This is a genomic window from Pontibacillus marinus BH030004 = DSM 16465, assembly GCF_000425225.1.
In the GTDB taxonomy this organism is placed as follows: domain Bacteria; phylum Bacillota; class Bacilli; order Bacillales; family BH030062; genus Pontibacillus; species Pontibacillus marinus.
In genome coordinates this window covers 1-57671 of sequence record NZ_AULJ01000031.1, presented here as the reverse complement: position 1 = coordinate 57671, position 57671 = coordinate 1, and the positions used below count along the sequence as shown (strand labels likewise).

Annotated in this window: 56 protein-coding genes, 1 rRNA gene and 2 riboswitches (1 of these 59 running past the window's edge); of the genes, 17 read left to right on the top strand and 40 right to left on the bottom strand. The window is 38.6% G+C overall.

From position 1 onward, the window contains the following. The 6 genes from H514_RS0106185 to H514_RS0106160 form a co-directional block, all read right to left on the bottom strand. Positions 1 to 939 carry the 5' portion of an MFS transporter gene (locus H514_RS0106185; protein ID WP_027446182.1) on the bottom strand. 288 nt of this gene lie to the left of the window's left edge, so 939 of the gene's 1227 nt are visible here — the first part of the coding sequence; its start codon is at positions 937 to 939; the stop codon falls past the left edge of the window. A 75-nt stretch (positions 940 to 1014) separates the two neighbouring features. Continuing rightward, complete coding sequence (locus tag H514_RS0106180; RefSeq protein ID WP_231566574.1) at positions 1015 to 2430, bottom strand: TRAP transporter large permease; 1416 nt, start codon at positions 2428 to 2430, stop codon at positions 1015 to 1017. After that, positions 2423 to 2935 carry a TRAP transporter small permease gene (locus H514_RS0106175; protein ID WP_027446180.1) on the bottom strand — a complete coding sequence of 171 codons (513 nt, stop codon included), beginning with the start codon at positions 2933 to 2935 and terminating at the stop codon, positions 2423 to 2425. Before H514_RS0106175 ends, H514_RS0106180 begins: the two co-directional genes overlap by 8 nt. Before the next feature lie 88 nt (positions 2936 to 3023). Then, complete coding sequence (locus H514_RS0106170; protein ID WP_027446179.1) at positions 3024 to 4085, bottom strand: TRAP transporter substrate-binding protein; 1062 nt, start codon at positions 4083 to 4085, stop codon at positions 3024 to 3026. Between the two features lie 243 nt (positions 4086 to 4328). Next, the gene (locus H514_RS0106165; protein ID WP_027446178.1) at positions 4329 to 5003 is read right to left on the bottom strand and encodes a response regulator; all 675 of its coding nucleotides are present in this window, start codon (positions 5001 to 5003) and stop codon (positions 4329 to 4331) included. A 1-nt stretch (position 5004) separates the two neighbouring features. Then, positions 5005 to 6597: an ATP-binding protein gene (locus tag H514_RS0106160; protein WP_027446177.1), complete on the bottom strand. Its 1593-nt coding sequence runs from the start codon at positions 6595 to 6597 to the stop codon at positions 5005 to 5007. Between the two features lie 95 nt (positions 6598 to 6692). On the opposite strand from H514_RS0106160, the gene H514_RS0106155 reads away from it, so the two are divergent. Next, a complete protein-coding gene (locus tag H514_RS0106155; protein WP_027446176.1) occupies positions 6693 to 7724 on the top strand; it encodes a TRAP transporter substrate-binding protein in 1032 nt (343 codons plus the stop codon). Positions 7725 to 7795: 71 nt separating this feature from the next. Here the strand turns inward: H514_RS0106155 and H514_RS0106150 are convergent, their stop codons facing one another. Then, positions 7796 to 8725 (bottom strand): manganese-dependent inorganic pyrophosphatase, encoded by a 930-nt coding sequence (locus H514_RS0106150; protein WP_027446175.1) that lies wholly within the window; start codon positions 8723 to 8725, stop codon positions 7796 to 7798. Between the two features lie 204 nt (positions 8726 to 8929). Between H514_RS0106150 and H514_RS0106145 the strand changes: the two genes are divergently transcribed. Further along, positions 8930 to 9199: a hypothetical protein gene (locus H514_RS0106145; RefSeq protein WP_027446174.1), complete on the top strand. Its 270-nt coding sequence runs from the start codon at positions 8930 to 8932 to the stop codon at positions 9197 to 9199. Positions 9200 to 9243: 44 nt separating this feature from the next. Here the strand turns inward: H514_RS0106145 and H514_RS0106140 are convergent, their stop codons facing one another. Then, a complete protein-coding gene (locus H514_RS0106140) occupies positions 9244 to 10044 on the bottom strand; it encodes a TIM barrel protein (protein WP_036842047.1) in 801 nt (266 codons plus the stop codon). Between the two features lie 140 nt (positions 10045 to 10184). Here H514_RS0106140 and H514_RS0106135 point away from each other — a divergent pair, with 140 nt between their 5' ends. Beyond that, positions 10185 to 10397 (top strand): hypothetical protein, encoded by a 213-nt coding sequence (locus H514_RS0106135; protein WP_051255049.1) that lies wholly within the window; start codon positions 10185 to 10187, stop codon positions 10395 to 10397. A 59-nt stretch (positions 10398 to 10456) separates the two neighbouring features. On the opposite strand, the gene H514_RS0106130 is transcribed toward H514_RS0106135, so the two are convergent. Continuing rightward, complete coding sequence (locus H514_RS0106130) at positions 10457 to 10888, bottom strand: hypothetical protein (RefSeq protein WP_027446171.1); 432 nt, start codon at positions 10886 to 10888, stop codon at positions 10457 to 10459. A gap of 181 nt (positions 10889 to 11069) precedes the next feature. On the opposite strand from H514_RS0106130, the gene H514_RS0106125 reads away from it, so the two are divergent. Beyond that, on the top strand, positions 11070 to 11525 hold the full coding sequence (locus H514_RS0106125; protein WP_027446170.1) for a DUF2663 family protein: 456 nt from the start codon (positions 11070 to 11072) through the stop codon (positions 11523 to 11525). A 144-nt stretch (positions 11526 to 11669) separates the two neighbouring features. Then, positions 11670 to 13148 carry a hypothetical protein gene (locus tag H514_RS0106120; RefSeq protein ID WP_027446169.1) on the top strand — a complete coding sequence of 493 codons (1479 nt, stop codon included), beginning with the start codon at positions 11670 to 11672 and terminating at the stop codon, positions 13146 to 13148. Between the two features lie 88 nt (positions 13149 to 13236). Here the strand turns inward: H514_RS0106120 and codA are convergent, their stop codons facing one another. Further along, positions 13237 to 14472, bottom strand: coding sequence for a cytosine deaminase (codA, locus tag H514_RS0106115; protein WP_027446168.1), 1236 nt, complete (start codon positions 14470 to 14472; stop codon positions 13237 to 13239). Continuing rightward, positions 14462 to 15730, bottom strand: a complete 1269-nt coding sequence (codB, locus tag H514_RS0106110) for a cytosine permease (RefSeq protein WP_027446167.1) — start codon at positions 15728 to 15730, stop codon at positions 14462 to 14464. Before codB ends, codA begins: the two co-directional genes overlap by 11 nt. Positions 15731 to 16270: 540 nt before the next feature. Here codB and H514_RS0106105 point away from each other — a divergent pair. From H514_RS0106105 to H514_RS0106095, 3 genes are all read left to right on the top strand, one after another. After that, the gene (locus tag H514_RS0106105; RefSeq protein WP_027446166.1) at positions 16271 to 16618 is read left to right on the top strand and encodes a hypothetical protein; all 348 of its coding nucleotides are present in this window, start codon (positions 16271 to 16273) and stop codon (positions 16616 to 16618) included. Positions 16619 to 16782: 164 nt separating this feature from the next. Next, positions 16783 to 17076 (top strand): TIGR04104 family putative zinc finger protein, encoded by a 294-nt coding sequence (locus tag H514_RS22600; RefSeq protein ID WP_036842046.1) that lies wholly within the window; start codon positions 16783 to 16785, stop codon positions 17074 to 17076. Between the two features lie 114 nt (positions 17077 to 17190). Further along, positions 17191 to 17481, top strand: a complete 291-nt coding sequence (locus tag H514_RS0106095; RefSeq protein ID WP_027446165.1) for a hypothetical protein — start codon at positions 17191 to 17193, stop codon at positions 17479 to 17481. A gap of 120 nt (positions 17482 to 17601) precedes the next feature. Here the strand turns inward: H514_RS0106095 and H514_RS22595 are convergent, their stop codons facing one another. After that, positions 17602 to 19044 carry a carbon starvation CstA family protein gene (locus H514_RS22595; RefSeq protein WP_036842045.1) on the bottom strand — a complete coding sequence of 481 codons (1443 nt, stop codon included), beginning with the start codon at positions 19042 to 19044 and terminating at the stop codon, positions 17602 to 17604. Positions 19045 to 19243: 199 nt separating this feature from the next. On the opposite strand from H514_RS22595, the gene H514_RS0106085 reads away from it, so the two are divergent. Together H514_RS0106085 and H514_RS0106080 are read left to right on the top strand one after the other, a co-directional pair. Beyond that, entirely contained in the window at positions 19244 to 20338 is a 1095-nt protein-coding gene (locus H514_RS0106085; RefSeq protein WP_027446164.1) for a branched-chain amino acid aminotransferase, read from the top strand. Positions 20339 to 20484: 146 nt separating this feature from the next. Next, positions 20485 to 21048, top strand: coding sequence for a LysM peptidoglycan-binding domain-containing protein (locus H514_RS0106080; protein ID WP_027446163.1), 564 nt, complete (start codon positions 20485 to 20487; stop codon positions 21046 to 21048). A gap of 885 nt (positions 21049 to 21933) precedes the next feature. On the opposite strand, the gene nagE is transcribed toward H514_RS0106080, so the two are convergent. The 6 genes from nagE to H514_RS23920 all read right to left on the bottom strand — a co-directional run bounded on the left by nagE (position 21934) and on the right by H514_RS23920 (position 29681). Next, on the bottom strand, positions 21934 to 23307 hold the full coding sequence (gene nagE / locus H514_RS0106065) for an N-acetylglucosamine-specific PTS transporter subunit IIBC (RefSeq protein ID WP_027446161.1): 1374 nt from the start codon (positions 23305 to 23307) through the stop codon (positions 21934 to 21936). 173 nt (positions 23308 to 23480) lie between these two features. Beyond that, the gene (locus H514_RS0106060; RefSeq protein ID WP_027446160.1) at positions 23481 to 24260 is read right to left on the bottom strand and encodes an energy-coupling factor transporter transmembrane component T family protein; all 780 of its coding nucleotides are present in this window, start codon (positions 24258 to 24260) and stop codon (positions 23481 to 23483) included. Continuing rightward, on the bottom strand, positions 24241 to 25911 hold the full coding sequence (locus H514_RS22590) for an ABC transporter ATP-binding protein (protein ID WP_036842044.1): 1671 nt from the start codon (positions 25909 to 25911) through the stop codon (positions 24241 to 24243). The genes H514_RS0106060 and H514_RS22590 overlap by 20 nt, the downstream gene beginning before the upstream one ends. After that, on the bottom strand, positions 25889 to 26482 hold the full coding sequence (locus tag H514_RS0106050) for an ECF transporter S component (RefSeq protein WP_027446159.1): 594 nt from the start codon (positions 26480 to 26482) through the stop codon (positions 25889 to 25891). Before H514_RS0106050 ends, H514_RS22590 begins: the two co-directional genes overlap by 23 nt. A 1-nt stretch (position 26483) precedes the next feature. After that, a complete protein-coding gene (locus H514_RS0106045; protein WP_027446158.1) occupies positions 26484 to 27089 on the bottom strand; it encodes a YkoF family thiamine/hydroxymethylpyrimidine-binding protein in 606 nt (201 codons plus the stop codon). A gap of 110 nt (positions 27090 to 27199) precedes the next feature. After that, positions 27200 to 27306: riboswitch (TPP riboswitch) on the bottom strand. 275 nt (positions 27307 to 27581) lie between these two features. Then, positions 27582 to 29681 carry an SEC-C domain-containing protein gene (locus tag H514_RS23920; RefSeq protein WP_051255048.1) on the bottom strand — a complete coding sequence of 700 codons (2100 nt, stop codon included), beginning with the start codon at positions 29679 to 29681 and terminating at the stop codon, positions 27582 to 27584. A gap of 524 nt (positions 29682 to 30205) precedes the next feature. On the opposite strand from H514_RS23920, the gene H514_RS0106030 reads away from it, so the two are divergent. Both H514_RS0106030 and H514_RS0106025 read left to right on the top strand, forming a co-directional pair. Next, positions 30206 to 30508 carry a DUF4212 domain-containing protein gene (locus H514_RS0106030; RefSeq protein WP_027446156.1) on the top strand — a complete coding sequence of 101 codons (303 nt, stop codon included), beginning with the start codon at positions 30206 to 30208 and terminating at the stop codon, positions 30506 to 30508. A gap of 34 nt (positions 30509 to 30542) precedes the next feature. Continuing rightward, the gene (locus H514_RS0106025) at positions 30543 to 32195 is read left to right on the top strand and encodes a sodium:solute symporter family protein (protein ID WP_027446155.1); all 1653 of its coding nucleotides are present in this window, start codon (positions 30543 to 30545) and stop codon (positions 32193 to 32195) included. Between the two features lie 77 nt (positions 32196 to 32272). On the opposite strand, the gene H514_RS0106020 is transcribed toward H514_RS0106025, so the two are convergent. Next, positions 32273 to 33022 (bottom strand): NRDE family protein, encoded by a 750-nt coding sequence (locus H514_RS0106020; RefSeq protein WP_027446154.1) that lies wholly within the window; start codon positions 33020 to 33022, stop codon positions 32273 to 32275. A gap of 137 nt (positions 33023 to 33159) precedes the next feature. Here H514_RS0106020 and H514_RS24600 point away from each other — a divergent pair, with 137 nt between their 5' ends. Beyond that, positions 33160 to 33318, top strand: coding sequence for a hypothetical protein (locus tag H514_RS24600; protein ID WP_154657337.1), 159 nt, complete (start codon positions 33160 to 33162; stop codon positions 33316 to 33318). Positions 33319 to 33502: 184 nt separating this feature from the next. Beyond that, positions 33503 to 35221: a S8 family peptidase gene (locus H514_RS0106010; protein ID WP_027446153.1), complete on the top strand. Its 1719-nt coding sequence runs from the start codon at positions 33503 to 33505 to the stop codon at positions 35219 to 35221. A gap of 55 nt (positions 35222 to 35276) precedes the next feature. Here H514_RS0106010 and H514_RS0106005 read toward each other — a convergent pair whose 3' ends face one another. Beyond that, the gene (locus H514_RS0106005; protein ID WP_027446152.1) at positions 35277 to 36143 is read right to left on the bottom strand and encodes an EamA family transporter; all 867 of its coding nucleotides are present in this window, start codon (positions 36141 to 36143) and stop codon (positions 35277 to 35279) included. 276 nt (positions 36144 to 36419) lie between these two features. Between H514_RS0106005 and H514_RS0106000 the strand changes: the two genes are divergently transcribed. Beyond that, positions 36420 to 36722 (top strand): hypothetical protein, encoded by a 303-nt coding sequence (locus tag H514_RS0106000; RefSeq protein WP_027446151.1) that lies wholly within the window; start codon positions 36420 to 36422, stop codon positions 36720 to 36722. A 30-nt stretch (positions 36723 to 36752) separates the two neighbouring features. Here H514_RS0106000 and H514_RS0105995 read toward each other — a convergent pair whose 3' ends face one another. The 3 genes from H514_RS0105995 to H514_RS0105985 form a co-directional block, all read right to left on the bottom strand. Beyond that, positions 36753 to 37034, bottom strand: coding sequence for a hypothetical protein (locus H514_RS0105995; RefSeq protein WP_027446150.1), 282 nt, complete (start codon positions 37032 to 37034; stop codon positions 36753 to 36755). A gap of 84 nt (positions 37035 to 37118) precedes the next feature. Further along, on the bottom strand, positions 37119 to 37805 hold the full coding sequence (locus tag H514_RS0105990) for an LrgB family protein (RefSeq protein ID WP_027446149.1): 687 nt from the start codon (positions 37803 to 37805) through the stop codon (positions 37119 to 37121). Then, on the bottom strand, positions 37771 to 38166 hold the full coding sequence (locus H514_RS0105985; RefSeq protein WP_027446148.1) for a CidA/LrgA family protein: 396 nt from the start codon (positions 38164 to 38166) through the stop codon (positions 37771 to 37773). The genes H514_RS0105990 and H514_RS0105985 overlap by 35 nt, the downstream gene beginning before the upstream one ends. 236 nt (positions 38167 to 38402) lie before the next feature. On the opposite strand from H514_RS0105985, the gene metA reads away from it, so the two are divergent. Further along, positions 38403 to 39332: a homoserine O-acetyltransferase MetA gene (metA, locus tag H514_RS0105980; RefSeq protein WP_027446147.1), complete on the top strand. Its 930-nt coding sequence runs from the start codon at positions 38403 to 38405 to the stop codon at positions 39330 to 39332. Between the two features lie 73 nt (positions 39333 to 39405). Here metA and H514_RS24595 read toward each other — a convergent pair whose 3' ends face one another. The 14 genes from H514_RS24595 to H514_RS0105905 form a co-directional block, all read right to left on the bottom strand. Further along, positions 39406 to 39555, bottom strand: a complete 150-nt coding sequence (locus H514_RS24595; protein WP_154657336.1) for a hypothetical protein — start codon at positions 39553 to 39555, stop codon at positions 39406 to 39408. Then, on the bottom strand, positions 39552 to 40838 hold the full coding sequence (locus H514_RS0105970) for a helix-turn-helix domain-containing protein (RefSeq protein WP_027446146.1): 1287 nt from the start codon (positions 40836 to 40838) through the stop codon (positions 39552 to 39554). The genes H514_RS24595 and H514_RS0105970 overlap by 4 nt, the downstream gene beginning before the upstream one ends. A gap of 90 nt (positions 40839 to 40928) precedes the next feature. Further along, positions 40929 to 41840, bottom strand: coding sequence for a hypothetical protein (locus H514_RS0105965; RefSeq protein WP_027446145.1), 912 nt, complete (start codon positions 41838 to 41840; stop codon positions 40929 to 40931). A 20-nt stretch (positions 41841 to 41860) separates the two neighbouring features. After that, a complete protein-coding gene (locus H514_RS0105960; RefSeq protein WP_027446144.1) occupies positions 41861 to 42409 on the bottom strand; it encodes an NADPH-dependent FMN reductase in 549 nt (182 codons plus the stop codon). Between the two features lie 15 nt (positions 42410 to 42424). Then, entirely contained in the window at positions 42425 to 43690 is a 1266-nt protein-coding gene (locus H514_RS0105955; protein WP_027446143.1) for an MFS transporter, read from the bottom strand. After that, positions 43683 to 45776, bottom strand: a complete 2094-nt coding sequence (locus tag H514_RS0105950) for a peptidase M16 family protein (RefSeq protein WP_027446142.1) — start codon at positions 45774 to 45776, stop codon at positions 43683 to 43685. Before H514_RS0105950 ends, H514_RS0105955 begins: the two co-directional genes overlap by 8 nt. Then, positions 45763 to 46662, bottom strand: a complete 900-nt coding sequence (locus H514_RS0105945) for an NAD-dependent epimerase/dehydratase family protein (protein ID WP_027446141.1) — start codon at positions 46660 to 46662, stop codon at positions 45763 to 45765. Before H514_RS0105945 ends, H514_RS0105950 begins: the two co-directional genes overlap by 14 nt. Next, a complete protein-coding gene (locus H514_RS0105940; protein ID WP_027446140.1) occupies positions 46659 to 47741 on the bottom strand; it encodes a pyridoxal phosphate-dependent aminotransferase in 1083 nt (360 codons plus the stop codon). The genes H514_RS0105945 and H514_RS0105940 overlap by 4 nt, the downstream gene beginning before the upstream one ends. A gap of 15 nt (positions 47742 to 47756) precedes the next feature. Continuing rightward, positions 47757 to 48440 (bottom strand): O-methyltransferase, encoded by a 684-nt coding sequence (locus H514_RS0105935; RefSeq protein WP_027446139.1) that lies wholly within the window; start codon positions 48438 to 48440, stop codon positions 47757 to 47759. Next, entirely contained in the window at positions 48437 to 49021 is a 585-nt protein-coding gene (locus tag H514_RS0105930; RefSeq protein ID WP_027446138.1) for an NADPH-dependent FMN reductase, read from the bottom strand. The genes H514_RS0105935 and H514_RS0105930 overlap by 4 nt, the downstream gene beginning before the upstream one ends. Positions 49022 to 49060: 39 nt before the next feature. Further along, positions 49061 to 50869 carry a tetratricopeptide repeat protein gene (locus H514_RS0105925; RefSeq protein WP_027446137.1) on the bottom strand — a complete coding sequence of 603 codons (1809 nt, stop codon included), beginning with the start codon at positions 50867 to 50869 and terminating at the stop codon, positions 49061 to 49063. A gap of 526 nt (positions 50870 to 51395) precedes the next feature. Next, positions 51396 to 52367, bottom strand: a complete 972-nt coding sequence (locus tag H514_RS0105915; RefSeq protein WP_027446136.1) for a quinone oxidoreductase family protein — start codon at positions 52365 to 52367, stop codon at positions 51396 to 51398. 312 nt (positions 52368 to 52679) lie between these two features. Further along, complete coding sequence (locus H514_RS0105910) at positions 52680 to 53546, bottom strand: DMT family transporter (RefSeq protein WP_027446135.1); 867 nt, start codon at positions 53544 to 53546, stop codon at positions 52680 to 52682. Between the two features lie 156 nt (positions 53547 to 53702). Then, entirely contained in the window at positions 53703 to 54644 is a 942-nt protein-coding gene (locus tag H514_RS0105905; protein ID WP_027446134.1) for a D-2-hydroxyacid dehydrogenase, read from the bottom strand. A 256-nt stretch (positions 54645 to 54900) separates the two neighbouring features. Here H514_RS0105905 and H514_RS0105900 point away from each other — a divergent pair, with 256 nt between their 5' ends. After that, a complete protein-coding gene (locus H514_RS0105900; protein WP_027446133.1) occupies positions 54901 to 55329 on the top strand; it encodes a CBS domain-containing protein in 429 nt (142 codons plus the stop codon). A gap of 91 nt (positions 55330 to 55420) precedes the next feature. Here the strand turns inward: H514_RS0105900 and H514_RS0105895 are convergent, their stop codons facing one another. The 3 genes from H514_RS0105895 to rrf form a co-directional block, all read right to left on the bottom strand. Beyond that, the gene (locus tag H514_RS0105895; RefSeq protein ID WP_027446132.1) at positions 55421 to 56713 is read right to left on the bottom strand and encodes an NCS2 family permease; all 1293 of its coding nucleotides are present in this window, start codon (positions 56711 to 56713) and stop codon (positions 55421 to 55423) included. A 66-nt stretch (positions 56714 to 56779) separates the two neighbouring features. Beyond that, positions 56780 to 56880: riboswitch (purine riboswitch) on the bottom strand. Positions 56881 to 57029: 149 nt separating this feature from the next. Continuing rightward, positions 57030 to 57257, bottom strand: coding sequence for a hypothetical protein (locus tag H514_RS0105890; RefSeq protein WP_027446131.1), 228 nt, complete (start codon positions 57255 to 57257; stop codon positions 57030 to 57032). 252 nt (positions 57258 to 57509) lie between these two features. After that, a 5S ribosomal RNA gene (gene rrf / locus H514_RS0105885) occupies positions 57510 to 57625 on the bottom strand. Positions 57626 to 57671 lie beyond the last annotated feature (46 nt).

Genomic DNA, 57671 nt, shown 5'->3' with positions numbered 1-57671 from the left:
AAAGCAATTTAATAAAAGCCCTAATATGATGGCAAAAACACTTGGTATTAACGTTACGGCGAAACCTATAACCATAATTCCTATACCAATTGCAATACAATAAGTTTTCTGTATCCTAAGCGACACTTTACCTGCAATAGAAGAACTGAATGTCCCAGCAAGATATGTAAGAAAGAGCAGCCCTAACCAAGTTGAAGGTAGATTGTAGGGTGGTTTACTAAGTAGAAACGTCACGTAATTAAAGTGACCTACAAAAAGAAAAAAGTGTAACCCACCTATAATATAAGCGAATCGAAGCTCTTTATTTAAAATATGTCCTTTATAATTTTGCATTGCTTCCTTCCAATTAAAGGGTTTCGGTTTAAAATTTCGTGACTTCCTAAGCAATAGAATAAACACAATAGATAGAATGACATTGATACATCCCATTAATAGAAATGCTGTACGCCAGCTATAAAGATCGGTAATAGTCCCGCTAAATATCCTACCGAACATCCCACCTATTGTGTTACCACTGATCAAGAGTCCTATCGCTATAGCAATAGAATTTGAAGAATACTCTTCTCCTATATAGGCTAAAGCAAGTGAAGGCAAACCAGCTAATAGGACACCTTGAAAGATTCGAATGAGCAGTAACAGTTTAAACGAAGGTACTATCACAAGCGTAAATGTAAGAAGAGTTCCTAAAAGCATGGTTATGATCATAATTCCTCTTCGGCCGTAACTATCCGATAAAGGTCCATAAAAGAATAGAGATAGCCCCAATGCCAAAATAACGAGGGATACTGACATACTAGACTCTAGAGGGGTAACTCCAAATTCCTCTGTAAAAACTGGTAGTATAGGTTGGGTAAAATATACATTAGCAAAAATCACTAAAGAACCTATGCTCAATGCAATCGTTGTAGTCCAGAATGTTCTAGTGCGTGCTTCAATCAATTAGACCCCTCCTTCCCTAAATCAGTAGAATATACATAAAAACCCTGTAGCATCAGGGTTTTTACGTAGTTTATACTACCTGTATAGTAAATTTGGCAACCACAAACTAATTGCCGGCACATAGGTCACTAGAATAAGACCAATAACAACAGCAATCAGCCATGGTACTGCAGACTTTGTAACATCTACAAGAGGCATCTTGGTAATTCCACTAGCCACATACAAATTGAGTCCTACTGGCGGTGTGATCATACCAACTTCCATATTCACAACCATTACAATCCCAAAATGAATTGGGTCTATTCCAAGTGCTACTGCAACCGGGAATAAAATAGGAGCTAAAATCGTAATAATCGCTGTTGGTTCCATAAACTGACCTGCTATAAATAACAGAATGTTGACAATAAGTAAAAACATGATAGGACCAACATTCCACCCAGTGATCACATCAGCAATGGTATGTGGAATGCGTTCCAGAGTTAAGATATGAGCAAAGGTCATGGCCATGGTTATAATAAAGAATAACATTGCAGTTGTTTTGGCAGAGTCTACTAATATACTAGGTAGCTCTTTGACCATGAGATCCTTATGAATCCACAGCCCTACTACCAATCCAAGTATAACCGCTACTGCTGCGGACTCTGTTGGTGTAAACACGCCTGAATAAATCCCACCAATAACAACAACCGGCAACATTAAACTCCAAAATGCATTTTTAAGAGCGATCATTCTTTCTTTATAAGTAGCTTTTTCAGCTCTAGCATAATTTTTTCGATTCGCAATAAAGAAACTAACTGCTGCCAAAAGCATCATCAGCATTATCCCAGGTATGACTCCAGCTAAGAACATTTTTCCAACTGACTGTTCTACAGTGACAGCATAAACAATCATAGGGATACTTGGTGGAATTAGAATCCCTAATGAGCCGGCTGTTGAAATGGAACCTACTGCATAACTTTTGCTGTATCCGTGATTTACCATCGCAGGAATCATAATCCCCCCAATAGCTACAACAGTAGCAGGAGAAGAGCCTGAAATTGCTGCAAATAACGTACAAGACACAATCCCTGCAATAGACAAGCCCCCAGGTATATGTCCCACCCAAGAATTTGTCAGTTTAATTAAACGATTGGCTACCCCACCTCTAGTAAAAATATTTCCCGCTAAAACGAAAAACGGAATCGCCATAAGCGTAAAATGGTTTAAGCCTGAGAATACCTTCCCGGCTAAATCAGGTAAAGGATCAGTTGTAAAATAATAGATTACTAGAAAGGAAGCTAACCCTAGAGATATGGCAATGGGCACGCCTAGTAACATAAGTAAAAAAAGTAGTGAGAATAATGCTAAGCCCATATTGTTCGTTTGCATGGAAAAAAGTAATCCTGTTAACGAAACTAAAAGAACAAGGCTCGATGACACCATTTTCGGTATAGAACGATTTGAACTATTTTGACTAACTTCTGTTTCATTCGTTTGTAGGGCGTTATTCATGAACGGCATCTTCCTCCTCTTGAAGCAACCCTTTAGCTGGCGTTCTCATAATTTGAATAAGCTGTTGAGTAAACCGTAGAGTCATAAGCCCAAAAGATATTGGGACAATAAGAAGTGGTATAAAAAAAGGTATTTCCATTTCTGGTGTTACTTGTCCAAATTCTGCAATGTTTTGTACTTGTTGCACACCTAAAATTGTGATAATCAAACAAAATAAAACGCTAGCAATCTGAGTAACAATGACAATCGTTTTTTGTAGCCCTAATGGAAATTGTTGAATGACAATGTCTACCCCAAGGTGTACTTTTTCACGAACACCAATGGCTGCCCCAATTAAACCAGCTGTTATAAGAAGGTACACAACCAACTCATGTGTAAATCCAAGGCTTGATCCGAAAAATTTACGTAAAATCACTTCTATAAAAGTTAAAGTCGTCGCAACTGCCAAGCTGATGATCACAACAACCTCTTCAAATTTGTTAATGATGGAGTTTAATACTTTCACTAGTTATCACTTCCTTGTCCTATAGCAATATCTTGAAGTGGTTTTTAATGAAGTCGTATAAAAGAGAGGGCATCTAGCCCTCTCTCGTTTACTTCTCACGAAGGGCTTTTACAGCATCAATTAAGTCCTTCCCTACTTCCTCTTCAAATTGTTTGTACACTGGGTCCATAGCTTTAATCCAAGCTTGTTTCTCTTCGTCTGTTAGCTTATGAATTTCTTTCAATGTACCGTCCTCTTTAATCTTTTCAAGGTTTTCGTTATTCAGACGTTCCCCATTTTCACGAACCCATTTTGTTGTTTCATCTAGTGCTTTTTCTAGGTTAGAGCGAACATCATCAGGTAAACCTGTCCAGAATTCATCATTTGTAATAACTGCATATCCAAGATAACCATGGTTACTAATCGTCATATAATTTTGGACTTCATGGAATTTCTTAGAGTAAATATTAGAAAGTGTATTTTCTTGTCCATCAATAACCCCTTGCTCTAATGCACTATATACTTCACTAAATGGCATTGGCGTAGGGTTAGCACCTACCGCTTCGAATTGTGCTTCTAGTACTTTACTGGACATTACTCGGAACTTCTGACCTTCGAAATCTTCAGGTTTAATAAGAGCGTGTTCATCAAGAGTCATTTGTTTAAAGCCGTTATCCCACATGGATAAGCCAAGTAAGTTTTGATCTTTCAGCATCTTGAAAAGTTTTCCACCGATTTCTTCACTTTCCATCGCTTCTTGTACAGCTTGTGTATCTTCAAATGCAAATGGGAAGTCAAAAATTTGCCATTCTGGGAATAGCTTTGACACTTTTGATGTTGCTGGAGCTGCCATTTGAACATTGTTTTGCTGAACTGCAGATAACACTTCATCGTCATTATAAAGTTGAGAATTTGGGAAAACTTGCACATCTACTTTTCCATCTGTGTACTTTTCAGCAAGTTCTTCAAACATATTTGCCGCTTTTCCTTTAGGAGTGTTTTCAGCTACTACGTGTGAAAACTTAATTGTAATCTTTTCTCCATCCTGATTATTACCTTCTCCATCTGAAGAAGATCCATCACCTGACGTCTCTGAAGAACGTGCACCACATCCTACTAAAACCCCAATAAGAATAATTGTGGATAAAAATAAGCTTAGCTTTTTTCGCATAAGTAAATACCCCTTTCATTTGTCAGAAAATATTTAATATTTCAACTTAGAAACCATGATAACGCTTACATTTACAATGGTGAATATTGTAATCATATTGTCCTTTTTGGTCTTTTTGTTCTTCTCATAAAAAAAGAAAAAAACTCCTAGGGACTAGGAGTTTAATTGAAGCTAAGAATTTCAGCCATCATTTATAAAAATTTAAATGGTTTGTTAAAGTTAAGACCAAAAAGACAAAAAAGATTACTTTTTTATATAACGATTCACGGGTCTTCCAACCCCACCATACTGCATGTCCAGCTTGATATGACCAATCTTTTTCATGTATTCTAAATACCTTCTTGCTGTTACACGAGCAAGACCCACACCTTCAGCCACATCTTCAGCTGATTTGGCTTCTTTTTGTTGATCTAAATATTTAGATATTTGATTTAAAGTCAACTGGTTAAGTCCTTTAGGAATGTCTACCTCCTCAGAAGAATCTTTCACTTTCTTATGAAGAATTTCGTCAATATAATCTTGTGAAACAGAGGACTTTTCAGATAATTTTCTTGTATATCTTTTATAGTTTTCCAACGCTTGTTGAATTCGCTCAAATTTAAATGGTTTTATGATGTAATCTACAGCACCATTTTGAAGCATTTTACGGATCGTCTCTTGATCATTAGCTGCAGTTACCGTTATTACATCTACAGGGAATTGTTCTTTCCGAATGTGATACAGAACTTCTAAGCCATCCTGGTTTGGCATATAAACATCAAGGATAACCAAATCCGTTTTATATTTTTCAAGTTTCTCTATCCCTTCCTTACCATTCCCCGCCTTTTCAACAACTTGGAATCCTTCTACCTTTTCTATAAACTGTTTGTTAACTTCTTGTACCATAGGATCATCTTCAATTAATAACACTCGAATCATGTTACGTGCTCCCCTTTCGATCCATTGGGAATGTAATCACAAAGCTCGTTCCTTGATTGGGTTGGGAATAAATATGTATGGTTCCGTCCCCTTTATCTACAATGTTTTTCACAAGGGATAGACCAATTCCATGCCCCTCTTCGCTCTTCGTGGTAAAGCCTTCTTTAAAGATTTCCTTTTGATTCTCTTCACTAATGCCGACTCCATTATCTTCGACTAAAATAGAACATACTTCCTCATCTTGTTCTATACTTACTTCTATATATTTTTCTGGATCTTCAGTTTGCTGCAATGCAGTAAAAGCATTCTCAAATAAATTCCCAAATAACAATACAAAATCATGTTTATCCAAATCAGGTGGAAACGTATTTAGATGACTTTTTCGATCGATGTGAACCTGAACCCCAAGTTCCTTTCCCCTACTCACTTTGCTCAACAATAGACCTGCTAAGCTATCATTACCAATATTCTCACTAAGAAAGCTTGAGAGATCTTCATGTTCTTCAGTGATATTGAACACATAATTTAACGCTTTATCCCTGTTACCTAATTGGATAAGTCCAGCAATGGTATGTAGTTTATTCATATGTTCATGATTTTGTACGCGGAGAGCCTCAACGAACGCTTTTACTCCTGTTAGTTCTTCAGCAATTTTGGTAACTTCAGTGCGATCTTGGAATATCGCAACCGCTCCAAGCACGTTATGGTTAAACAAGATTGGAACCCGATTACTCATAAGGTTTGTATCATTTACCGTTAATTCTTGATTAAAAATAGGTCTCTCTAATTCTAATATTTCTGGAAGCCTAGTATCATATAGAATTGATTGAATAGGCTGGCCAATCACATCTCCAGAAACCCCCAACATTTCTTTTGCTTTATGGTTAAATACAGTAATCCTTTTTTCTGTATCTATAGCAATCACCCCTTCATGCATGGCATTAAAGGTAGCTGTTCGCTCTTCTAAAATGCGTTTTAATTCATAGGGTTCTAGATGATACATTTGCTTTTTGATGTGTCTTGCGAGAAGCCCAGACCCACTGATTCCAAATAATAATGTAAGGAAAAGCATGATAAGGATCTCTTTTTTCATATCAAGAAGTAGTGCGGAGAAACGAGGTAAGAGATTTCCGACAATAACCACACCAACTTGTTCTGATTCATTATTTAGAATGGGAACAAGCGCACGCACAGCCAGACCTTCTTCTCCTTTTGCTAAAGTCGTATAGGAATGACGTGCAAAAGCTTCGTTCTCATCCTCCCCACTAGAATAAGTCCCTATCATTGAGTGATTTGGGTGAGAATATCGTTTTCTTAGATTATTCAACACAACTATGTAATCTGCATCATTAATAATTCTAATCTTATCAACGACTGGATTAATGTTTTTCCACCCATCTTTTAAAGTGATATTTTGCTTAATTTCCGGAAGTTGAGCAACTGTTCGTGCAGTGATCATAGACCTTTTTCTAAGCTCTTCTTTTTTCAAATTTTCCACATTTCCTATTAGAAAAATGCTTGAAATTAAAAGTGTAAATAAAACAACCCCGAAAGAAAGAATTGTAATTTTCACCTGAATAGGAAGCTGCTTCATCGTCATACGGCATATCCTTTCATAGGTAATATGGGTATTGTAGCATGATTTTTCAGATATGTTACAATTTTTAAAACAATATTATGAGGTGGCTTATGAGAAAGAAATATTTGGTGTTTTTTATGGTACTATTACTGGCAATTGTGTTTACATATCTTTATTTCAATAAGGAAAATAAATATCCATATGATGATGAGCAAGCTGGTTTAAATGAACAAATTGTTATTAAATTCAGCCATATCGTTGCCAAAAACACACCGAAAGGACAAGCTGCAGAGAAATTCGCAAATCTTGTTCAAAAGAAAACCAATAATAAAGTAAGGGTAGAGGTATATCCAAACGGTAGCCTATATTCTGAAAAAGAAGCTATTGAAGCTTTAAGACAAGGGTCCATTCAAATGATTGCACCTGCGACGTCAAAGATGTCTACATTTTTCCCTAAGCTAGAACTTTTCGATCTTCCGTATGCTTTTCCAACTTATGATGCGATTTATGAAGTGTTTAATGGAGAAATCGGAACCGAGTTACTAGAATCAATGGAACGTGAAAATTTAGTAGGATTATCTTACTGGAGTAATGGTTTTAAACAAATGACAAGTAGTAAACGTGCATTAGTAAATCCTAATGACTTTTCCAATCATCGTTTCAGAATTATGCCTAGTGATGTTATTGAACAACAGTTTGAATCTCTCAATGCTCAAACGAGTAGGATTTCTTTTAACTTAACATATCGAAACATCGAACAAGGCTTGATCGATGGACAAGAGAACACCATCTCAAACATATACTCAAAGAAATTTTATGAAGTTCAAGATCACATGACGATCAGTAATCATGGGTTTCTAAGCTACGTTGTCGTTATGGACCAGGAATTTTGGGATAACCTTCCTAACCCTATTCAAGCCGCTATTAAAGAAGCAATGAAGGAAACCACTGCTTGGAATCAACAGCACGCAATGGAAACAAACCAGCAAGCCTTAAAATTACTAAAGAAATCCTCAGATATTAAAATCCATACATTGTCAGTAGCTGAAAAAGATGCATGGAGAGAAAAGTTTCAAGCTGTATATGATAACTTCGAGCCTACTATCGGGGAAGAATGGATGGATCAACTTATTGGGGAATGAGAACCTTTTAATTATAAAAAGCATGTGGTTTTCTTTTCATTTCTGAAAAACCACATGCTTTTTAGATACTATTACTTCTCCAAAGCCTCTGTCAATTTCGGCACAATTTGCTTCTTACGAGAAACAACGCCTTCTAGAAGAGCGGTATGATCTTCTAATTTAACGCCAAATGCTTCTCCAACAGCATGTCCGGAATCACCAAGTGCAACGGCGATGGAATTACTGTTTAAGATATCTGTAATGACAAGTAAGAACAAGTCTAAGTCTTTTGTTTCGATGGTTTCATTCATCGCTTTTGCTAGTTCTTCTTTACGAGCAAGTACTTCATCTGTATCAACAGCATTCACCTGAGCTACCTCTACTTTTTTACCGCCCATGTTGAACTCTTTGGCATCAAGAGAGATCAATTCTTCACTTGTTTTCCCACTTAAGTCAGCACCTGCTTTAAGCATATCTAAGCCGTAATCATTCACATCTACGCCAGCGATATCAGCTAGTTCACGAGCAGCGACAATATCTTCTTGTGTGCACGTAGGTGATTTGAATAATAGAGAGTCTGAAATGATAGCAGATAGCAATAGCCCTGCGATATTCTTTTCAATTCTCACGCCATTTTCTCGATACATTTTGTTCAGGATGGTGGCTGTACAGCCTACTGGTTCAGCACGGTAGTATAAAGGATCAGCCGTTTCAAAGTTTGCAATACGGTGATGGTCAATAACCTCTTTAATACGAACTTGATCAATATCATCAGCACTTTGTTGACGCTCATTGTGGTCGACAAGAATAACCGTGCTTGTTTCGTTTGCAACACTTTGAACAAGACGAGGTGCTTCTGCTTCAAACGTATCTAAAGCATATTGCGTTTCTCCGTTCACTTCACCTAATCTTACAGGCTCTACCGACTCACCAATTTTGGTTTTTAAATCGGCATATGCGATCGCAGAACAAATCGTATCTGTGTCTGGATTTTTATGTCCAAAAATCAACATCTTTTCCATGAGTTCAAACTCCCTTTTCTAATCATTTATGTACGGGTTTTAGTTTATCACAAGATGGTTTATCCCACACATTCGTTTATATTCCCGCTTATATTTCCTGAATATTCAGTATATAATAAGAGTACATAATTTTTAAGATTTCTTCTCGTTTCTCTTTCTCTTGCATACAATAGTGGGATAGATCCTCTAGAAAGGATGGTCGTTATGAATATGGAGACATTTGTGGGAAAAGATGACCTCTTTATCATTCGTACAGCATTTTCAATCCTTAAGCAGCTTGAAGAAGATATTCAACAGAAAAACCTTCGAAACTATGAACAAACCAAGAAAAAGGCTAAGAAATTAATCAAGGCTACCATTCGTGCTTATAAGGACACGAAGGTGTATAAACTGTACAAAAATGCAATATGGAACATCATTAAGCCCAAAATTATTGAAATGCAACGGACTTATCGATTGTTGTCTCTTTCTTAGCAGGCGACCCTAATGTGTGGGGTTGTCTGTTTTTGTGTGTTCACCTATATCGAATCAAAATAAGCTGCACTTTCGATCATAAGTGTACAATCCTTATAATCTGGTAATTCAATTTCAAATATAAAATCCTTGTGCTTTATAAATGGCTTCAAGTTAGACCAGGCAATGTCGCCTTTTCCTAATGGGAGCGCATCATGAACCTCTGTCCCTTCACTATCCACTACATGATAGTGCTTGGTAAAAGGATAAGCTTCTTTTAAATCCTGCTTTAATTTTTGGTTGTCTCCTCTAAATGACATAAAAGAATGACTGACATCATAGCAGACGGGTAAATTCAGAGGTTCGATGATGTGCGATATCCAATAAGGATTCATGCTTGAGAAGATCCCTTCAGGTGCATTTTCGAAGTAAAATCGATCATTTGTATTCTCTCGAAGTTTTTGAAGGGCCTCTTTTAATTCATTCGATTTTTGAAGCATCCGTTTCTTGTTTGTTGGATAAACCCTTCCACTTTCACAGTCGTCATAATGAGGATGAACCACACAATAAACATCCTCTGAATGACAGATTTCATCCAAAACCCTACAAGACCTTTTATAATACTCCATAACCTCTGTGTCCACACTTAAAATATCAAGAAACTTCCCATTCACTTTCATTGGATGATGCAATATGACTTTCACATCTTTTTGCTTCAGGTCACGAATTACATTTTGTATATGCTTAGGGTCATCGATATCCGCTTCGAATAATTGTAGCTCTAGTATATCGGGATTATAGGAAAGTCTGTTCTCTATTTGTGCTTGGTCTAGTGAGCATTTTAGGTTATGTAAGTTTTGCTTCACCTCATACACCCCCCTCCTACTTTTATTCAAACATTATCATTTTAATTCAGTTTACTAAAAACTACCACTCCCACTATATTGAAGATCTCTAAAGTGAAATGCTAGCATAATAGATAGCATACATAGAAAGGTGAATAAAATTGCTACAACAAGACAACGTCGTTTCCATGTGGAGATGGATGCTTTATTTAGTCCTTCTAGCCATCCCTCTCGTGAACATTATTACACTATTCGTTTTAGCATTTGGTAGCCAAAACCAAACCGTTCGTAACTATGGTAGAGCATCACTTATCCTAGGTGCGATCGCTATTGTTATCGGCTTCCTCGTTGCGATGACGGGTACACAAATGTAAGGAAGTGCCTGACCCCCACTCTGCTAATACTTTAACGCAGTGGGGGTCAGGCACTTTTTTTATTCCTCTGCATGTAATGGGATTTCAATTTCTTTTTTCTGATTATCCTTTTCAAGGGAATATACGATTTTTATCCGAAACGGTTCTTCCCCTCTTAGGAAATCGCCCTTAGGTATGGATCTCTCTATCGTTGTTACATCTCCAGGACCATGACTTTGCGAATAAACATCAACTCCCTCAGTTTTTTGAGGTTGACCCTCATAATTTATAATTCGCCTATTGCTATAAATGAGCTCCAATTGTTGATTCGTATTATTTGTAACCTTCGCCACTACATCAAACTTTCCACTGATTTTATTATATGTAGCTTCCACATCAAATTGGATGCCGTCCTTTTCAACGGTTCCTTTGGCTTCTTGGATCTGAGGACTACAGGCGACCAGTATGCTGAAAGAGATGGCTAGGATACTGAGTAAAATCATTCTCCTCATAATCAATTATCTCCCATTCCTGTTTCCCTTAATTTATCATGTATGGACCTTGTCATCTACTTGCAGGTGCCTGACCCCCACCCCGCTAATACTTTAACGCGATGGGGGTCAGGCACTAGTTATATTTTTCTGCAAATCTCGTATATATAATAAAAAAGGGTTGTACTTAGGAGGGCTTGTTTTGAGTGTCCCCATTTGGAATGTGGAAGGTTTTAAAGAGAATGATCGAATTATGCTAGATAAGCTGGTTGAGCGCAGTATTAAAAAGAAAAAAGCTGAGACACTTCATCAAGGGATTCTGACCATTTTCGTTATACTGGCGGCTGCCTTTATGGCTTGGTTATTTCAGTTCGGTGTTCAGTCCTCTTACACGGGAGATGTTTTAAGTCTGATATTCTACCATTTCAGCGATACGGTGAACATGACCGGTTACCTTGTTCTTGCTCTTCTCTATGCTTACTGGAGGCAATTGCACAAAAAATTTAAGAAGGAAAAGGACAAGTACGAGAACTTAAGAAGTGAAGTAATTGAAAAGAAAGATAAGTATTGGTCATTGGAATACAGCGACGATCTCCTAGCCAAGCTCGTATCCGAGTTAGAGGGTTTTCACAAGATTAATGTGAGTTATAAAAGTTAATAGATTGGTGCCTGATTAGTGCCTGACCCCCACCGCTTTAAAGCGGTGGGGGTCAGGCACTATTTTTAGGCACTATTTTTCATGTACCTTCCAACCAAAATTTGTTAATATATGGTTGAATGAATAACATTAGGTGGGGTTACGATGAAAAGGTTATTTGGTATTACTCTATTTATTCTTTTGTTCGTGTTGGTCGGGTGTAAGGAAGAAGTAACAAAGGATCCTGCTCCAACACAACCAAAGGAAGAACAAGATACAAATGAAGATCAATCAAATTCACCAAATGATAAGGACGATTCTTCTGAGAAGCATAAAGGATCAACAAAGAATCCTATCAAGAAGGAAGAACCTGAAAAGCAATATCCAGTTCTAAACGAGGATATTACAACATTCGTGCTTAAGGATGGGACGAATCGAGAAGCAGATAGTCTGATGCTTTCAACTGAAAAGTCTCACCAATTTAACGTACATTTTGACCAACCTATGATAACCGAAACGGTAGAAAAAAGCATATTAGAAGAGTTACCTTCTGAAGCAACATTTGAATGGAAAGACGCACAGAACCTATCCTTAACCGTTCCCTCTATTCCATTAAAAAATCGCCATACTAGAGTTGAATATATTAATTTAACTAAAGCAGTAACGAAATCCGGAAAACGTCTTAATGATGAGAATAAGTTTAGAATGCTTCTATCGAAGCCCAATCAACTGTATTCCTATTCCCTTAACGCTAGTAAGGAGCAAAAGCTTTCATCTTTCCAGACTTATTATTTTAAAGCTGAACCACTAGCCGAAGATGCATTTGTTCTTTTTCAACGCACGGAATATTGTGAATGTGATGCGAATTATCCAGAATTAACATATTTATATAAGCCGGGCAAAGATCCTGTGTTTTATCCAGAGGGAATTAAGATGAACCCAATGACTGAAGGACCACTTATCGTTGATCCAAGAGGATTCTTTTTATCCGAGAACTCTCCTCATTATGATCAAGCAACCCAATACCGTGTGAATCCAGAAGGTTTTGTAGGTGGTGCACGGGTTATGCCTGATCAAAAATCGCTCATAATGGCTGTTGGGGATAATAAGAATGACGAAAATTTTGACCTTATTGTTCATGATTTATCTACTCAAAAACAAGATAGATATAAAGACGTGATTCCAGGGATGCCCAAAAGTGCTTTAAATGGGAACAAAACTCCTATCAAATTTTACTCTTACGGTGACCATATTGGTTTTGTTGCCCATAGCGAGCCGTTTAACAAGTCCTATTTCTATGACAAAAATACCGGCGAAACCAAGGAGCTTGCCCTAGATGGTAAACGTCAAGCCCATTACTTCTATTTCTCTGCAGACGGGAGCTATCGTTACATCAGAGATGAAGGCATTTATAAAAACGACCAACTCATCAAACCTTTAAAAAATGGAGACGTCCACTGGTCTCCTCAAGGCAACACTTATGCTTATAGGGAATATACGGAAGACAGTGATGTGGATTCCTATGTCCTAAGTTCTATGGACCATCCAGAACTGAAAAAAGAATTCACCTTAAAACTAGATGAATATATTCAAGGCTTCACACCCAATGCAAAGCAACTCATAGTCATGAAAAAAGATCGCTAAGGAGAGCTTCCTCTCTTCAGCGATCTTTTTGCGGGTGCCTGACCCCCACTCCGCTAATACTTTAACGCGGTGGGGGTCAGGCACTATTTTAATCTACATATACTGTCGTTTCCTTGGGCTTGGTCTCTGCGATAATGTTCCCATTTCGAACAGAGTAACGTACAGCAGCTTGCGTTCGAACGGCTTCGTATTCATTTTCGGCATCTAGTACGATGAAGTTGGCCGACGTGCCCTCTTCTACCCCATATCCTTCAAGGTTCAACGTGCGAGCGCTATTTTTGGTGACAAAATCAAGGGAGTTCACGATTTGCTCATAGCCCATTAATTGTGCGAGATGAATACCCATATGCAACACTTGCAGCATATTCCCTGTTCCAAGTGGATACCATGGATCAAAAATGTCATCATGGCCGAAGCACACATTTAATCCAGCCTCTTGCAATTCCTTCACCCGAGTCAGTCCTCGACGTTTTGGATACGTATCGAATCTTCCTTGCAGATGAATATTCACTAAAGGATTCGCTACAAAATTAATATTCGATAGCTTTAGCAGTCGGAAAAGCTTTGACGTGTAGGCATCATTATAGGAGCCCATCGCTGTCGTATGACTGGCCGTTACCTTGTGGCCCATGTCTCGCTCGTAAGCTTCTGTCGCTACCACTTCCACAAATCGTGACTGCTCATCATCAATTTCGTCACAGTGAATATCGACAAAAGCATCGTATTTTTCTGCTAGTTGAAACGCGATCGAAAGGGATTCCACCCCATATTCTCGAGTGAACTCAAAGTGCGGGATGCCTCCAACACCGTCTGCGCCCAATCTTAGTGCTTCCTCTAACAACTCCGCCCCATTTGGGAATGAGAGGATTCCTTCTTGTGGGAACGCCACGATTTGCACATCGACGTACGCTGCCATCTCTTCTTTTACTTCTAATAAAGCTTTCAACGCTGTTAATTCCGGATCCGTGACATCTACATGTGTGCGAACATGTTGGATCCCCTGCTCAATCTGCCATTTCAGAGCTTTTTTTGCCCGGTCCTTAACGTCTTGTAAAGTAAGCTTTTCTTTTCGCTCAGACCATCTTTGAATACCTTCAAATAAAGTTCCGCTATGATTCCAATCTGGATCGCCAGCTGTTAACGTCGTATCCAAGTGAATATGCGGTTCAACAAAAGGTGGGAGAAGAAGCGCTCCCTCTACATCGATCACTTCTTGTCCGTTTTCATGAACATCTTCCTTTGTGATGCTCTGAATCTTTCCTTCTTCCACGACAATGTTCCACTGACCTTCTTTTCCTCGTAATGTTGCCTGCTTAATAATCATGAACAACCTCACCCTTTTGGTTTAAGTCTTTTTCACTTACATATTCCATAACCTTTGTGACTGCAACGTAGATCACGACAGAACCGACAAGGGCATTTAATGGTGGGATGCCTGGTAGCAGCTTAGCGGATGCTACGCCAATGGCCCATGCTATGATTGCAACCCAGTTCACCTTTTTAAAGTTCATATTTTCAAAAGCTCCGTAGTTCCCACGTTTGATTAGGAAGTAGTCTGCTAGAATGATCGCTCCGATTGGAGGTAAAGCAGAGCCTAGAAGCGTTAACCAGCTGACAAAGTTGTTGTATAACCACATTGCCGCTAGTGTCCCGACTACACCATTGAATACAACCATTTTGCCTTTTGAAATCTTCGTGATGCTTGAAAAACCTAAGCCTGATGCATACAGAGCGTTATCGTTTGTCGTCCAGATGTTCAGACCTAGTACAAGGATCGCTGGGATGATAAATCCTTGAGCGAACATCACCTCTGAGATGTCTGCGTTTCCTGTTGCGATGGCTCCAATGGCACCAAACACAAACATGAGAGAGTTACCGATGAAAAAGGCGATTACCGTGCTCGTTACGGCTGAACGTTTTGTTGTAGAAAAGCGCGCAAAGTCAGGCGTAAGCGTCCCTGCACTGATGAATGAGCCGATGCAGATGGTTAATGCTGCAGCAAAGCCCATCGTATTTTCTGGTTGATATTGCATAAGCCCTTCAAGTCCATTTAGTGTTTTCGTTGCTTCAAAAACCGAAAAGCTACCTAAGACCGTGATTAACGGTACTGCTACAAAGCTTAAGATCGTTAATGCTTTCATGCCGAAGAATGCTGTGAACGTCATCAGTATTCCGGCTATGCCAATCAGCCAGTAAGCGTCAATGCCTGTGACCTTTTGAACTGGGAGAGCGAACATCGCAACCCCTACACCGAACCAGCCGACTTGTGTTCCACCTAGTAGAAAGGATGCGAGATAAGATCCTTTTTCACCAAAAGCATAACGTGTTAACAGATGGGTTGATAACCCTGTTTTTGCCGAAACATACGCTAAAGCTCCAGTATATAAGCCAAGAATAAGATTCCCTGCTAAAACCACCGCCATAAACTGCATGAAGGTCAATCCATTCCCTAGCGTTCCGCCTGACCACATGCTCGCTGAGAAAAACGTGAGCCCCATCATCACCATAAGCATTTTCCAAAACCCATTTCGATGAGTACCAGGCACCGCCTGTAATGAAAAGTCTTGATCTGTTTGTTTCATGTCGAATTCCTCCAGTATCTTTTTGATGATACTGGTACCATAAGTTTTCTTGGCACAAAAAAAGCTTCCTGCCGTCTAGCGACAAGAAGCTTTTTGCACAAAGAGACATAGGTACACCTATTCCATTCCATAGACGTAACCCTACGCTCTTCACACATATCCGCTGTCCTTGCCAGCCTCACGGGACTGAATTAAAGGTACCAGTATTGATTTGTTGATATTATGTCAGATTGCGTCAAAGTCGTCAACTCTTTGTTTATTCCCAAAATCAACATTCCACATAAAAAACCTGCCCCCCAAAGGTAAGTAGTTCAGTTTTGGAGTACAATATTGCAATTAGTACTCCTTAATTGAACTACTTTTTTATGTGAAAATATAGTCGAAATTGTAGGGTAAACTGCATGTTAATTTGCATAACTAATTATGTGATTTAGAGGATTTTTGGTAATAATATGGTAAAATGAATTAAAGAGCGTTATTCAACTAACGGGGCAGTTTAGTAAAAGAAGAAATGTTAATGTAACAATTGGAGGGATAACAATGAAAAAAATTTCTTTTGTTAGTTTAATGATTGCATTAGTATCTATCACTCTGTTTGGGTGTTCTTTAAATAATGAAGATGAAATAAAAACAACAAGTGACTGTAAAACACCGCCGAAAAAATTAGAGTGGGATGGAAAAAACTATGATTTAGAACAGGAAAACACTTCAGTTGAACCAGTTATAAAATTGGGTTATATGGTGTGTGAAAATGGAAACTTTTCTCTTAGTAATGACCCAAATAGCCCGATAACAATTTATAGTGGTAGTGCCCCAAATGATAACAATATTGTTGTTTATGGTTGGGATGAAGCTGTATTATACCATACTGATGATAATAAAAATTAAATAATTTTATTATGCTAACGGGTGCAATAGTGAAACAAGGAGTTGTCGATGCGGTAGCTCCTATTGTGTTAAAGAAGCAGTGTACTTAAGTAAGATTTGGTATATTTTTCTTTAATTATTAAGGTATAGACAATGTTAAAATTGCCTTCGAAAGGTTGAATTTTATGTCTATACAAAAGTGTCTCAATTGCGGTAAACAATTTTTATGGAAAGAAGTACAAAAAGCTATTTTTTGGGGTTATAAACCAATAGAATGTCAGCAGTGCGGTACCAAGCATACTGTCACCATGAAAACTAGGACTTTAATTGCTCTTTTTGCTGGAGTGACAGTCTTGATTGTTGATTTTATCAACATTTCTCTTTATTTAGATATAATATTATCAGTAATGGGAATTCTTAGTATCGGTCTTCTCTATCCCTTTTTTGCAAAATATAAAGTTAGACTAAAAATAAAATAATTTTTTTCACAAATAAGTGCGATTGCTGAACAAGAGCAGTCGCATCTTTCATTATCGGAGCAGAATAATAAAGAAGAATTTAATTTTGGTCGAAATGTTTTAAGGAGGATTTTAATGGATTTCAGTTACGTTTTGCTTCTTGCCATTTTCTTGCTAAGTATATTAACTATCTTATTGAACGTTATTAATAAGGTAAAGCTCCTAGAAGCTCGTGTTAAAAGTATGAACTATACTTTAGACCAGATAGCTGAAAAATCGAATATACCTGAGAATCCAGTGAATAAAGATTTACGGTACTTGGTCGAAAGTGAAAAAGAAGTGGAAGCAGTTAAAAAGGCAAGAGAAGTTTTTGGTTTTTCATTATTAGAGGCAAAAAAATATGTTGATGAAATAAACAAAACGTAATATCTTCTTCAAGTAACGGGTGCGTTAATTGAATAAAACAATAAAAAAAAACGCTCAGATATTAAAAATTTCTGAGCGTTTTTCAGTACCAATTATATTTAAACAGATCAGGTTCTCCTCTTAAACATTCGCCTGTGGTTTACGGAATAGCGCTCGAACCTTATGTCCATACAGCATCCAGAAGAATCTCAACGCAACGATCGTCCAAATGACTGCTCCTAGCTTCATGGAAGTTGAGTATGCCATATCTAAGCCTTCTGGTGCGTAAAAGATATAGACACTTGTAGCGCCTGTCATGAATAGCGCTGGTACACTACAGATCCAATGGAATTTGCGTTGCTTCACCAAGTACATCGCGCCGGTCCATAGCATAACCGTCGCTACCACTTGATTCGTCCAACCAACATAACGCCATAGGAAGCTATAATCCATTTGCGTAAGTAAGAAAGCTGGTACGGCTACAACAGCCATTAACCCTAGCAAAGCACCTTTGCCTTGTAGATCTTTTTTCGTCACTTGTCTTACTAAATCTGCTAGCATCATACGAGAAGAACGTAGCGCTGTATCACCAGTAGTGATTGGCAGAATAATGACACCAAGAATCGCTAACACACCACCAAAAGATCCTAGCGTTGTGATCGAGATTTCATTTACAACAGCGGCCGGTCCACCAGCAGCGATTGCTTCCTGGATGCCACCTGTACTTCCGTAGAACGTCATCCCCGCAGCTGCCCAGATCAATGCAATGACACCTTCAGCAACCATAGCACCGTAAAAGACTTTTCGACCTTCACTTTCCTTTTTAAGCGTACGTGCCAGGATTGGGGATTGCGTGCAATGGAAACCTGAGATTGCTCCGCAAGAAATCGTCACCATCATTAAAGGCCATACTGGCATGCTGTCCGGGTGCAAGTTGCTAATCGTTAGGTTCGGAATTGGATTACCGAAAAAGAACATTCCCACACCGATAGATACCGCCATAAAAATTAAGATGGCACCAAATACCGGATAAATTTTTCCGATGATTTTATTGATCGGCAATACAGCCGCGATCGCTAGGTAAGCAAAAACAATAACGATACTCGTTGTAAATCCTAGAGGGGTCACCTCACTCATCAGCTGTGCTGGACCCGCTGTGAATGCAGCCGCAACTAGAATCATAAGAACTATGGATACAATATTAATGATTGCTTGTGCACTTTTGCCTAAGTATTTTCCTACAAGAGAAGGATATTGTTCTCCGTTGTGTCGTAGTGACATCATACCTGCAAAATAATCATGAACCGCCCCACCAAAAATGGTTCCGACCACGATCCAGATAAATGCAATAGGTCCATATAAAGCTCCCATTAGTGCTCCGAAAATCGGTCCGAGCCCAGCGATGTTCAATAACTGGATCAGACTCCCTTTCCACCAACTCATTGGCATGTAATCAAGTCCGTCTTGTTGTGTGTAAGCTGGGGTTTGTCTCTGGTCATCAACCCCAATAATTCGTTCTACCACCTTTCCATAAACAAAAAATCCTAATAATAACAATGTGATGGATGCAAAAAACGTAACCATCGCTGAGCCTCCCTTCAAAAAGATATTAACGAGAATTCTAAAGCGCTAAGAAGATAATTACAAGCTATTTAAGAGAGAAAGTTTAGAAAATTTTAATAAAAACGTTTTCATTTTCACTTTTCCCAAAATACCTATTGCGTAAATTTTCAGAATCCTTTATCATGGCTATTAAAATTTTCCACAAAAAGGGGCTGAAGATATGGTAGATCGTAGAATTCGTCAAGAACTCGCTTCCACCAAAAAAGAAAAACCTGCACCAGATCAATTACAATTCGGTAAAGAATTCACGGATCACATGTTTATCATGGATTACACACCAAATGAAGGATGGCATGATGCGCGAATTGTACCATATCAAAATATTAGTATTGATCCCTCAGCCATGGTCTTCCACTATGGCCAATCCGTTTTTGAAGGATTGAAAGCATATCTCTCCCCAGAAGGAGAAGCTCAATTATTTCGACCGGATATTAACTTAAAACGTATCAATAACTCAAATGAACGAATGTGTATCCCTAAGATCGATGAAGAGTTTGCGCTTGACGCTATGAAGGAACTTGTAGCTCTCGAAAAAGATTGGATCCCTGAAGCAGAAGGCACTTCTCTTTATATTCGTCCATTTATTATCTCAACCGAGCCTTTCCTTGGCGTAGCGCCATCACACAACTATAAATTTATCGTGATCCTTTCACCTGTTGGCGCGTACTATAAAGAAGGCATTAACCCTGTAAAAATCGCAGTGGAAAACAAATACGTTCGAGCAGTAACCGGAGGAACAGGTGAAGCGAAAACAGGCGGGAACTACGCATCCAGCCTTAAAGCCCAAGAAGAAGCGAATAAAAATGGCTACGCTCAGGTTCTTTGGCTAGACGGTGTCGAAAAAGAATATATTGAAGAAGTCGGCAGCATGAATGTCTTTTTCAAAATCAATGGAGAAATCGTAACACCTGAACTGAACGGAAGCATTTTGGAAGGTGTAACAAGAAGTACAGCGATCCGATTGTTAGAACATTGGAACTATCCTGTATCCGAACGAAGAGTTTCCATGCAGGAAGTTTATCAAGCGCATCAGGATGGCCAGTTGGAAGAAGCTTTCGGAACCGGAACTGCTGCCGTTGTATCCCCTATCGGACAGCTATCTTGGGGTGATCAACACATGGTCATCAACGAAGGCCAAACCGGAGAAGTTGCAAAAGCACTATATGACAACGTAACCGGCATCCAATACGGAACAGTCGAAGACCCATTCGGTTGGATTACAAAAGTGAACGAAACCAGTGTCGTAGAACAATAAAAGTGCCATAAAAGTGCCATAAAAGTGCCTCTAAAAGTGCCTGACCCCCATCGCTTTAAAGCAGTGGGGGTCAGGCACTTTTTCATGTTTAACATATCCTGCACCTTGGAACATATTGTATAAAAGATCATTAAAGGAGGCATTGCATGACTAAATTATCTCGTGTAGTTGCACCTACTTTAGCTTTGGGTATGATCTTTGGTGCAGGAAGTGTTTCAGCAGAAGATAGCTCTGTAACCATTGAAGCAGGAGACACTCTTTACGAGATTGCAAATGAACATGATGTATCATTAAACAAAATCTACGAATTAAATCCGAACCTAGAACCTCGTAACTTACAAATCGGAACAGAAGTCCAAATAAGCGTAGATACGGGGAACGACAACAATAATTCAAGAGAAGTCTTTCATACAATAGAGCCTGGGGAAACGATGCAGAGCATTGCAAACCTTCATAAGGATTTAACCTTAGAAAAATTAAAGGAATTAAACCCTGACCTGGAAGAAGGCAATTTAGAGGTTGGTACAGAGGTTCAAGTAAGAGAAATGAATAAAGAAGATGGAAAAGTGTATCACACCATAGAACCAGGAAACACACTATATGGGATTGCTGAGCTGTACGATGGCGTTACAGTAAATGAAATTATGAACTTGAATCCTGATATTGATCCACGTAGTTTATCTATTGGATCAGAAGTTCGAGTAAAGTAACCTGAGAGAGACAAAGAATCGACAGGAGATGCGAAATAGATTCGCATCTCTTTTTTATAAAAGATCTATTCTGAACAAAGCGAAATATGATGCTGCCTAACCATAAAAACTAAAGTTGTCTCTCAGTCTATTACCGATTTCGTTGTCCTCTCTTATGTAAAGTCCTTAATAAAAACCAAGCAACTATTAGATATAAAATATACAATCCGATAGCAAATAGCTGGTTAAATAACCATGGTATAGTTCCCATAAATAAATCTGCTGCATTTGATTGGAACCATCGAAAAAGAAAAATAAGGAATAGTAGACTTATCCCTATAAGTGTATTAAAACCATTTGTATGGCTCTTAAACTTTCTCATTATAAAAAAACCAACAAGGAAACTTCCTATACATACTATTAATAAATAGATAAAAAACAAATACACAAGATCCCCAAGGTTCATCAAAGCCCTCCCTAACCAATTAAAACCAAGTTTAATGTGATAACATAAACACAAGTAAAGCAATTAAAAAATAACCTAAAAACCTTTCTTTACCTTTGTATTTTCTTTCAATTAGGAAATATAAAATAACTGCAATTAACACTGAAGCGAGTATGTCTACAATCATCATAATCCTCTCTTCCCCTTTATAGTTTGTAACGATTTTGATACAGTTTTTCTATCTTTCTTTATACCAAAAACATTTCCGTCTTCATTGCTTCAGTTACATTTTTATATCCAATAATAACATATATATCCACTTTTTAAGGGTTCAAGAAATAATGGTATTCACTTTATATCATCCTCTTTAAATATAAAGCTCAACACTCCAAGGGTCCGTATCTTTCGCAACATCCCATTCATCAAAAAAGCACCTGGACAAATGCCCAAGTGCTTCTCCCTTATTTCCGTTTCATCGCATTGGCAAGGTGCTCAACATCTGTCCCTACGACCACCTGAAGGTCCTTACTATTCAGCTTAAAGACACCTTTAGCTCCTGCGTTTTTCAATCCGACTTCATCAACTTTCGCCATGTCCACCATTTGTAGGCGCAGGCGTGTCACGCAGTTATCAAGCACAGCAATATTTTCCTTGCCACCTAATGCTCTGAGATAATGATTCGCCTTTTGTTCATAATCGCCTCCCGAACCACTTTCCGTAAACTCCCCTTCCACTTCCTCTTCACGCCCTGGTGTTTTCAAGTCCAGTTTGACGATGAGGAAATAGAAAATGACAAAATAAAGCGCTCCATACACCAGTCCTAGCATCAACAATACGATTGGTTTTTGAGCGATCCCAAAATTCAACACGTAATCAATCGCACCGGCCGAGAACCCAAATCCATGATGAATATCGAGTACTGTAGCCAGAGACATCGATATCCCCGTTAACACAGCATGCACCACATAAAGTAATGGAGATAGGAACATGAACAAGAACTCCACCGGCTCTGTAATGCCTGTTAAGAATGATGTAAAAGCCACACCAATTAACGCACCAGATACCGTTTTTCTACGATGTTTTTTAGCAGCCGCAATCATCGCAAGTGCTGCAGCAGGAAGACCGAACATCATGATTGGGAAGAATCCAGCCATAAAGATTCCTGCACTCTGATCCCCAGCGAAGAAACGAGATAAGTCTCCTTTTACAATTTCACCTGCTGAGTTGGTAAACTCCCCAAACTCGAACCACACGAGCGTATTCAATACATGGTGTAACCCCACTGGAATAAGCAGGCGATTTAAGAAACCAAACACCCCAACCCCAGCTGCACCAGCATCGACAATCCATTGACCAACATTATTGATGCCTTCCTGAATCGGTGGCCACACATAGCCAAACACGCCAGCTAAAATCAGCATCGTTAGAGACGTGATAATCGGTACAAATCGTTTTCCACCAAAAAATCCGAGCCAATCAGGCAGTTTGACCTCACTATAACGGTTGTACAACAGCCCGGCCACAATACCTGACATAATACCTCCAAGCACAGCCATATTAATATCCTCATTAATCGCTGTAGCTCCTTTGGTCAACACAAAATAGCCGACAGCCCCAGCCAAGGCCGCAGCACCATGTCCATCTTTTGATAGCCCAACAGCCACCCCAATCGCAAACAACAAGGCAAGATTAGCAAAAATCGCGTCCCCAGCAGCAGCCATAAAAGGTATGTCTAATAAGTCCGGTTGTCCAAGTCGCAGTAACAACGCCGCCGCAGGAAGTACCGCAATCGGAAGCATCAGCGCCTTCCCAATTCTTTGCAAGAATCCTAACATCACACGCATCCCCTTTCCATAAATGGTATTTATCCCAAAAGCTTATACTGGTTGTCTCTACCAATTTATGAGCTTGTTTAAAGGGATATGATGACTTTTGTACCAGTACGAAAAAAGTGCCGAAAAAAGTGCCTGACCCCCACCGCTTTAAAGCAGTGGGGGTCAGGCACCTTTTACACCTCTCCGTTATACCATTGAAAGTACCCAAGGCTCCAGGATGTAAAGGCAATTAGGACAAACATTCCAATCATTACGACTAAGAAGATCCAATCTCTTTTTCCGGTTGCAAAGGACCGATAGAAGCTTCGGTTTCGGTCACCCGTAAACCCTTTTGATTCCATAGCTATAGCGGTCCGCTCGGCCTTCCTAATAGCACCGGCAAGCAAGGGAATCGAATAGCGTTTAAACTGGACAAAAGATTCCTTCCAGCCGTTCGCTCTACCTACTCCTCGAATTCTGTGAGCCGCACGTATGTTTTTGAGTTCTTCTCGCATCATCGGCAAAAATCGAAATCCTGCAAGTATCCCGTAGGCTAATTTGGGAGATAGCTTACATTGCTGCATTAGACTCAAAATAAATCGCGTAGGGTCCGTTGTTAGAATAAATAATAAAGATAACATGGCAAAACTTAGAACCCTCAACCCAAGTGAAAGCGCCGTGAAAAGTGACTCACGCGCGAATGTCATCCCGAAAACCTTTACCATATCATCAGGATTAACAGGCTTCTCCCCAAATACGAGCGTCGTCCAAAACATCCCGAACGCAATAATAAAAAACGGGATTAGAAAGAGTCCATACTTCTTCAAATTAACCTGACCAAATAATAATGTAATTGCAATGGTCCATAGCCCATATAAAAGCGGGGTAATGGGATCAAATACTAGCGCTAATAAGAGAACGAGAACGACAATCGTGAGTGCTTTCATACTAGGATTAAGTTGTTGAAGACGCATGACGATTCACTTTCCTTCCTTCATCCTCTTCTATAACTGCTTGTATCGGGCGCTCTAAATGCCAGCTCTCTAATACATCAGAAGGTTTGTTCCACAACTCTTGAGGTACTCCGTCAAAAACGGTTTTACCACTCTCAAAGACGACAACCCGATCTGCATAGTCGTGGACTAATTCCATATCATGTGTGATCATGACAATGGCTGTATCTTCCTCATTTTTACGACTCAATAGATTCATAATCTCTTCTGTAGAACGTCCGTCCTGACCAAAAGTAGGTTCATCTAAAATTAGAATTGCTGGGTCTTCAATAGCCATAATCGCCACACTTAACCGTCTTTTCTGACCCTGACTTAATGTAAATGGATGACGATACTCAAGCCCATCAAGCTGACATTGTCTTAGAACTTCCTGAACTTTCATTGCAATTTCTTCTTCAGACTTATTTTGAAGACGCAGACTATAAGCAATCTCATCATAAACCTGATCTGTAATAAACTGATGCTCTGGATTTTGAAAAACATATCCTATTTTCCTTCTCAATTCAGCCTCTCTCCAACTTTGAAGAGCTTTTCCGAAAAGATCAATGGAGCCTTTTTGCCGTGTTTCTAATCTGGACAAAATTCGAGAAAAAGATGTCTTCCCGCTTCCATTCGCACCTACAATGGCCATAAACTCGCCCTCTCTCAAAGAGAAGTTCATGTTATCAATAATTCTCTCATTGCCTTTAGACCACTCAATGTTTTCTGCCTGTAGTATGACCGGCTGATCATGATACGTTCTTTTCTTTGGTGGGACTGAAACGCCGCCCATCCTTTTTAACTCTTCAACGGTCAAAGGAAGATGCGCACGATCTATTTCACTTTGTAAAGCTAACTCAGTCGCTTTAGGCAGACAAATCCCTTGCTCTTTCATAAATTGAACATGTTGTTGAATACCGTTGCGGAGGGGGCCTTCATAAAAGATTTCACCCTGCTTATTCATTATGAGACTTCGATCTATTAAAGGGATCCATCCTTCCAATTGATGTTCAATCACAATCATTGAAAAAGGCTGTTTCTGCTGCAAAAACTGAATCGTTTGAATAAAATCCTTTTTCGCCAGAGGGTCGAGGTTAGCTGTAGGCTCATCTAAAATTAGTACATCAGGCTGAAGTGCCAAGACACAGGCAAGTGCTAATTTTTGTTTCATACCTCCGGATAAAGAATGAATCGATTGTTCTTTATAAGGAAGCAGGTTAACAAGATCGAGCACCTGATCAATTCGTTCCTCCATCTCCTCCACAGGTACACCGATATTTTCTAAGCCAAAAGCAACTTCATCCTCAACGGTCATCATGCAAAATTGACCTTCAGGGTCTTGAAAAACCACGCCTACCTTCTGACTGAGTTCACCAGGAGAAAATTCACTAGTAGGTTTCCCGTTAAGGGAAACCTCCCCTTCTAGCCTTCCATCCAGTTCACTTGGATAAATCCCATTCAAACAAAACGTTAACGTGCTTTTTCCACAACCACTCGGACCAAGTAAGAGTACATTTTCCCTTTGTTGTAACTGAAAGCTGATTTCAGATAACACAGGTACCTGAGCTTCTTCAAAATAAAGGGATAGATCTTGCACATCAATTAGGAGATTAGGAGATTTGTTGAGCTTCATTGTTTTGGCTCCGTACTTCTTTTCCTAAAGCAAAACCTGATAAGACACCTGTTTTTGCTAGACCATCACTAATCATTTTTCCTAAGATCCCGGCAAGTAACGCTCCACTTACAAGACGTACGCCAAACATGGCTGTGACATACCCTGTTGAAAGCGCCGCATATCCTGAAAGATAAAAGTTCCAAATGAAACTTGTTACCGCAGAACCCATACCTGCTAAAACAAGTACTTTCGTGGTGTAGTTTTTCCAGCGTGTTGCAGCAAAAGCAGCCTCGGCACCAACACCTTGAATCATTCCCGAGATAATCAGCATCGGTCCGACTGCACTTCCTAACAAGACTTCAACCGTAGCCGCAATCGTTTCAGACAGAAAAGCAGCACCAGGCTTTCGAATGATATAAGCTGCAATTATTGAAACAATAAACCAGATCCCAAAAATAAGGTCATAGCCAATTGGTCCAAAGAACCCTACTAATAACTTCCCTACAGGTAGAAACGCTAGATATACAACTGCAAAAACCACAGATAGAACTGACATCACAACAATTTCTTTTAGCTTCCAGTTGGCCATTTTATTTTCCCCCTTTATGAGATGGACTATTTGCTGATAGAGATACCGTCATGACCGTGTGGGAACATCCACTCTCTTTTGTTTTTGTAAACACTTGCTCAAGCCCTTTGAAAATATCATTCGCTTCTCCATCCAGACGGGTAGCGTAATGTACGCTGGATACATCCACACCGAGCTTCGCAATTTCTTGAACCTGGTGATAGATGACGTCCATATAATCTCCATCTCCCATCGGGTAAAGAGCAAACTGACACGCAGTCGGCTGTTCGATGGTTTTCGTTACATCTTCATTCAAACGCACATCATCCTCAGCTAAGTAAACATCCCCCTCAGTATCTCCTGGGCAACCGATCGAAAATGTTCCACTGAAGGCAACGTGTTTACCCGTTTTCGCTGCATGGACAAAAATCGCATTCGTCACATCAAAAATATGCGATATTCTTCCACGTACACAAGTACTCACATCATCTGTTTCCATCCATACTTTTGATGTATCCACTTCCTCTAATGCACCTAAAATCACATTCACAAAATCATCTGTCATGGGATGAACTGAAAAACGGCATCCCGCGATTTGACTTGTTCCACATGCTTGTTGATTACTCATAATCAAAACCCCTTTTCTAATTTTTGATTTAAGCATAAAAAAACTGCATTCACCCAAGATAGGGGAATGCAGTTTTCGTCAATTGATTAAATACATTTCGTATGAAAGATCGACTGAAACCTGCACTTCCCCACGCTAGTATTACCTAGTTCGGGTGCCAAGGGTCAGAACGAATCCTCTCAGCCGTTTTGGAAAAACAGCTCCCCTAGTGCTCAAACGTATATGCAGTTATAATTGCTTCTATAAAAATAGTAAAACAACTTCACTCATATGTAAAGTGCCTGACCCCCACCGCTTTAAAGCAGTGGGGGTCAGGCACTTTTTCTGATTCAGGTGATACTGAACTTAATGCAGGCGGTCCTTGGCCGAATTCAGGCGATCGAACCTAAAGTTCAGGCGATCCTGATCCAGGTACAGGCGCGAACGCTCGACTTTCAGGCGAAACTCCCCCATATTCAGGCGCTTCCCTCATACTCGCTATCCTTACATCCATCACTCCGCAGGATATACTTCCCCCAGATTAACAAGACCCCATTCACTATGAGCTTTGCCGATTTCTGCTTGGATCATCATACCAACCTCTGCAAATTGCACAGCACCTTCTGGGATCGAAAGTGTACGATGTTGATCATCTGAATTCAGAAGGACTAGGCTATCCTTATTGATTCCCTCTACTAAAAACAGATCCATATCATGCTCAGTTTCAGCTCCAAACTCAAGCTCATAATTAGGATATTCTGGGGAATCCATAATGGCATTCTTCATTCGCACTGCATTCAAGATCGAACCTTCCTTCTCTTTAAGAAATGCAGCTACATCTTTCCCAACATTCAAGCCTTTTTCCTTGTCTAGCCACTTCGCGAAAGCCTTCACTACTGAAATGAAATCTTTTGCATACGTTAAGCTGGCATACCCAGCTTCCTCAAAGAATCCTTTGACCAAAGCATTTTTCCAGAAGTTAAACTGACACTCATCCCAGCTCTGGATCTCGCTTACCTCAAGAAGCTCACGAATAATAGCCAGACTATCTCGATACTTCCGCTTCGTCCCATCAGACTTCCCATCGACTTTTTCACGATAGAAACGCAGTAAGTCCTGTACAAAAAACAGATTCTTCGTTTCATTCGTAATGCCTAAATCCTCATACTCTGGAATATCTTCTTCCATTACATACGCTTCTCGCTCAATCGGTGAATCCACTGACCTAAACTCGGTTACACGATCCGCTCCACCTGTTACAAAAGCTGAAAGAGGTAACCCAAGCTCTTTTCGTGGTTTATTAAAATCAGCAGTGACATCCACTTCGCCAACTTGTTGGACCACGTTTCCATAAACCATATACTCATTTTGCTTCAGCCAATCATCAGCAACTTGTTCGTGGCCCTCATTCACAAGCTCACGTAGCGATTTATAATGATATTTTGGAATCGGTGCGTCCACATTTAATAGCTCTTCATTTTGCGCATACAAGGCAAAATATGAAGGGATGCCATCCTGAATTCGTACCGTCTTTGGCTTGATCTGAATCGGTAAGTTTCCAATGGATGTAACCTTCTCATCCTGATAGATAAACACGCCGCGTGCCTCCATCAGTTTCTTGAAGATCGCATTCATATTTTCGATTCCATACGTTTGTACCGTAAGCGTTCCATTTTGTATGGACAGCGCTGCATACACATCCGCTATTAAAATCTCACCATTCATCTCATTATCCTCATACGCTTTCCAGTTCCCTGTCCACGTGAGTTCCTTACTCGATTCTGTCCACTCATCGATTTGGAAGGAATGATCATTCACGAAAAACGCCGCAGCACGCTCTTGATCCTCGACACTAAAGAAGTACTTATACTCCTTCGCTTCATACTGCTCCCCTTCAGGAACGTTATCCTCAATCGATCGATGAAGCGCTGCGAATACCTCAGGATAATAGTCTATGAGAACCTCATCGAGAGAAAGTCCTGTACTCTCCTGGATCTCCTCAGCCTTTAGCTTCGCATTTCGTAACCCATGAGGTCCCACCATGACACGCATGCCGTTGAAATAATAAACGTCATCTTTGGGCTCAAGTAACCCCAGCGCTCCGTACCAAGGTTTTACATACGAAATATGCTCCTCGGACTTAGGTGCTGCATAGGTATCTTTTGTTACGATATCTTCAAAAATCACATTCTCCTCTTGGTCCTCAATGGCCTGCACAAGCTGTGGCTGAAGCTGCATCCAACGCTCAGCCATTTCACGCTCATCCTGATCGAGACGATGGCCTTGTTCTTTCACAAACCATTCAATCCCACGAAGCCCATTTTCATAACGATGGAAAAAATACATCCAGAAATGTGCATAAGGCTTATGCTGCTGCAACACACGGCCGCTTCGCTTATTAAATGTGGTTTCAAGTTGATACGTCTCACCTGCTGAAACCTTGTCATGTATAAAGGATCTCAACTTACTTGTCAGTTGATTTTTCTGTTGAAGGAAACGCTCTTCCTTCACTTCTTTTAACTGAACTACCTGCTGTTTATTCATACAGCATTTCTTATATTTCTTCCCGCTTCCACAAGGACACGGATCATTACGACGAACTGACTCACTCATGTATCTCTTACTCCTTTTCTTACAAACGTACAAAAAGCCTAATCATCAAACAGACTAGGCCTTTATCCCACACGCTATTATAACGTAAAATCTCTTTCTTTGCTTGTTCCATCTTTATACACCCAATTCAATGGTAAATATATAGGAATTATCCAAATTAAGTATATAAAACTATTGACACAAAAGATAAATTTCTTAATAATTGCAATTAATTAAATTTTCAAAATTTTTATATCCACTTACATAATCAGCTAAAACTTAGAGGTATGAACTTTTTTGTTAGCGCTTTCAACAAGGAGGAAATCAGATGATTCTCGTTTTACTATTTTCGGTTCTAACCATTTTATCAGTATTCTTCGCTTTGCATAAAAAGAAACCCATTCTATTAGGGCTTCCTTTTCTAGCTATATTTACTTTTATGCTTATCAAAATTATGTTGGTTCCTCTTCCCTTTTGGGAAACCGTCCGCTTTATTTTTAACTTAAGAGGATAGCTAGAGATTCGCACTGAAGGGAGGTGAAAATGTGAAAAAAGTAGAGAAGCACGTTGCAGATGGATATTTTCGAGCTAGGATCATTGCCACAGTCATTTATTTATTCTTTTGGTTTATCGTTTCATATGGTGTAGTCCTTTTTGCCGAACCTTTATCTAATTATACGATCAATGGCATTCCATTCCATTATTTCATGGGTGCTCAGGGTTCTGTATTAACCTTTATTCTCCTCTTATTTGTCAATGCGATCGTCAGTGACAAAATTGATCAAAAATATGGAATCGATGAAAAGCAAAATGAAGCCATTAGTGCAGGTCATACAGTAGATCATTAATTCTTGCTAATTCGATATAGAAGGAGGAGAAACATTGGATATACAGTTTTTAGTCTCACTAGCTCTCATTGGATTAACATTCGGTCTATACATATGGATCGCTATCTATAATAAGGCCAAGGCTACTTCAGACTTTTATGTAGCAGGCCGAGGAGTTCCACCTGTTTTTAATGGGATGGCCATTGGCGCGGATTGGATGAGTGCCGCTTCCTTTATCGGAATGGCTGGTACCATTATGATCCTTGGCTATGATGGTCTCGCCTATATTATGGGGTGGTCAGGTGGTTACCTTTTGCTTACCTTCTTACTAGCTCCTCAACTACGAAAATACGGGCGTTATACAGTACCTGAATTTATTGGTGATCGTTACAAAAGTGATACAGCTCGATTAATCGCTGCTGTAGCTACGATTATCATCAGCTTCACCTATTCCATCGGACAGTTATCTGGCTCTGGAGTGGTAATCGGTCGTTTACTAGAAGTAGATGCGGCTGTCGGGACATTAATTGGTGTTGTATTAATCGCCTTTTATTCAGCCTTTGGTGGTATGAAGGGAATTACATGGACACAAGTTGCGCAATATATCATTCTCATCATCGCTTATTTAATTCCCGTAATCTTCATGGCTCTTCAGCTTACTCAAAATCCTTTACCGTGGATCTCATACGGAGAAATTATAAGTGAATTAGGTGAATTGGATCGAGAGCTTGGCATATCAGAGTACCTCGTTCCTTTTACTGAAGCAACCAAATGGCAGTTTCTTGCCCTCATGTTTACTTTGATGGCTGGTACAGCTGGCCTTCCGCACGTTATTGTACGCTTTTACACTGTTTCAACTATGAAGGCAGCGCGTTGGAGTGGAGCATGGGCCTTATTATTTATTGGCCTACTTTATTTATCTGCTCCTGCTTATGCAGCATTTTCCCGTTTTATTTTAATGACAAAAGTAGCAGGCAGCGCTATTAACGACTTACCTGCATGGACTACGGCTTGGGTCGACACAGGAAGGTTATCTGTAGCCGATAAAAATGGTGACGGTGTCCTTCAATGGGCCGAAATCGTCATCAGTAAAGATATCGTCGTTATGGCAACGCCGGAAATTGCTAACCTCGGTATTTTTGTCATTGGACTAATGGCTGCAGGTGCCATGGCTGCTGCTTTATCTACAGCAGGTGGACTTATGATTGCCATCTCAGCAGCGTTATCTCATGATATCTACTTCAGAACGATCAATCCAAACGCAAGTGAGAAAAAGCGATTAGCTGTAGGTAGATGGTCGATTGTGATTGCAACTGTCATTGCAGGCCTGACAGCACTAAACCCACCAGGAGCCATCACACAAATTGTCGCCTGGGCATTCGCCTTAGCGTCAGGATCTTTCTTCCCTGCCCTTTTATTAGGTGTCTGGTGGAAACGCGCAAATGGCCCAGGAGCTATAGCTGGAATGGTCGTGGGCTTAACCGTGACATTAGGTTATATATTCGCAGCAAAATACGGAGGCTTTACGATCCTAGGCATTATCGACACAGGTGCCGGAGTGTTTGGCGCAGCATCAGCCATACTCGCCAACGTCATTGTATCCCTCGCCACAAAAGCACCATCTCAAGAAATACAAGACGAAATCGTGGACCTGCGTTACCCAGAGCAAATGACGTATAAGGATGGAGAAGTTTGGATGAATGAATAAACCGAAAAGCGGAGGCGCCCGGGTAATTTAAGGTGCCTGACCCCCATCGCTTTAAAGCAGTGGGGGTCAGGCACTTTTTATATAGTAAACTCCTTTTCTTGTTGAGAATTCCCTTCATATACACGTTCTACAAAGTGACCCTCTTCTCTATTTAAAAATACAATTGTGGAAGCTCTTGTGCCGTATTGAGGTGTCTGAATAAATAGTGGAGAAAGATTACGCTCCCATTCAAGCGGAATTCCTGTATCAGGTAAATCTTCATCAGATGCAGGCTCTGCAAGTTGTAAGCTAGAAAAGATACATTCCTTCAAGTTTTCACCTGACCCGTTCAGGCATTGCTTCAACCCTTCTTTCCCTTTCGTAACTTTTGGCCAAGGCGTGTCCAGCAAATGATTACTCAGCCCATACACACCAGGTTCGAGCACTCGAATCTTATCTTCTCTGTTGGAAAAATAGAGAAGCGACTGACCATCATAAACGATCAAGTTAAAACCAGGATACTGATCTTGTTTATTTTGTATAGCCTTCAAATAGCTATGCGGATCCTTATCATCCATTAAAAATCCACTCACGAGCTCTCCACGCGACCGCTTCCCTTTGGTTTCTTCCCCAGGATCTCGATAATTCGTTAGCGCAGCAAAACGCCCTTCTTTTGTCACACCCATCCACGTCCCCATCTTTTCTAAATCACGCCCTGCCAAAATGTGAGGCGCATCCTCCCAAAAATGAGCTTGAGCCGTGGGACGTTCGTAAAACTCATCACGGTTAGCAGCTACAACCAAATCGTACGTATCATCTATCCCATAGGCAAAATTAATTAAACACATGCAAGTCATCTCCTTGCTCCGTAAAAATATGATTGCGTCTTATTATAAAGGATTAGACGTTTAACCCCAAAGAGAGGTGATTGATATCCCTAAATTGGTACACACTAAGAAAAAATTGATCCATAGGAGGTGCACCAGTGGAGAAAAATGACGCACTCGCCTACACCACGATCGCCATGAACGAATTAGGTTACAGCCGCCGAGAAATTGAAAGCATCACAAACAAAATGCTCGAAGTCCTTGAACAATATGAAGAAAAAGAAGCAGAAGATAAGGCAGATGAGATCTTATTTTAAAAGTGCCTGACCCCCACCGCTTTAAAGCAGTGGGGGTCAGGCACTTTTCTGTTCAAATAGGTCAATACTACCATACTGAAGTCGGGTTAATAGTTCTATTTTCAGAAAATTCATGCATTATAATTGAAATTATGAAACATTTACCTCACTATATAAACCAAATATTGAATTGGAGGGAAAAGTTTTGAAATCAGTAGTAAAATTTTGTGTAGCATTGTTGATTTTATTTAGTTTGGGCTCTAGTTTTCTTCATACATCAAAAATCAATGCAGCTACATTAGAAGTAGGAAGTAAGCTTAAAGAGGTATTAAGCACAGAAGCTAGTAGTTATATCGTTGAGGCAGTCATTACTTATCAGGAAATGCCAGCAGAATCAGATTTAGACCATCTGAAAAATTTAGGATTAACTACTAAAACTTACAGCAAACTTCCAATGGTGGCTATAACAGGAACAAACAGTCAAGTAAAGGATCTACTAGACGGCAACTTAAACGCCCTTTCAATCTATTACAATAAGAAATTAGATTACTTTATGAAAGATAGCCGTAAGCTGGTAGGAGCTGAGCGTGTTTGGAATGATCTTGGCTACACTGGAAAAGGAACAACAGTTGCAGTGGTAGACAGTGGAATTGATGCAACCCATCAGGACCTTCCGTATGGAGATAAGGTTATTCAAAATGTGAAATTTTTAGTCGGTGAAAGCATTTTTGGTGAGGAAAGTCTTTATTTAGAGGATGTCTTGAATACAGATACATCTTCAGGTCATGGTACACATGTAGCTGGTACCATTGCTGGAAATGGAACTGCTAGTGACGGGTTGTATGCTGGTATTGCACCAGATGCGAAGTTAGTTGGACTTGGCACTGGAGAAGGAATTAATATTCTTTGGTCTCTTGAAGCTTTTAATTATGTGTTAGAACATCATGAGGAATATGAGATTGATGTGGTTAGCAATAGTTGGGGAACAACTGGGGATTATTCGCCAAACAATCCTATTAATGTAGCTTCCAAAAAACTACATGATGCTGGTATGGTTGTCACGTTTGCTGCAGGGAACGAAGGACCTGAAAATAACACATTAAACCCTTATTCAGCGGCCCCATGGGTGATATCCGTTGCTGCAGGAACAAAGGATAAGCAGCTAGCAGACTTCTCCTCAAGAGGTATTCCAGGTGATGAGTTTGTTCACCCAGATATAACTGCACCAGGTGTTGATATTGTTTCAACAAAGTCTTCCACGGGACTAGTGATGAATACTTTAGGTACGACTACGGATGTTAATTATATTGAGGAGCAATATCTCCCATATTACACAACAGCAAGTGGAACAAGTATGGCAACACCTCATATCTCTGGAATTGTGGCATTGATGAGAGAAGCGCAGCCAGATCTTCATCCGGATGCAGTATTAGATATTATGGAAAAGACAGCAGAACCTATGAGTGGCTATGAACTCCATGAAGTAGGAAAAGGTTATGTAGATGCTTATGCGGCAGTGGAACAAGCGTCAAAAACTAAGGCTACTACTGGAAAGTATAAGGATAAAGAAACCGGAAAAACATACGAGACCTATTTTGTTACGAATTCATGGGATAGCTCTATTGGACCTGGCGCCGCTGATGCGGATGCAGCGTCTCATGATTATTACACGATTAACCTAGGTAAAGATGCTGTAAGTCTTAACGTTAAAATTGAATGGGTATCTCCAACCAATGATTTAGATTTAGAAGTTAGAGACCCAAATGGTGATTTAGCAGGATCTTCTGGAAACGCTTTGACCACAGTAGAAGAAACCTTTATTCCTAACGTAGTAGAAGGCGACTACACAGTAGATGTGATAGGCTACTTAAATACAACAGAACAGTACACTGGAACATACACAATTGAAAGGATATTGAAGTAAATCATATTGGTGCCTATATTGGTGCCTGACCCCCACCGCTTTAAAGCACTGGGGGTCAGGCACTTCTTTTTGGTGATACGATCAACATCGTAATTCCTACAAGTAACAAGGAGATGCCCATCCAAGATAGTAATTCTAATCTTTCTCCAACTAAAAACACGCCTAATAATGCGGCGGTTAACGGTTCTGCCAATGAAAGTGTAACCGCAGTTGATGAAGGTGTATGAATCAATCCTCTTGCAAACAGAAAATAAGCAAGCCCAGTAGCTATTATCCCAAGATGCAGACTAACCATTAAACCTCTAGCCTCCGTTACCCAAGACATATCATACACAAAAAGAAATGGGAGCAACAAAAACGCACTAAGTGTAAACACAATTGCAATGACCGATAAAGACGAATGCTCCTTTACCAGCTTTTCACTTACCATTGCATAACTTGCAAATGATAAACCAGCCCCAAGAGCCATCAAGATGCCATATGGGTTAACCTGAACGGAGCCCGTATTGATAAAAAGAAGCGTACAACCAAGGATCGATAGAAAGGTAGAATACCACCAAACTTTAGACAGTCTTCTTTTCAAAAACACCCTTTCCAGTACGCCCGCTAATATCGGAGCACTTCCAATCGCGATGACCGTCCCAATAGCTACCCCCGTAATATGTACCGCAGAGAAAAACATGGGTTGATAGAATGCCATACTTAAAGAAGCCAATATTGTAGCTTTAATCGGCCAATTCTTTAAATTTACCTGTCCTAATAACAATGCCACAAACAATAATGAGCCCCCACCTACCGCTAGTCGCATCGTTCCAACTGCAATAGGGTGAGCATTTTCTGGAGTAAAGGTTTGTGCCGAGCCCTTTGTCCCCCAGAGTATAGCTGCTAATAATACTAGAAATGTTGAGAATTTCCCTTTCATTGTGTTCACTCCGATCAATTAAGCTCGACTGTTGAACCTTCTTGTCTCTTGTACAAGAAGGTTTCTATAAATGACATATATGCCTTTTCTTTAGCATGAAGTTTTTGACCTGCCTAGAAAAGAAAAAATTTATTAAATAGAGTGCCTGACCCCCACTACTTTAAAGCGGTGGGGGTCAGGCACTTTTTATGCTCATGTACTCATGCTCTTCACCATATGTTAAACTAATTGATGTAAATATATTCCATCGATATTGAAAAAGGAGGGGCTTTACAGATGGACGTACTCTGGAAATCCTTACTCATCCTCGTCGTACTATATATCTTTTTAGGAGCCCTTTATGCTATTGCATTAGCCAACACCCCTGAAGGACCAGGTCGAAAAAAGATGTTCTTCGGATGGGGCGCTTTTATATCCTACTATATATTTATGTTTCTTCATGAAATCTTTGGGAACCAACTATATATCTATATGTTCCACTTAACGGTTTTTCAAATCATCCAATACCTACTAGTCCCGATCGCTATAACCTTCTTCATACTCGGAAAAATAGAAAGAAACAAAGCAAAAGTCAATTAAAAAACACCCGATTCTGGGTGTTTTTCTACTCTATAATCCAATCACATATGCAAAAAACTCAACCGATGCTACAGCCGCTCCAATAAATAATACCGAAGCCCCTGCACAACCTTGTCTTTCCTTCATATCCTCTTCATACTCTTTTGCACAATGCTTACAAAGCGTAAGCCCCATTTCCTTCGCCTCTTCTTCCTTCACCTTCTGCGCATCCTTCTTCCCTTTAAGAATACTAGAAGATGTCGGACAATCATCATCAAAATAATGATAATACTTCCCTGACTTCGTTATAAAGACTTCATCACCGTGATGCATATTGTTCTCCCCCTTTTATTTATTGGTGCCTGACCCCCACCGCTTTAAAGCACTGGGGGTCAGGCACCCGCAAGGAACTCTACACTAATACAACAAATAAACCAAAATCGGGCTAACAATCGTAACCATAATTGCACTAACTGTCATAGCTACTGTACTGATCGCCCCTTCTTGTTCACTGTTCTCCATGGCTTTTGTGGTACCAATCGCATGAGAAGCACTTCCAAAACCGACCCCTCTACCTAGGAAGTGGTGAACCCCACTCCATTTTAAAACGAATGGCCCTAATATAGCCCCACTTATTCCAGCCACCATAACAAAAACAGCCGCCATGGAAGCGATCCCACCCAATGATTGGGAAACTTCCATCGCTATGGGTGTTGTAGTGTTTTTAGGAATAATCGAATAAATAATAGCTTCATCAAACGAAATCCATTTTGCGAGTAATAAACCCGTAGACACCCCTATAACGGCCCCAACAAAAACACCTACCAAAATGCTCACACTATATTTCTTAAGAATCTCCCAATTTTTATATAATGGATATGCTAAAGCCACAACACCAGGCCCAAGAAACCAATCAATCCACTTTCCCCCTACCATATAAGTTTCATAGGGGATATGGAAGACAAGTAGAATCGTAACCAGAAATGCAGTGGAAGGCAAAACGGGTAACAGAAAAGGATTCGGAAACTTTTGATACAATTTTCGTGATGCAAAATAGATAAGGATCGTACTAATGAACGTGATGATCCCGATTAAAATGCTCATACTCCCGCTCCTTCTGTCTGACGATATACTGACTCACCATTCCGGAACACACCATCACAAGCAACGTACTACACAATGCGATCGGAATGAGGAAAAAACTCTTCCCAGCAAATAACTCTAAATATTGAATAATGCCAACTGTAACCGGTACAAATAACAACGCTAAATGCCGAATGAGTAAATCAGCTCCCTCGTTCACCCAGTTCACATTGACTTTCTTCGTTAATAACGTAACAAAGAGTAGCAACATGCCGATAATACTCCCTGGAATAAATAAATGGAATAACTCCTGGATCCAACTTCCGATCAAATAAAATAGAATTAACACAGCGATATGGCCCATTACTTTTAAAACATTCATATGAGCCCTCCTCTCGATAAAACAATCCTCATTACGAACAAGAACCAGCCCCCAAAGACTGGTTACAAAAAACATTTCAATATCATTAGATCCTCTTACATACGTTCAGCTCTTTCTATTGTAAACAGAGGTAACGAGACCCACAACAGATTCAATAAAATTTTTTGATGGCGAACCTCTTAACTTTTGTTATAATAGACAAAATATTTCGTACATTATTAAAAGGATGAATGCATATGCCAATCAATATTCCTGAACAATTACCTGCAAGACATATCCTTGAAAAAGAAAATATCTTTCTCATGGAGGATGAACGAGCCGTTACACAGGATATTCGACCATTAAATATCCTTATTCTAAACCTAATGCCAGAAAAAGAAAAAACAGAGAGACAATTGCTGCGCTTGCTCAGTAATTCCCCACTACAAGTGAATGTAGAGTTTTTACACACCTCTACATACGAATCCAAAAACATAAGCAAATCCCATTTAAGCCAGTTCTACAAAACGTTCCATGAAATCAAAGACAAACGCTACGATGGCATGATCATTACAGGCGCCCCTATCGAGCAACTAGATTTTGAAGATGTAGCCTATTGGGAAGAGCTGAAAGAAATTATGGACTGGACCAAAACGAACGTCACTTCCGTCCTACACATTTGTTGGGGAGCCCAGGCAGCACTCTATCACCATTATGGGATTAACAAACATCCCCTGCACGAAAAACTATCAGGTGTATTTCAACACCGCATGATGCACCCGACTGTCAAATTAGTTCGTGGAATGGATGATGTATTCTTAGCGCCTCATTCCCGCTACACCGGTGTATCAGAGGAAGAAATCGAAAACCATGATCAGTTAACGTTATTATCTTCATCTAAGAACGCTGGCCCATTAATGGTTATATCGAATGATGAAAAGCATGTGATGATAACAGGTCACATTGAATATGAATCTACGACACTAGCAGAAGAATATGAACGGGATGTAGCAAAAGGATTAAACGTTGAAATTCCAACGGGCTACTTCCCAGAAGACGACCCAGACCAACCCCCATTAAACCGTTGGCGCTCACAGGCTTACCTCTTGTTTTCTAACTGGTTGAACTATTATGTATACCAAGAAACACCTTATGAATGGGGATCTGAGAGTTTGTGGAGTATATAAGCTAACCATGAATGACAAAATAAAAAAGCTACCCTTTGGTAGCTTTTTTATCAATTGAATGTAACTTACGATATTAAACTCTCGGATAGTCTTCTTCATCAGAGTTCGGCTCAACAACCATATCTCCTGCTTGGTATAAATTTGAGTTATTCCCGTTAACTAAGAAACTAGATCCTCCAGCTAATAATAAAATCACCAAAATGCTAACTAATACTTTTTTCATAATAAAAAGCCTCCTAAATTTTTATTTAATAAAAATAAACTTTCCTTATATTTCATAGATGCTTGCTTATACTTGTTGATATTTTCATAAAAAACGCCTAACAAATGTGAATATCTTGCGGTGTATTCATCTTTATTCTTTTCTTTAAAATGAGGTATTGTTGTCGTTAAACAATACTCTTCAAAATCATCAGATTGATTAATATATTTATTAATCGTATTAAAATGAATATCATAATCTAAAGATAATACAACAGAATTATTCTCATTAATTTTCATACCTTCGTTAATCCAAATTCTACAATTCTCGATATCTGATATACGTAGATACTCATTAATCAGGCTAAATATAGTTGGTAGAAATTCTTGTTCTTGCACGTTACAGTCTAACTTATAGTAATAACTACTTTTCAAACCTCTGATGGCTTCCTCAGATTCGCCTTTTTTAATATTTAAATAAGCCATATTATGATGGACTTTACTTAGTAATATCTTGTAATCTAAAGAATCAGCAATTTTCTTAGCTTTTAAATAATTATTCTCAGCAAAATCGAAGAAGTCCGTTCTCCCATATGAAATACCTAACAATAGGTGACATTCAGCTAACCTACTTAGGTTATAGATGTTTTTATAAACCTCTAAAGCTTTCGTTGTAAAATAAATGGCTTGTTGCTCTAAACGTAATCTTGAGGAAGTCATGCCCAGCATATAATATAATTCAGCAACATCCCATTCTTCTACGTTTATTGTCTCATTCAATACTCGCTCTGCTTTTTTAAAAGAATCTAAAGCAAAACTAAAATATGAATGAAAGAAATAATAATACCCACTTATTCTATAATAGAAATAACTTTGCTTATCATTTAATGAATCAATGTCATACTGCAATTCTTCAAAATACTGAATGCCATCTTCTGTCCTACTGTTTAACAAAAAATAGTAAGCTTCAAAAATTTTAAAATAAAATAACGTTGTCAAATCAGTAGTAACATTAAACCTTTGTTTATTGTTATCATAGAATGCTTCAGCATCTGCGAAATTTTTAGTAGTAATGTCTTTATACCAGTCCATAAGTTCACCTACCAAGGTCTGATTACTTATGAACATTTCATCCTTTATATTTAGTCTTTCTTTAAGGAGTGATAAAACTTCAGTACTAGGCTTATCTAAATTATTTTCAATTTTAGATAAATAGGATGAGGATATGATCCCCTTAGCGAGTTCCTCTTGGGTCATTCCTTCCAAAACTCGATAATATTTAACAATATCTCCTATATTATCCACACGATCAACCCCCTGTTTATCTACTCCAATTTTATCATAACCTTCTGATATTGGAGTGAACAGGAAGCTGATAACATCTATTTACCTACGTCATTTGACGTATATGCCATCCTCACGACCTAATGTTTTTACAAATTCTACATATTTATCATTTGTAGATATGAATAATTCAAAAAACTTGGTACTTTCAACTTTATATATATTTTTCAAAACGTCTTCCCCATAATACTCTGCAATTCTTCGTGCCATATAAATACCAATTACATTGATTAATGGCATTCCTTTATCCTTAAGAGAATGATTTAATGTAGGTAGCAATTGATTAAAGTTTTCCTCATCTACAAAACTAAACAACTTATATAATAGTTCAAAGGACTTTTTAATATAAAAGTCATCATTAATTTTATTGGCATAAGTAAAATAGTTAAAGTTGTAGGTTGGATGCTCATCATTGAAATTCATTAAATCCTTAAGAATCGCATAATTCCCTATACCTTCATTTCGAATTAACAATTGGATCAAGTATTTATAATTTGATAGGTTTTCAAAATCCCTTTCAGCTTCATTCGCCCAATCTGTATTATTGATCGATGATATTTCATGATAAAAAACATGTGTTAAAAAGAGATTTGTTTCAACCTCATGTGCCTCTGGAGATAACGAAAATATTTGAGTACCTTCTTCGATACCAAAATTAATTTTGCCATAAGGAAGTAAAACCACATTTAAATCATGTTCTATAGGATCCTCTATTTCAGGAAAGAACTTTTCAATATTCCTGATAGAATGAAGCTTTTGATCTACGATATAGCTTTTAATCTTATTAAATTGCTCAGTATCGTTTTCGATATCTCCATCTGGAACACTCAATGCTTGATAAAAGCTTTTATGGAGGCCTTTAGCTTCTACATACTCATTCCACTTCTCAACATAGTGTTCTTTTCCTTGATTGACCAAAAGATCCACCCATGTACTGTCTATAGTGACCTTCAACTTTAACATGTTGTTACCTCCTAAATGGGTTATCTCAAGTTATTTGCAAATTGAACCAATTGTTCACTAAAAGCTTGGATTCTTTCTCTCATGGCTTCATGGGTGATTTCGTATTCATTGTCAATTAAATCATAATCCTCATTGCATGTAGCGACTTGCATAGGAATGGCTACACCTAACAATCCTCTTGCAACTAGGCGTAACTGCCCTAATGGTTCTGTGCTTCGAATCCCCCCACTATGAGTGAATAATCCAACAGGTTTTAAGTAAAAGTTTTGAATATTAAGGTGATCTAATGCGTTTTTCAATAATCCAGAAAATGAATTATGGTAATTAGGAGAACCTAGTATAATGGCATCCGCTTCATTGGCACTAGCAACAAGTCTTTTAACTTTTTCATCTGGATGGTCTTCAGGATTTTTATGATAATCTGCATCGGCCATTGGCAGATTTTCTTTTTTCAAGTCCCAAATTTCTGTTTCTACAGATAACTTGTTTAATTCCTCTGCTACTTTCTTTAGTCCTCCCAAAGTATGTGAAGGCTTTCCTGCACTACCTGCTAATAATAAAACTTTCATGATCAATTCCCTCCATTAGGATTCTATGGTTTGTTTTAAGTTCTCAACTGAATGTTGGTTTTGAGTTTGTTTGTTTTTGTAATTCCACCAAAGTAATAATCCAAGTGTTGCAACGAGTGTTAATCCAGCTGATATAGAAAGCGTAGAACCAAGACCTGTTAGAGATATCAAACCTCCTATAAAGACGTAAGATACGGAATCCGTGATATTTCCAATTGTAGATCGAACTGCCATAACTTTTCCCATTAGATCATCAGGCGTTCTCGCTTGTAAGATTGTCGTTAATGTTGGACCACTTATCGCAAAAGAAAGCCCTAAAAGAATTCCTGAAAAAATCACTAGATACCATCCATAACTTAATGAAATCATGAGTAATAAGTAGCATCCCCCCCTCAAAAAATACCCTGAGAAGATCCATCTGTCTGGGTTTTGTATATTTAATTTCCCCATTATTAAGGAGCATATAGAAGCTGAAAGGGCTATAGTTGATAGCAAATAACCAAAATATTGTTCTTTATCAAAGTTCAGTGATTCTATTAAATTCGGAAATACTAACTGAACAATTCCATCACCAATAATTAACTGAACCGTAAAGGCAATGATCATGATCGTTACAAAGATGTCACCTCTAAAAATATACTTAATGCCGGAATAAGCATCTTGAAGAATTGTTGATTTATTCTGGTTTTCTTCTTGGTGATTAGCCGCTACTGATTCAGGAAAGTTAATGAAAAAGATACAAATTGCTGAAATTAAAAATGTTGCACTCGTTACATAAAGTAAAACAGGCACATTATCCGTAAAAATCAAGGCTGCCCCACCTAAAGATGGCCCTAAAACAACACTTAAATTATTGGTTGAATTAATATAAGAGTTTACCTTCGTAAGCTCATCTTTATCTTTTATTAAAATAGGCACACTAGCTTGATTAGCCGGAAAAAAGAATGCTCGAAAACAAGTAACTAAAAATCCGACAATCATGATATATACAATGGGTAAATGATTAAAAACAAGTTGATATAAAGGAACACTCAACACTAATGCAGATCTTGCTATATCACAGATTAGCATTAGTTTTTTTCTGTCAACACGATCTACAATCACTCCACCCAGAACGCCTAAAAACAAATAAGGGAATGTAGAAACAAACAGTACAGACCCAGCAGCTAATGCGCTTTCACTATAATTAATGGCTAGTAAAGTTAAAGTGAGCGTATATATGGCAGAACCAAAAACTGAAGTTGAATCTGCGGCCCATAATAAATAAAGATTTTTATTCAATGAGGGCAACCTCCTTATTGATTGAAATGTTCATACTCTTTTGATCGATTAAGGTATTTATATAATCTTGTAAACTAGGAGCGTTTTGATTAGATTTAAAATATTGATTTCGATCAACGTCCCGTAATAAATGGAATACAGATTTGTGAGCAGAAACATTCCATGGTATCCAAATGTTATTGAACCAACTCTCCACAGCTGTGTACTCTTCTGATAATGTTCTTAACCATGTTCTCACTATATGATAGAACTGTTCTTGTGAATCAGTTTCGCAGGGTATAGCCCAGTAAATATAAGAGCCTTCAAAACCTTTACATATGCTTTGTGTAATACTATAAGCAAGGCCAGCTTCTCTGACACGCTCAACTAAAGAAGGAATTGGCCCATTAAGCGCAAATGCAGCTTCCTGGATCTTTAAAGATTCAAATACTGGGTTAGGTAATTTATAAAGAACAGCCGCACCATTTTCAATGGAATTCAATCTGCTACCCTTTTGGAACGGATCTGATAGTTGTGGAGTTGGTTTTGATCCCTGATTGAATAAAAACTTTTCAATAGAACTGACATCAACCTTGTTACCAACTACACTGATCCCTTCTATAATAAAGGAATCCACTTTTTCTGTTTCTCCAACAAACAACTCAAACATCTTATACTTTATTCGATTTTCAAAACTAGAATAGAAAACTTCCTTGTTGTCTGTATTCCAAACAAATTTTTCATTTACAAAATCCAAATTGTTAATAAAAGCTCGTAATCCATCATTGTTATAAAAGGTAAACGTTAAAAGTGTATGAACCCCTTCATATCTAACACTTGTTAAAAAGCCAACCTTCGTGAGCCTTTTTATTTTTTTAATATCTTCCTTTACGAGCAACCTACCTAATGAAAGGCTATTCACTCTTAACATAAGATGAATACGATCTGTTAAAGGGCTTGAAGAAACGGTTAAATACCTACCATTCATTTCTTTGTTATACACTAACTCTGGTACTACGTGTTTATGATCTTTTTCATTTCCAATATCTCTTGCTGCAATGTGAGATGTAATAGAGAAACTAAAACGGTTCGATAAAAGGTTATGATTTCGATTCAACTCTTTATAACTTGGAAAGCCATTACGTATAAAAGTTTTATATAATGGATTCAATCTGGACTCTAAATTCTCATGAAGATTATCAATCTCGAGTTGAAGTAATGCTTGGGCTAAACGATACTCTTTATAAGACACCTCTTTAAAGAGCATCTCTTTTGCTTGTTCATTCAGATCAAAACCCCTCTTGTTATCCAGAATAATAGCTCCATCCGAATGGTATAGGGTGATGTGCATGTGTACTTCGTCAATTGAAGAGATTCTCTTTTCCCATACCTTCTTAAGTAACGCAAAATTAATCTCATCAAAACTCTCAGTTCCAGGTAATCTATAAGAATTGATATAAACCTTCTCATTATGGAGATATGTATATGTACGAGCTTCAGCGAGTTCATTTTGAGATATTGATGTGTTGAAACTCTCTGTAGTATTGAATTGCCCCTTCGCCTCTATTACATTACGAATCTCTTGTTCTGACCAAGGTCCTATAATGTATAGATTCACAGGCGCGTGTACATATATATCAATTCCTTCCATTAAGTCTTGTTTCGTGATCGATAGAATATTGGATTGACTTCCAATTACAGGTGAACCATAGCTCTCATCATGAAATAAAGATGAGTTCCCTTCATTAATAATGGTATATGCCCTACTTTCGTGCTTTTCTTTTTCTTCATTTTTTATGATTTCTCGTTCTTCTTCGATATGGGCGTTATTGAATGAAATATAAGGCAAATGGAATAACCTTTCGCCTGATTGCTTCAACTCATCTTGATGAACCTTCGTTTGAAATTTGGTTTGATCTTTAGATGTTTTAGCAGTCAATTGATTATAGAACTTACCACTATGTTCACGATGTATCAGGTGTTCGATGAAATGCGCCACTCCATTCTTTAAACCTGTCGTAGAACTTCCTACTTCATATTCAATCCCCACTACTCCCTCCTCCATACTAGGGAGGTATTGGTGAAATATATCCTTAACCTTCATCATTATAGAAATCCCCTATCATTTCCAAAGTACTTCTTAAATCAAAAAAACCCTTGGGCTGAATTTGTTTACTCAGATTGTTAGTTACATGGTTATGACTTTTGTCGTTATAGGTTATACGGATCTCTTTTTCATATGCTTCACATAAATGTTCTAATAAGGTATTTACTTCATAAAATTGATGACTTCTTACATTCTTTTCACAAAGACCATTGTGATTCTTATAAGTTTGATAAATGACTCTACTTAAGTCTCTTACATCTAAGATTTCTAAAGAATCTTGGTTACTTTCAACTTTTATGGGTTTATTAGAAAAGTATATATTCCGAACTAACTGACTCATCCAATTCCCACTCACCTTAGGACAGGGACCTAATACTCCTATAGGTCTAATGATATTTACATCAATGGTCGGGTTCAGATCATGTAATTTCTTATATACATGTTCATTGTATAGCTTGACTGTCCCATACATTGAATTGGGTTTTGGTTTCACTTTATCCTCAGGCATGTGATCCCCATAGACTCCCAAAGAGCTAATATAGGTTACGCTTTGGACACGTTTTGAACTGGATAGAGCATATAAGATCGATAAATTTAACTGAGATTCATTGTAAATAGACATATGAGAATCTTTTTCCAAATGGTTTTTCATCATACCCGCACAGACAATTACATTCTTTACATGATCATGATCGATGACGGTTAATAAGTCTTCCTCATTTAAAATCATTTTGTCTACTATCATGTCCCTGTTCATGTTGCTCACTTTTTGAATATAGGATCTGTCAGGTTTACCACCCAAAAGGATAACTTTTTCACCAGATGCACTAAATTCCTTTGCAACAAAGGAGCCAATCATTCCCGCTCCAATAATTAACGTAGTCATTTAGCTACCACTCGCTCACTTTGTATAAAATCTATAACTTCTTCTATCGCATATTGAAATTTCTCATGTTCTAGCGCTACATTTATCCTTATAACCTGTTCACCTGTAGTGCCAAAAGGAGCACAAGGTGATATTAAGACTCTCTTTTCCTTAAATATTTTTTGCTCAAATTCAATGGAATTCATATGGAGCTTCGAAATGTCTAGGCAAAGAAAAATTCCGCCTTCTGGTACAAAAAATGAAATATCATGTTCATGTAAACGGTCTACAATATAAGTAATATTATCTTTTATTTGCTCTTTCACATGATTTGGAAAATCTTGTTCATGTTTTAGTACATAAGAAGCAATCTTCTGACCTTGCCACGATACGGACATCATGGTTCTCCAGTGATATAAAGATAATGTTTTTATATACGCTTTATTCATATGTATTAGGAAACCTACTCTAAAGCCTGCCATCGCATAAGATTTAGAGAAGCTATATAAAAGAAACGTTCTCTCCGGAATATAATCGACTAAACTTGGGACAGGATCATCTTTAAAAGAAAAATCTCGATATACTTCATCTGATATGCAATGGACATTGTATTCACTGCAGAGGTTAGCGATAATTTCAATTTGCTCTCTGTTAAATAAAAATCCATTTGGGTTATTGGGATTATTCACGATAACGAGCTTAACGCCCTGTTCCAATCCTACTTTTATATCAGAGATGGTTTGCTCCCAATCACTACCCCAGCCTAGTCTGTACCTATAAACGTTCATGTCATATAATTCTGCACTCTCACTATATAAGGGAAAACCAGGGTCAGGAATTAGAATGGATTCACCTTTAAACATTTGATAAATAAGATTTAGCCCCATCGTAGCCCCCTGAGTGATAAGGACATTATCTAATTCAATACTAGAAAAGTTATGAGAGAAATTCGTTAGGATATCCTTCCTTAACTGTGTTAGTCCAAATGGGCTCGTATAACCTCCCCATTTCTCAAGACAAACGGCAGCAGAATACTTTCTCATGTTTTCACTCGGTTCAATTGCTACACTTCCTATTGATAAATCAATAATCTGTTCCAATAAAAACATCTCCGTTTACGTTCTTTTAAATAGATCAATCCCACAAAAATCTAAAGGTAGCGTTACATAATGACTAAAAGAATCATTGGTTTTAATAAATTCATGAAAAGCAGAGAAATCCTCTTGAAATTTATCAACTAGTGGATCGTGAGCTAAAATAATCCCACCTTGGCTCATCTTATCCTCCCAAATTTCAAGCAAGTCGATATACTCTTTCTTGGACCCATTTACATCAATGTCTAAAAAGCATAAATCTATGGAATGATCATCAATACAATCCATTTCCTTTAATGCATCTTGATTTTCAATAGAGAATGTTGCATTTCCATTTAATGTATTCTTAATTCTCATAAGGTTTTGATTGGCTCCAACGCAAGCCTCACTATCAATATCAATACCAACAACATTTCGGTCTTGATTATCTATCCCACCACTTAATAGCCAGCTAAGGGCATACCCATAATAGCTTCCAAATACGACAATATTTTTAATACGGTTACTACTGCTTATGGTGTATAAGAATCTCTCCATAATCGGTGTGATGGTTGTACCTGGTAAGGATATATTGTTTAAAACCTGTTTTCTGATATACCTATATTGATCATTACTAAACTTGCAATCTTCGGGAACAAAATGATTTTCAGTCAACCAATCAAAGATCTTTTTAATTTTGACTTCTTCAGCTGTACTCGTTTTCACTCTACTGCTACCCCCATTTGCTCTATTGCAAGATTCTTACCAGATAAATAGATATTCTTACTAATTTCTTTTCTTTCTTCCTCACTTGACCCTCTAAGGTTTCCTACCATAATTTCATCTGGCAAAACGATAGCACCGAGTGATGTGAACAGATGATTAACATGCTGAGTCCCATACACAGCATCTGTGTTACTAGCACCGACAGTGATAACCTGAATCTTCTTCCCAGAAAGGATATTTCTTTTTTCAGGATCATCATATAACGGTCCACCAAACACATTGATCATGTTCACAAATGGTCCTGCAGCAGACCTCCAATAACATGGAACAGATACAATAATGTTTTCCGCTTGTAACAGACACTCTTTAAAATGATTTAAATTATCATCTTCGTATTCTTCCAGCGATCTCCCATCATAAAAAGGAACGTCCATATCTCTTAGATCAAAATAGGAATATTCACTTAATCCTCCATCTTCCATTCCTCGTATGAAGAGCTTTGCAATTTCCCTTGCAGCTGATTGGGAATCTTGCCCTTTTGGAGGTTTAATACTGCCGCAAATAACTACATTTTTATTCATTTAAAAACTCCTAATATCGTATTTTTTAAATAGTAGTGTTTAATTATGAATTAAATAGCTATTCATATCGATTTTTGGCTTCGCTTCCAAATCAAACAGTGGATAATAGGAAGGTAACTTCGTCTTAGGTGAAGGAAGGTCACAGTCTTGAATAATGTCATATAGATCTGTACTATTTTTGTTAAGCAGTTCAATTTGATAATTTTCTGCAATAAATAGTTGCTTTAAATAGGCAACAGCTTCCTCAAATGAATGATTGTGAATCGCAACCTTCAAATAACCTTTAGACAACTTATCGATCATTTCTAAATCATTTAATGATTTAGCTAGTTTTAATCCATTCGCAAACGCATGTAGAGCCTGACTATAGTCTTCTTTTTGCAACGAAATATAACCAATAGAATAATTAATGAGTTGATAAAAGATTCTTTCTTTCATGAATTCTGCTTCGGACGAAGATTGTTGAAGATAATCAAGAGCTGTATCATATTCTTCTTTCTTCCAATGCAACATTCCGGTTCTGAATAGATAGAGGGAGTCTGCCTTTTTGACACCGTCACTCTCAATATAAGAATACTTAGCAAACATGTTTTCCCAAAATTCTAAAGCCTTACTATAGTCTTTTTTGATTTCCAATAAAAAGGCTATGTTACTGTACAAGTTAAACTTTAAATAAAGGGGCCCTTTCCCATGATCGTTCTTAATAATTTGTAATGCCTCAAGTTCTCTTCTGAGCGTGCTCTCAAACAATTCCTGTCTTCTTTGCTGGGTTTCTTGCATCCCTTTCGTTGCATCCAAGAAACTAATCCCATTAAATAACCAAGCTTTTTCAAGGCGTACCTCTTCGTCCTCTGTTTCATCACGTAATAACTCAAGGCCTTCGTCATAAAGCTTTTCAGCTAAATCAAAGTCATAAAATCTCTTTGTTGCGAGCAAGCCACATAAGTATTTTAAATGTGCTTTCTTTGATACACTTTCCGTTATATTTAAAGCAGTCATCAATGAATCATAGGCTAGTTCTGGGTGGTTTAAATTCACATGAATGAGACCAAGAATTCTGTAAAGCTCTTCATTGGCATCATCACTCTCAGCAAGACTCTTACAAGTAAGCAATCCATACTCATAATTCAACGTTACAAGTGCTAACGCTGCATTACTTAAGGGATTTTCAGCAATACTTTTATACTTCATTTCTTCCCATCTAATATCTGAAGCATTTTCGTTGATATCCGTTAACTGAAGATCGGCAGAAATTTTGTTAAAAATCATGTACCTTGCCCTGATGATATTGTTAGTTATGTCATCAAATGATGTCTCAAAGTCTTCGAAATGAGTTCTCCCACTAAACCCCCATGCTTGTGTAAGGATGTTACCTGGTACAATTTTTGCAATATGATACAAAATCCTTAAAGTGGGCCTATCAAGCCATTCTGAATCTTGAATAAAAAGATATAACTTTTGATTCATTTGATTGAAATAACTAACCATATCTCTTTTCAATAGTTGAGTGAAATTGTCAATTAGATTGATGGAAGACATGGATTCTCTGCTAATTCTACGAATAATGCTATATAGAATAGAATCTGAAGAGAATTGAGTATTCTTCCATTCATTCATGAGCTTTTTATAAGCACTCTTACAATCTGAGCTTAGTATTTTGGCTTTATCCAACTCTTCTACGATGAGGTTGATCCCATGGTAAGGGTAAAAAGAGCGGTCCTTCACATGAATGTTTATCTTATGTGTACTAAATTCGTCTCTAAGATCTTGAACATGTAAGTTACTAGTCCACACCATATTTCTAGAGGTAATATTGGTTGATGCGGTATATGTAGATTGCTGGCTCATCACTTAACACCCCTTCTTGAATTTAAGAGAGGGAGAAATAATATTTCTCCCTCATTAGGTATTACCAAGCTTTAATCATAAGAGCAGTTTCAACATCTTCTTCAGTAGCTTCTGATTTAGAAACTTCAATTTGAAGATCTTCTAAAGATTCTACAATGTCCTTTGGTAGTTCTTTCATCATAAACTCCTCCTTTGTTAAGTAATAATACCCATGGGTTTCAAGCAAGAAAGATAATGAAATATTCTCAATCTTTCTAACTATTTAAATCATACCACTATAAAATCCTTGATTTCTAGGGGGTTGAGCTTGGGAAAGAACCACTGATTTAGCCTTAAAAACTAAAGAAATTATGAGAACTTGCACAGGTTTTTAGAATTAGTATAGAGAAAAGTAGATTATTGTAGGTGCCTTACTTGTAGGTGCCTGACCCCCATCGCTTTAAAGCACTGGGGGTCAGGCACCATTGTACACACGCAAATAAAAGAGCCTTCTACAATACAAGTGATGATGTAGAAGGCTCTTTATTTACTTTACATGAAGTAGTATTTTACCTGTACTCTTTCGGCTTTCAATAAATTCATGAGCTTTGTTGGCTTCTTCTAAATTGAACTCTTCCCCAACCATGATTGATAGTTTTTCTTCTTCCAATAGTTTAAATACTTCATTAGCTACACGCTTAAGTGACTTCGGTCGTTTCTTTCGTGTATTCCCTAAACTAAACCCTAGAATCGATCTACAACTTGAATGTAAATCTTTTGTTTTAAATTGACCAACTTCTCCACTAGAGTTTCCAAAGTGCACTAACCTACCATATTCAGCTAGACACTCCAAACTCTCTTCTGAAACTGTTCCTGATACAGAGTCTAATATGATATCGACTCCTATATCGTTTGTTAGTTTATTTACTTGATTAGAAAAGTCTTCATACAACAGGCAATGATCTGCACCTGCTTCTAAAACTGTAGACATCTTATTTTCAGAACTAACCGTACCAATTACCTTATCAGCACCTAGGAGTTTAGCAAGCTGTACCGCTGTCGTGCCAACCCCACCAGCTGCAGAATGTATTAAAACATTTTCACCCTCTTGTAGGTTAGCCAGGTCGTTAAGAAGAACATAAGAAAGGAACGATACGATTGGACTGGCAGCTGCCGTATTCCAATCAATCTTATCAGGAAGTACATAGGTTAAGTCTTTGCTAGCAACTACAAATTCAGCATAGGATCCGGAAGATGGAAAGGCAACTACTCGATCCCCTTCTTTTATATCCGTCACGTTTGTTCCAACACCTACTACGACACCTACTGCATCTAACCCTGGGATAAAGGATGAGTCTCCTCCACCTTTTTTCCCTCTACGCTTCTTAATGTCTGCAAAGTTTACACTCGTTTTTCTTGTTTCAATTAGGACTTCATTTTCGTTAAAAGATGGTTTTGGTACCTCCTTAATCTCCAATACTTCTGGACCACCAAAACTTTCTACCACAATCGCTTTCATTATAAAACCTCCTGATCTTGGATTAACCTGCTTGACCATTAAATTCTGCTAATCTATTTCACAAAGCTTAAGTCCGAGAATTATTTATTCATTTACTCAGATCACTAGCATTTATTAAGTACCATTTTTTGTGAAGTTTAACTATTTTCAATATATCATGTGTTTACCTTTCTGTTATATTGGGAAAGTGAGGTTGAATAATAGCTTTAATCAGGTATTTATTACGCTACTTGTGCAACTTTATCGAATAATATTCTTACAAAAAGTGCCTACAAAAAGTGCCTGACCCCCATCGCTTTAAAGCACTGGGGGTCAGGCACTTTTATGTCTAGGCTTATTCACAAGGAAGATACCAACCAATATCAAACTTCCCCCGATAAGTGAGGAAATATGAGGTTTCTCTTGTAACAAAGCCCATCCTGATAATACACCAAAAAGCGGAACCAAAAACAAAAAAGCACTCACTTTTCCTGGCTCCTCCCTTTCTAATAGATAAAACCAAATGGCGAACTGAACGATCGATGCCATGATCGCAAGCCAGAGGATAATGAACATCGAAGACGGGGTAGCTATAAATTTTATGGACTCTATAAACATACTACACACCAAAATCAAGAGCCCTCCAAACAACATTTGATAAGCTGTCATCACCCATGTATCAAAGCTTGGCCCCCATTTTTTCAACAAAAACGTAGCAACCGTCCATGAAATAGCTGCATAAAATCCTAATAACGTTCCCGCTTCCATAAGATCTAAGCTTGCTCCTAATGTAATAAACACTCCGAGAAATCCAACCCCAACACCTATCCACTGCGCTAACCGATACTTTGCCTTTAAGAAAACAGTACCAACAATCACAACCAGCATGGGACTGGTAAACACCAAAATAGAAGCCTCCCCCGCCGTTATCGTTCGCATACTAAGAAACACAGCTCCCATGACGCCAGCTGTTTGAAAAAAGCCAATTACCGCAAACTGAAACCACTCCACCAGCTTTACAGGATGCTTCCGCTTCAAAGCAAGCACAACGAGAGACATGATGACCCCAGCTAACGTAAATCGAACCCCGACCAATAACAATGGGGACATATACACGAGCCCCATTTTCCCAATAGCAAAAGATGAGCCCATTAAGCCAGTCGTTAACACAACTAAAAACCCGAAAAAGGATTTATTCATCGACATTACTCCTATGGAACATTATCGTTATACTAATGGTATTCTGCGAACTGGACCTATATCCTTCTTTCTTCTTCGACAGGTGCTAAAAAAAGTGCCTGACCCCCACCGCTTTAAAGCACTGGGGGTCAGGCACCTTTTTTTAGGCACCTTTTTTTAATATCCTTTCACCATATCCACTTGATTCTCTAATGGGCGATCGTTTTCAATATTATCTAACGTGTCTACAAAACATTCCACTGCATCCTCTGCGGTTGTTACTGCTGAAATATGCGGGGTCACGATGACCTTTTCATGATTCCAAAATGGAGAATCCTTTGGTAATGGTTCTTCTCTAAATACATCTAAGATGGCCTTTCTAACATGATTTTGATCGATTGCTTTTAACAGAGCACCTTCATCAACCGTTGCCCCTCTGCCTGTGTTCATAAAACCAACATCATCAAAATTAGAGAATATCGACTTATCAAACAAATTTTCAGTTTCTGCTGTATTAGGTAGCGTACTAATCACCCAATCAGCATTTTGTAATACATTATTCAATTGATCTCGATTATCAATCGATACCACCTGTTGAAAAGGGTCCTTAGATTTCCCACTTAAAGAAACACCACTCACTTTTGAACCGAACGTAGAAAATACTTCAGCTATTTTTTGGCCAATTGCTCCTGTCCCAAATATAACGATGGATTGATCCTTCAATTGACCAGGTGTCGCAGGTTCCCATGATTCCTCTTTTTGCTTTTCCGAAAAATGTTCGTGCATTTGTAGATCTTGCAATATGTAACTTAAGCAAAACTCACCCATCCGCTCACCAAAGGAACTAATCGTTCTTGTAAACAGAACATCATCCTTCCACTCGACTTCAGACATAAAGCGATCGACACCGGCATTTAAGGAATGAATCCATTTTAGATTGCCAAAATGAAAAGAAGGAAAAGGATGAACACAGACTAGTGCATCAGCCCAATTTAAATCATCACTTGTTACGTCCTCTTCACTTAAGTATCGAAATTGCTTGTTTAAAGATCTTCCACTAATCAAAGCTTCAAGCTTTTTATAAATCTTCCCGGTTACTAAAATATTCTCAATCTGCATACGTTCTCAACTCCTTATCTTCTAATCATATACTCAAATAATCCTACCTGTCACTTGAAAACATCCCCCATAGAAGGTCAAAATTCCGTTTTGAGCTATAGAGCTAAACGTCTATGTTCCATAAGACTTTCTACACGCCTCCAATTAATTCCATGAGTCAATCATCATATTTTAATAACAATCTGTTTAGTTTCAATGAACGCAAGGAAAACAATATGTGAAAGATTATAATAAAATTTAAGAAAGGGTGACTTCTATGCCTACATTGAGAGAGTACATGACCACTAGTTTAGCTACTGTTCCTTCTTCTGCTGATCTATACACACTAGCTAAGCAAATGAAGGAATACGATATTGGATTTCTACCCGTTGTAGAAAATGATAAAAGTAAGTACACAGGAGTGGTAACGGATCGGGATATTGTAGTTAAAGGTCTTGCGAAAGAATCTGCAGAGAATGTCACTGCTTCTGATATTTTAACAGAAGATGTTGTAACGGGTAATCCTGATATGAACGTGGAAGATGCAGCAAGCTTAATGCAAGAGAACCAAATCAGACGGTTATTAGTCATTGAAAACGAGCATGTAAAAGGTGTCGTCAGTCTAGGTGATTTAAGCGCAGACGGCGAAAGATCCCTAGCTGGTAATATCATGGGTGAAATTTCAAAAGGATATGGAAACAATTAAGAAAGGCGCAAAAAAAGTGCCAAAAAAAAGTGCCTGACCCCCACCGCTTTAAAGCACTGGGGGTCAGGCACCTTTCAAGGCACCTTTCAACTTATAAAAACACAAAATACATCATAAACATTCCAGCAAGAGCGTACATAATCGGGTGAACTTGCTTCCAATCTTTTTTCGCTAACATCGCAAATGGATAAAGAATGAAGCCAAGGGCAATTCCCGTTGCTATACTGAAAGTGAGGGGCATTGTGATAATCGTGACAAACGCTGGAATCATGATTTCCATCCTGCTCCAGTCAATTTCTTTTACCTCTGTCGCCATAAGACCGCCAACAATGATTAGAGCGGGTGCTGTTACTTCAGTTGTAATGACGCCAAGTACAGGTGAAAAGAACAAAGCAAAAAAGAAGCAAATCGAAATGACTACACTCGTAAAGCCTGTACGGCCACCAACCGCAACTCCGGCAGAGGATTCAACAAACGAAGCAGTTGTTGAGGTACCAAAAATGGCCCCTGCCACTCCAGAGGTAGAATCCGCTAATAGAGCACGACCTGCATTTGGAATTTGGTTGTCCTTCATAATACCCGCCTGACTGGCCACAGCAATGAGTGCACCAGCCGTATCGAAAAACGCGACAAATAAAAATGTAAAAATAACAGCAAGGATTTCAGGAGTAAAGATATCCCCTAAGTGCTGAAAAACAACCCCAAATGTTGGCTCAAGGCTAGGTACCTCTCCAACTACGGAATCAGGCACATCTACTAATCCAATACTCATACCTAGAATACTAGTGAGCACAATCCCATAGAAAATACCTCCACGAATCCCGCGCACAAGCATCATCAAGGTAATAATAAAACCGAACACGGCCAGCGCAGTCCCTGGAGAGGTCAACTGACCAATTGATACCAACGTTTCCTCGTTACCCACAACAATTCCTGCATTTTTTAAACCGATAAAGGCAATGAAAAAGCCGATGCCTCCTGCAATCGCATGTTTTAAATCTTTCGGAATAACATTAATGATTTTCTCTCGTATCTTAAGAAGACTCAATATCATAAAGATAATGCCCGCAATAAAAACTCCCGTTAAGGCCACCTGCCATTCAATTCCCATACCGATCACGACAGAAAAGGTAAAGAATGAATTCAGCCCCATACTTGGCGCAATACCAACAGGAAAGTTTGCCATAAGCCCGATTAAAAGCGACCCAACAATGGCAGATAAAGCAGTAGCCGTAAAGAGTGCCCCTTTATCAATGCCAGCCTGACTCAATATAATTGGGTTAACGACTAATATATAAGCCATAGAAAGAAACGTGGTGATTCCCGCCAACGTCTCTTGTTTATAATTCGTTTCACGTTCCTTAAACTTAAAAAAATGTCTCATGAAGTCCCTCCTGGTTGCAAAAAAAAAACACCGGTACACTACCGCTGCTTATACAAAGGGAAAGAAACATAGATGTTCTCCCCTTGTAGACGAGCTATTTCCGGTAGCTGGTAGAAACGTTCAGGCCCTATTCCTGAACTTATACAAGGTGCTGAATCTTTTATTTACTTTAATAAAGAGAATCATAACAACCAAGAAAGCAACCGGTCAATGATTATAAAAAATGTGTGTGAATTGACTTTATTCTGACAAAAAGGTGCCTGACCCCCATCGCTTTAAAGCACCGGGGGTCAGGCACCCAAAAACACCTATTCTTTTACGACTTCCAATTTAATGTTATCCAGTTTGTCAGCTTAAGTTTTTCGCTAAGAAAACGTTGATAGTTCGCATTTTCCATTGTCACCTCGATTTCACTTGCCACAGAAGATCTCGCATCAAATGAAAGCTGATACGTGACGCCTTTCACCAATTCAAGCCCTAGATATTCTGGCAAGACAACGGCTTCTGCTTTCGCACCATTTTGAGTCAACGCATGCCAGTACACAAGGCGTGAGAAGCCCCCTTGATCGAAGAGAAAAAATTCGACATACAACGCCCCTTCTTAGGAAGAGAAATGGTTGTTTTCGTTGATTTAACACCTTTTCCTAACCGAATATCTAACACATGTAACTGTTCCAGTATAAAAATTCCTTAATATGTGCTATTTCTGTAGGGAGCATAAGGATGGCTATCATGTTTATTCCCAAAAAGAACAAAAAAACCCAGAAGAACGAATTCTTCTGGGTTTCTTATGTGTGCTTGGCGGCGTCCTACTCTTGCGGGGGCGAAACCCCGACTACCATTGGCGCTGAAGAGCTTAACTTCTGTGTTCGGCATGGGAACAGGTGTGACCTCTTCGCCAAAGCCACCAAACCTATGTAGTTGAAGGATATACCTTCAAAACTAGATAAGAGACATC

Coding starts and splice junctions, on each gene's coding strand:
- H514_RS0106180 (WP_231566574.1), bottom strand. CDS start 2,430: ATGAATAACGCCCTACAAACGAATGAAACAGAAGTTAGTCAAAATAGT.
- H514_RS0106170 (WP_027446179.1), bottom strand. CDS start 4,085: ATGCGAAAAAAGCTAAGCTTATTTTTATCCACAATTATTCTTATTGGG.
- H514_RS0106165 (WP_027446178.1), bottom strand. CDS start 5,003: ATGATTCGAGTGTTATTAATTGAAGATGATCCTATGGTACAAGAAGTT.
- H514_RS0106160 (WP_027446177.1), bottom strand. CDS start 6,597: ATGAAGCAGCTTCCTATTCAGGTGAAAATTACAATTCTTTCTTTCGGG.
- H514_RS0106155 (WP_027446176.1), top strand. CDS start 6,693: ATGAGAAAGAAATATTTGGTGTTTTTTATGGTACTATTACTGGCAATT.
- H514_RS0106150 (WP_027446175.1), bottom strand. CDS start 8,725: ATGGAAAAGATGTTGATTTTTGGACATAAAAATCCAGACACAGATACG.
- H514_RS0106145 (WP_027446174.1), top strand. CDS start 8,930: ATGAATATGGAGACATTTGTGGGAAAAGATGACCTCTTTATCATTCGT.
- H514_RS0106130 (WP_027446171.1), bottom strand. CDS start 10,888: ATGAGGAGAATGATTTTACTCAGTATCCTAGCCATCTCTTTCAGCATA.
- H514_RS0106120 (WP_027446169.1), top strand. CDS start 11,670: ATGAAAAGGTTATTTGGTATTACTCTATTTATTCTTTTGTTCGTGTTG.
- codA (WP_027446168.1), bottom strand. CDS start 14,472: ATGATTATTAAGCAGGCAACATTACGAGGAAAAGAAGGTCAGTGGAAC.
- codB (WP_027446167.1), bottom strand. CDS start 15,730: ATGAAACAAACAGATCAAGACTTTTCATTACAGGCGGTGCCTGGTACT.
- H514_RS0106105 (WP_027446166.1), top strand. CDS start 16,271: ATGAAAAAAATTTCTTTTGTTAGTTTAATGATTGCATTAGTATCTATC.
- H514_RS22600 (WP_036842046.1), top strand. CDS start 16,783: ATGTCTATACAAAAGTGTCTCAATTGCGGTAAACAATTTTTATGGAAA.
- H514_RS0106095 (WP_027446165.1), top strand. CDS start 17,191: ATGGATTTCAGTTACGTTTTGCTTCTTGCCATTTTCTTGCTAAGTATA.
- H514_RS22595 (WP_036842045.1), bottom strand. CDS start 19,044: ATGGTTACGTTTTTTGCATCCATCACATTGTTATTATTAGGATTTTTT.
- H514_RS0106085 (WP_027446164.1), top strand. CDS start 19,244: ATGGTAGATCGTAGAATTCGTCAAGAACTCGCTTCCACCAAAAAAGAA.
- H514_RS0106080 (WP_027446163.1), top strand. CDS start 20,485: ATGACTAAATTATCTCGTGTAGTTGCACCTACTTTAGCTTTGGGTATG.
- nagE (WP_027446161.1), bottom strand. CDS start 23,307: ATGTTAGGATTCTTGCAAAGAATTGGGAAGGCGCTGATGCTTCCGATT.
- H514_RS0106060 (WP_027446160.1), bottom strand. CDS start 24,260: ATGCGTCTTCAACAACTTAATCCTAGTATGAAAGCACTCACGATTGTC.
- H514_RS22590 (WP_036842044.1), bottom strand. CDS start 25,911: ATGAAGCTCAACAAATCTCCTAATCTCCTAATTGATGTGCAAGATCTA.
- H514_RS0106050 (WP_027446159.1), bottom strand. CDS start 26,482: ATGGCCAACTGGAAGCTAAAAGAAATTGTTGTGATGTCAGTTCTATCT.
- H514_RS0106045 (WP_027446158.1), bottom strand. CDS start 27,089: ATGAGTAATCAACAAGCATGTGGAACAAGTCAAATCGCGGGATGCCGT.
- H514_RS23920 (WP_051255048.1), bottom strand. CDS start 29,681: ATGAGTGAGTCAGTTCGTCGTAATGATCCGTGTCCTTGTGGAAGCGGG.
- H514_RS0106020 (WP_027446154.1), bottom strand. CDS start 33,022: ATGTGTTTAATTAATTTTGCCTATGGGATAGATGATACGTACGATTTG.
- H514_RS0106005 (WP_027446152.1), bottom strand. CDS start 36,143: ATGAAAGGGAAATTCTCAACATTTCTAGTATTATTAGCAGCTATACTC.
- H514_RS0106000 (WP_027446151.1), top strand. CDS start 36,420: ATGGACGTACTCTGGAAATCCTTACTCATCCTCGTCGTACTATATATC.
- H514_RS0105995 (WP_027446150.1), bottom strand. CDS start 37,034: ATGCATCACGGTGATGAAGTCTTTATAACGAAGTCAGGGAAGTATTAT.
- H514_RS0105990 (WP_027446149.1), bottom strand. CDS start 37,805: ATGAGCATTTTAATCGGGATCATCACGTTCATTAGTACGATCCTTATC.
- H514_RS0105985 (WP_027446148.1), bottom strand. CDS start 38,166: ATGAATGTTTTAAAAGTAATGGGCCATATCGCTGTGTTAATTCTATTT.
- metA (WP_027446147.1), top strand. CDS start 38,403: ATGCCAATCAATATTCCTGAACAATTACCTGCAAGACATATCCTTGAA.
- H514_RS24595 (WP_154657336.1), bottom strand. CDS start 39,555: ATGAAAAAAGTATTAGTTAGCATTTTGGTGATTTTATTATTAGCTGGA.
- H514_RS0105965 (WP_027446145.1), bottom strand. CDS start 41,840: ATGTTAAAGTTGAAGGTCACTATAGACAGTACATGGGTGGATCTTTTG.
- H514_RS0105960 (WP_027446144.1), bottom strand. CDS start 42,409: ATGAAAGTTTTATTATTAGCAGGTAGTGCAGGAAAGCCTTCACATACT.
- H514_RS0105950 (WP_027446142.1), bottom strand. CDS start 45,776: ATGATGAAGGTTAAGGATATATTTCACCAATACCTCCCTAGTATGGAG.
- H514_RS0105945 (WP_027446141.1), bottom strand. CDS start 46,662: ATGACTACGTTAATTATTGGAGCGGGAATGATTGGCTCCTTTGTTGCA.
- H514_RS0105930 (WP_027446138.1), bottom strand. CDS start 49,021: ATGAATAAAAATGTAGTTATTTGCGGCAGTATTAAACCTCCAAAAGGG.
- H514_RS0105925 (WP_027446137.1), bottom strand. CDS start 50,869: ATGAGCCAGCAATCTACATATACCGCATCAACCAATATTACCTCTAGA.
- H514_RS0105915 (WP_027446136.1), bottom strand. CDS start 52,367: ATGAAAGCGATTGTGGTAGAAAGTTTTGGTGGTCCAGAAGTATTGGAG.
- H514_RS0105910 (WP_027446135.1), bottom strand. CDS start 53,546: ATGAATAAATCCTTTTTCGGGTTTTTAGTTGTGTTAACGACTGGCTTA.
- H514_RS0105905 (WP_027446134.1), bottom strand. CDS start 54,644: ATGCAGATTGAGAATATTTTAGTAACCGGGAAGATTTATAAAAAGCTT.
- H514_RS0105900 (WP_027446133.1), top strand. CDS start 54,901: ATGCCTACATTGAGAGAGTACATGACCACTAGTTTAGCTACTGTTCCT.
- H514_RS0105895 (WP_027446132.1), bottom strand. CDS start 56,713: ATGAGACATTTTTTTAAGTTTAAGGAACGTGAAACGAATTATAAACAA.